At 33.0% G+C, this 57,671-nt stretch carries 37 protein-coding genes (2 of these 37 running past the window's edge); 24 read left to right on the forward strand and 13 right to left on the reverse strand.

Annotation, left to right across the window (positions count from 1 at the left end; translation table 11 throughout):
• Positions 1-172, reverse strand: partial view of an AraC family transcriptional regulator gene (locus ACKGJY_RS00860; RefSeq protein WP_413971954.1) — the start only. It extends 695 nt beyond the left edge of the window; only the first 172 of its 867 coding nucleotides appear in the window; the start codon lies at positions 170-172; the stop codon falls past the left edge of the window.
• A 176-nt stretch (positions 173-348) separates the two neighbouring features.
• Between ACKGJY_RS00860 and ACKGJY_RS00865 the strand changes: the two genes are divergently transcribed.
• From ACKGJY_RS00865 to ACKGJY_RS00885, 5 genes are read left to right on the forward strand one after another with little or no spacing between them, the layout of a single operon-like run.
• A complete protein-coding gene (locus tag ACKGJY_RS00865; protein ID WP_413971955.1) occupies positions 349-1,311 on the forward strand; it encodes a dihydrodipicolinate synthase family protein in 963 nt (320 codons plus the stop codon).
• Between the two features lie 56 nt (positions 1,312-1,367).
• Positions 1,368-2,897, forward strand: a complete 1,530-nt coding sequence (locus tag ACKGJY_RS00870; RefSeq protein ID WP_413971956.1) for an aldehyde dehydrogenase (NADP(+)) — start codon at positions 1,368-1,370, stop codon at positions 2,895-2,897.
• A 17-nt stretch (positions 2,898-2,914) separates the two neighbouring features.
• Complete coding sequence (locus ACKGJY_RS00875) at positions 2,915-3,925, forward strand: 4-hydroxyproline epimerase (RefSeq protein ID WP_413971957.1); 1,011 nt, start codon at positions 2,915-2,917, stop codon at positions 3,923-3,925.
• Positions 3,926-3,945: 20 nt separating this feature from the next.
• The gene (locus ACKGJY_RS00880; RefSeq protein ID WP_413971958.1) at positions 3,946-5,196 is read left to right on the forward strand and encodes an NAD(P)/FAD-dependent oxidoreductase; all 1,251 of its coding nucleotides are present in this window, start codon (positions 3,946-3,948) and stop codon (positions 5,194-5,196) included.
• A gap of 9 nt (positions 5,197-5,205) precedes the next feature.
• Positions 5,206-6,432 (forward strand): M24 family metallopeptidase, encoded by a 1,227-nt coding sequence (locus tag ACKGJY_RS00885; protein WP_413971959.1) that lies wholly within the window; start codon positions 5,206-5,208, stop codon positions 6,430-6,432.
• Between the two features lie 13 nt (positions 6,433-6,445).
• Here the strand turns inward: ACKGJY_RS00885 and ACKGJY_RS00890 are convergent, their stop codons facing one another.
• On the reverse strand, positions 6,446-7,303 hold the full coding sequence (locus ACKGJY_RS00890; RefSeq protein ID WP_413971960.1) for an AraC family transcriptional regulator: 858 nt from the start codon (positions 7,301-7,303) through the stop codon (positions 6,446-6,448).
• Between the two features lie 546 nt (positions 7,304-7,849).
• Between ACKGJY_RS00890 and ACKGJY_RS00895 the strand changes: the two genes are divergently transcribed.
• The 17 genes from ACKGJY_RS00895 to ACKGJY_RS00975 all read left to right on the forward strand — a co-directional run bounded on the left by ACKGJY_RS00895 (position 7,850) and on the right by ACKGJY_RS00975 (position 39,755).
• A complete protein-coding gene (locus tag ACKGJY_RS00895; protein WP_413971961.1) occupies positions 7,850-9,238 on the forward strand; it encodes a hypothetical protein in 1,389 nt (462 codons plus the stop codon).
• A gap of 62 nt (positions 9,239-9,300) precedes the next feature.
• On the forward strand, positions 9,301-12,324 hold the full coding sequence (locus tag ACKGJY_RS00900; RefSeq protein ID WP_413971962.1) for a SusC/RagA family TonB-linked outer membrane protein: 3,024 nt from the start codon (positions 9,301-9,303) through the stop codon (positions 12,322-12,324).
• Between the two features lie 5 nt (positions 12,325-12,329).
• The gene (locus ACKGJY_RS00905) at positions 12,330-13,910 is read left to right on the forward strand and encodes a RagB/SusD family nutrient uptake outer membrane protein (protein WP_413971963.1); all 1,581 of its coding nucleotides are present in this window, start codon (positions 12,330-12,332) and stop codon (positions 13,908-13,910) included.
• A 74-nt stretch (positions 13,911-13,984) separates the two neighbouring features.
• A complete protein-coding gene (locus ACKGJY_RS00910; protein WP_413971964.1) occupies positions 13,985-15,565 on the forward strand; it encodes a glycoside hydrolase in 1,581 nt (526 codons plus the stop codon).
• Positions 15,566-15,636: 71 nt separating this feature from the next.
• Positions 15,637-17,055, forward strand: a complete 1,419-nt coding sequence (locus ACKGJY_RS00915) for a hypothetical protein (RefSeq protein WP_413971965.1) — start codon at positions 15,637-15,639, stop codon at positions 17,053-17,055.
• Between the two features lie 38 nt (positions 17,056-17,093).
• Positions 17,094-18,695: a glycoside hydrolase gene (locus tag ACKGJY_RS00920; RefSeq protein WP_413971966.1), complete on the forward strand. Its 1,602-nt coding sequence runs from the start codon at positions 17,094-17,096 to the stop codon at positions 18,693-18,695.
• Between the two features lie 16 nt (positions 18,696-18,711).
• Complete coding sequence (locus ACKGJY_RS00925) at positions 18,712-20,334, forward strand: sulfatase (RefSeq protein ID WP_413971967.1); 1,623 nt, start codon at positions 18,712-18,714, stop codon at positions 20,332-20,334.
• Between the two features lie 51 nt (positions 20,335-20,385).
• Positions 20,386-21,786, forward strand: coding sequence for a sugar porter family MFS transporter (locus ACKGJY_RS00930; RefSeq protein ID WP_413971968.1), 1,401 nt, complete (start codon positions 20,386-20,388; stop codon positions 21,784-21,786).
• A 10-nt stretch (positions 21,787-21,796) separates the two neighbouring features.
• Positions 21,797-22,543, forward strand: coding sequence for an SGNH/GDSL hydrolase family protein (locus tag ACKGJY_RS00935; protein WP_413971969.1), 747 nt, complete (start codon positions 21,797-21,799; stop codon positions 22,541-22,543).
• A gap of 27 nt (positions 22,544-22,570) precedes the next feature.
• On the forward strand, positions 22,571-25,411 hold the full coding sequence (locus tag ACKGJY_RS00940) for a glycoside hydrolase family 2 protein (protein WP_413971970.1): 2,841 nt from the start codon (positions 22,571-22,573) through the stop codon (positions 25,409-25,411).
• 38 nt (positions 25,412-25,449) lie between these two features.
• Entirely contained in the window at positions 25,450-28,749 is a 3,300-nt protein-coding gene (locus ACKGJY_RS00945) for a DUF5107 domain-containing protein (RefSeq protein WP_413971971.1), read from the forward strand.
• On the forward strand, positions 28,749-30,281 hold the full coding sequence (locus ACKGJY_RS00950; RefSeq protein ID WP_413971972.1) for a sulfatase family protein: 1,533 nt from the start codon (positions 28,749-28,751) through the stop codon (positions 30,279-30,281). Before ACKGJY_RS00945 ends, ACKGJY_RS00950 begins: the two co-directional genes overlap by 1 nt.
• A 38-nt stretch (positions 30,282-30,319) precedes the next feature.
• Complete coding sequence (locus ACKGJY_RS00955; RefSeq protein ID WP_413971973.1) at positions 30,320-33,112, forward strand: sugar-binding domain-containing protein; 2,793 nt, start codon at positions 30,320-30,322, stop codon at positions 33,110-33,112.
• A 66-nt stretch (positions 33,113-33,178) separates the two neighbouring features.
• Entirely contained in the window at positions 33,179-34,060 is an 882-nt protein-coding gene (locus ACKGJY_RS00960; RefSeq protein ID WP_413971974.1) for a family 16 glycosylhydrolase, read from the forward strand.
• Between the two features lie 107 nt (positions 34,061-34,167).
• Positions 34,168-35,007, forward strand: a complete 840-nt coding sequence (locus ACKGJY_RS00965) for a T9SS type A sorting domain-containing protein (RefSeq protein ID WP_413971975.1) — start codon at positions 34,168-34,170, stop codon at positions 35,005-35,007.
• Between the two features lie 99 nt (positions 35,008-35,106).
• A complete protein-coding gene (locus tag ACKGJY_RS00970) occupies positions 35,107-38,328 on the forward strand; it encodes a glycoside hydrolase family 2 TIM barrel-domain containing protein (protein ID WP_413971976.1) in 3,222 nt (1,073 codons plus the stop codon).
• A gap of 11 nt (positions 38,329-38,339) precedes the next feature.
• On the forward strand, positions 38,340-39,755 hold the full coding sequence (locus ACKGJY_RS00975; RefSeq protein ID WP_413971977.1) for a sulfatase-like hydrolase/transferase: 1,416 nt from the start codon (positions 38,340-38,342) through the stop codon (positions 39,753-39,755).
• 65 nt (positions 39,756-39,820) lie between these two features.
• On the opposite strand, the gene ACKGJY_RS00980 is transcribed toward ACKGJY_RS00975, so the two are convergent.
• The 3 genes from ACKGJY_RS00980 to ACKGJY_RS00990 all read right to left on the reverse strand — a co-directional run bounded on the left by ACKGJY_RS00980 (position 39,821) and on the right by ACKGJY_RS00990 (position 44,566).
• Positions 39,821-40,534, reverse strand: a complete 714-nt coding sequence (locus ACKGJY_RS00980; RefSeq protein ID WP_413971978.1) for a hypothetical protein — start codon at positions 40,532-40,534, stop codon at positions 39,821-39,823.
• Between the two features lie 2 nt (positions 40,535-40,536).
• Complete coding sequence (locus tag ACKGJY_RS00985) at positions 40,537-43,629, reverse strand: T9SS type A sorting domain-containing protein (protein ID WP_413971979.1); 3,093 nt, start codon at positions 43,627-43,629, stop codon at positions 40,537-40,539.
• Between the two features lie 748 nt (positions 43,630-44,377).
• Positions 44,378-44,566, reverse strand: coding sequence for a hypothetical protein (locus ACKGJY_RS00990; protein WP_035325018.1), 189 nt, complete (start codon positions 44,564-44,566; stop codon positions 44,378-44,380).
• A gap of 209 nt (positions 44,567-44,775) precedes the next feature.
• Here ACKGJY_RS00990 and ACKGJY_RS00995 point away from each other — a divergent pair, with 209 nt between their 5' ends.
• Both ACKGJY_RS00995 and ACKGJY_RS01000 read left to right on the forward strand, forming a co-directional pair.
• Positions 44,776-45,525, forward strand: coding sequence for a hypothetical protein (locus ACKGJY_RS00995; protein ID WP_227476682.1), 750 nt, complete (start codon positions 44,776-44,778; stop codon positions 45,523-45,525).
• Between the two features lie 396 nt (positions 45,526-45,921).
• The gene (locus tag ACKGJY_RS01000; protein WP_413971980.1) at positions 45,922-47,007 is read left to right on the forward strand and encodes a Fic family protein; all 1,086 of its coding nucleotides are present in this window, start codon (positions 45,922-45,924) and stop codon (positions 47,005-47,007) included.
• Positions 47,008-47,443: 436 nt separating this feature from the next.
• Here the strand turns inward: ACKGJY_RS01000 and ACKGJY_RS01005 are convergent, their stop codons facing one another.
• The 8 genes from ACKGJY_RS01005 to ACKGJY_RS01040 all read right to left on the reverse strand — a co-directional run.
• Complete coding sequence (locus ACKGJY_RS01005; RefSeq protein ID WP_413971981.1) at positions 47,444-47,737, reverse strand: STAS-like domain-containing protein; 294 nt, start codon at positions 47,735-47,737, stop codon at positions 47,444-47,446.
• Positions 47,738-47,768: 31 nt separating this feature from the next.
• Positions 47,769-48,725 (reverse strand): ATP-binding protein, encoded by a 957-nt coding sequence (locus ACKGJY_RS01010; protein ID WP_413971982.1) that lies wholly within the window; start codon positions 48,723-48,725, stop codon positions 47,769-47,771.
• Between the two features lie 15 nt (positions 48,726-48,740).
• Positions 48,741-51,962: a type I restriction endonuclease subunit R gene (locus ACKGJY_RS01015; RefSeq protein ID WP_413971983.1), complete on the reverse strand. Its 3,222-nt coding sequence runs from the start codon at positions 51,960-51,962 to the stop codon at positions 48,741-48,743.
• Positions 51,959-53,746 (reverse strand): DUF262 domain-containing protein, encoded by a 1,788-nt coding sequence (locus ACKGJY_RS01020; protein WP_413971984.1) that lies wholly within the window; start codon positions 53,744-53,746, stop codon positions 51,959-51,961. Before ACKGJY_RS01020 ends, ACKGJY_RS01015 begins: the two co-directional genes overlap by 4 nt.
• A gap of 10 nt (positions 53,747-53,756) precedes the next feature.
• On the reverse strand, positions 53,757-55,019 hold the full coding sequence (locus ACKGJY_RS01025) for a restriction endonuclease subunit S (protein ID WP_413971985.1): 1,263 nt from the start codon (positions 55,017-55,019) through the stop codon (positions 53,757-53,759).
• Positions 55,020-56,564 (reverse strand): N-6 DNA methylase, encoded by a 1,545-nt coding sequence (locus ACKGJY_RS01030; RefSeq protein WP_413971986.1) that lies wholly within the window; start codon positions 56,562-56,564, stop codon positions 55,020-55,022.
• Between the two features lie 11 nt (positions 56,565-56,575).
• Entirely contained in the window at positions 56,576-56,767 is a 192-nt protein-coding gene (locus ACKGJY_RS01035) for a helix-turn-helix domain-containing protein (RefSeq protein WP_413971987.1), read from the reverse strand.
• A 99-nt stretch (positions 56,768-56,866) separates the two neighbouring features.
• On the reverse strand, positions 56,867-57,671 hold the 3' portion of the coding sequence (locus ACKGJY_RS01040; RefSeq protein ID WP_413971988.1) for a hypothetical protein. It continues 707 nt past the right edge of the window; only the last 805 of its 1,512 coding nucleotides appear in the window; its start codon lies off the right edge, out of view; its stop codon occupies positions 56,867-56,869.

A 57,671-nucleotide genomic window follows, 5' to 3' on the forward strand; every position in this document is an offset into this window, starting at 1 on the left:
TGTAAGAATTAATAGTATCTCCAACAATTAAGGTACCTTCTCCGTCAACTATTAAGCTTATTTGTATTTCTTCATGCTGGTGTAATTTGTCAAAAAATACAGGGCTATCGTCAATTTGAAAAACAAAAGCATTTTGTTCTGGTTTAGGTATTTTAAAAGGAAGCGCTTTCATTTATTTCAATTTTATTTCATTCAAATATATGTAAATAATACTCTTTTATTTGTAAAAAATATAAATATAGGATAATATAGTATTAAATATGGATAATTAGATATTAATTTTGAAGATTGGTTTTAGAGTAATTTTACAAGAAACTATTTAAATAATTTTAGACAAAACAAAATATAATGGAAACAAATAGTTTAGATTGGAGATATACCGTTATGCCAGCTGTGTTTACATGGTTGAAAGAATCAAAGTCTGGTTCCATTGAAATTGATCTTGATGCCACGCAAAATTACGCCTCTGGTATTTTAAAAGTTAAAGGAAAAGGGGGAAGCAAAATGGGAGGACTTGTTGGATCCGGTACTCTGGGTGAGAATAGCTATTTGACTTCCGAACAGCGCCTTTCTTTACTTAAAGCCCTTTCTGAAGTTGCTAAAGAATACAATGTTCCATTGATTAGTGGAGCTGCGGCAGAAAATAAAGAAGATATTGTAAAAATCGTTGAAGGATTAGCTACTGTTGGGGTAGATACAGTTATGATAATGCCTCCAAAAACTAAGGCGCTTCCTTCTGATGAAGAAATGTATGCGTATTATGAACTTGCTGAAGCAACTGCAAGAGGGGCAGGAGTAACAATGATGCCTTATAATAATCCTGATGCAGCAGGATATCATGCACTCTCTACTGATCTTTTGTTAAGAATTGCCATGCTCCCTAATGTAACTGCTCTTAAAATATCGACTATAGATGTTTCAATAATTGAAACGATGATGTTAGCCAACAAAAATCTAAATGTGTTGGCAGGTGTAGATACTGTAACTGTTCACGCAGGACTTGCTGGTGCATCTGGAGGGATTACTGGTGTAGGTTGTATCTTCCCAAAAGCTAGTGTTACTATGCAGGAGTATGTATCAAATGGAGAATGGGCTAAGGCAAATAAAATTTCTCAGGCTATGAATTCCATTTCATATCTGGATGCTAAGCCATTGCTTCTCGAATATCTTAAGTTTGCTTTTGGAATTCATCATAATGACATCAATGGAGGACTTCGTACTTTTGGTAAGAAATTAACCAAACAGCAAATGGATGATGTTCGTGCAAGATATACTCTAGCAAAAGAAAGGCTTGAAGCTCTGGGCTTTTGATTAATTTAGTACTAGTTAAAGTCCAAAATTTTATGAATATAAAACATCAGTAAAACATGATAACAGGAAAAAATTATATTGGTAACACTTTAAAAGCCAACGGAAACATCACACACAAAACAATTAACCCAAAGCTTAATATAGAAAACCCAATACCATTTTATGAAGCAACTGACGAAGAAATAGACGAAGCTGTTCAACTCGCATGGGATGCTTTTAAAAATTATAGAAAAGTTTCAGGACAAAAAAGAGCGGAATTTTTAAATACCATTGCAGACGAGATTTTAGCATTAGATCAAGAATTGATAGATACCTACACAACAGAGTCTGGATTACCAGAAGGTAGAGCTAAAGGAGAACGTGGTAGAACTGTTTCTCAATTGCGCGCATTCGCCGATTTAGTAACCAAAGAAGATTGGCGAGAAAACAGTTTTGATGCCGCAAATCCAGATAGAGAACCATTTCCAAAAGACGATTTACGTCGTACCTCAATTCCTTTAGGTCCTGTAGTAGTTTTTGGGGCAAGTAACTTTCCTTTAGCATTTTCAACAGCAGGCGGAGATACAGCAAGTGCACTAGCTTCTGGTTGCCCAGTAATTGTTAAAGTACACGAAATGCACTCTGGTACTGCAGAGTTAGTTGCTTCAGCTATAATAAAAGCAGCAGAAAAAACAGGGATGCCAAATGGAGTGTTTTCAAATATCATGGGGCGTGGTAAAATTGTCGGTGCGGCTTTAGTGCAACACCCAAAAGTAAAAGCAGTTGGGTTTACGGGAAGTATTTCTGGGGGTAGAGCTCTTTTTGATATAGCAGCAAAACGCGAAGAGCCTATTCCTGTGTTTGCAGAAATGGGAAGTATAAACCCAGTGATTATAACACCAAACGCTATAGAAAACAGAGCGGAAGAAATAGCAAGCACATACGCAGGTTCTATAACTTTAGGTACAGGTCAATTTTGTACAAATCCAGGTTTAATTTTAACTATAAATAGTGCTAAAACACAAAAATTTATTATAGATCTAGCTCAAAAAACAGTAGCTATAGATGCGCAATGTATGCTACATCCTAATATTAAAAACGGATTTGTAGAAAATAGCAAAAGTGTATCATCTCAAAACGGCGCTGAAGTTGTAGATGAAATTACAGATACCGTAGAGGCTAATTATGCCGCAACCCAAATTACAACTGTTTCAGGAAAAGACTTTTTAAAAAATCCTAAATTACATAAAGAGGTTTTTGGCCCTTTTTCGTTAGTGGTAACAGCTAAAGATGAAGCTGAATTAATAGATATTATAAACGGATTAGAAGGTCAACTAACAGGGACTATTTTAGCCGAAAAAGAAGATTACGCAAACCTTCACGATATTGTTGATGCACTAGAAAGTAGGGTAGGTAGAATTATTTTTAACGGTGTGCCAACAGGTGTAGAGGTGTGTCCATCTATGCAACATGGCGGGCCTTATCCAGCATCTACCGATTCTAGATTTACAGCAGTAGGTACAAATGCTATAAAACGATGGGTGCGTCCTGTTAGTTACCAATCGTTTCCAAATGAATTATTGCCTGAGGCTTTAAAAACTAAATGATATTTATTTAGAATAAAATGAGTAGAAATACCTTTGTTTGTATTGATGCGCATACTTGCGGAAACCCTGTTAGGGTTATTAAAGAAGGAGGTCCTAATTTAATAGGAAACACCATGAGCGAGAAACGTCAGCACTTTTTAAAAGAGTTCGATTGGATTCGTAAAGGGTTAATGTTCGAGCCACGTGGACATGATATGATGAGTGGTAGTATTTTATATCCGCCTCACAATCCAGAAAATGATTTTGCTATTTTATTTATTGAAACATCGGGTTGTTTACCTATGTGTGGTCATGGTACTATAGGTACGATAACCATAGCCATAGAAGAGGGTTTGGTAATACCAAAAATCTCAGGTAAAATTAAAATGGAAACACCGGCTGGTTTGGTACATATTGAATATCAGCAAACTGAAAATAAAGTAGATTGGGTGCGTTTAACAAATGTAAAAAGTTATCTAGCTGCAGAAGGATTAACTATTGATTGCTCTGAATTGGGAACATTAACATTCGATGTTTCTTACGGGGGCAATTATTATGCTATTATAGATCCACAAAAAAACTTTTCTGGGCTTCAAGATTTTTCAGCAGGAAAAATTATCCAATATTCTCAAGAATTACGAAAAAGCATAAATAATAAATATCCAAACATGTTTATTCATCCGGAAAACGAAACCATCAGAGATGTGTCTCATATGTTATGGACAGGTAAGCCAATTGATGCAACGTCCACTGCACGAAATGCAGTGTTTTATGGCGATAAAGCTATAGATAGAAGCCCGTGTGGTACAGGTACATCAGCAGTTATGGCACAACGATATGCAAAAGGCAAACTTAAGCAGGGAGAAGATTTTATTCATGAGAGTTTTATAGGTAGTAAATTTATTGGTCGGGTAGAAGAGATCACTACTTTAAACGGAATTCCTGCAATTATACCAAGCATACAAGGGTGGGCAAAAATTTACGGATATAATACAATAATTATAGATGATGAAGATGATCCTTATGCTCATGGTTTTCAAGTGATTTAACAACTAATAATTGATGTAAATTGAATAAAAAGTGTATTGTAATTGGTGGTGGTATTATTGGATTGTGTACAGCATATTATCTTCAAAAAGACGGTCACCAAGTAACTATTATAGATAAATCAGATTTTAAAACAGGTGCATCATATGTAAATGCTGGTTATATCACACCTAGTCATTTTATTTCCCTTGCTACTCCTGGAATAATTACCAAGGGTATTAAATGGATGTTTAATTCTTCAAGTCCATTTTACGTAAAACCACGCTTGGATATGGATTTCTTAAAATGGGCGTGGGCTTTCAAAACATCAGCTAAACATTCAAAGGTTGAAAAAAGCATAAAACCTATAAAAGACATCAACATATTTAGTCGTGAGTTATACGAAGATTTAAAGGCTTCAACTGATTTCAATTTTCATTACGAACGTAAAGGGCTTTTAATGTGTTATAAAACAGAAAAGATAGGCGAGGAGGAATGGGAAATTGGAGAGCGAGGTATCAAAGAAGGCTTAAAAGTTGAAAACTTATCAGCTAATGCCGTAAATAAAATAGAACTTAAAGCCAATTTGAATATTAAAGGCGCCGTGTATTATCATTCTGATGCGCATATGACACCTCATCATTTTATGAAAGAAATGACATCTTATTTAAAAAGTAAAGGTGTATCGTTCTTACAGAATGAAGCGGTAATAGACACTGAGGTTTCTAAAGGAAAAATTTTAAATGTTATAACAGAACATCAAAAAATAAGTGCTGATGAAGTGATACTAGCTGCTGGAAGTTGGAGTTCTATTTTGGCAAAAAAATTAGGGTTAAGAATACCTATTCAAGCAGGTAAAGGGTATAGTATAAATGTAAAAAGGGAGACAAATATTTCAATTCCAGCAATTCTATGCGAAGCTAAAGTTGCTGTAACACCAATGGATGGTTTTACTAGGTTTGCGGGTACTATGGAAATAGCAGGTATAAATCATAAAATTAATCCGTTACGCGTTGCTGCTATTGCGAAAGCAGGAGAATCTTATTATAATAATCTCAAAATCACTTCAGAAGAAAAAACAAAAGTAACTTGTGGTTTACGCCCTTGTTCTCCTGATGGACTGCCGTTTATAGGTAAACCTTCAAAATATAGTAATTTAATAGTAGCTTCAGGTCATGCTATGATGGGGTGGAGCTTAGGACCTGCAACAGGAAAGTTGGTTACGGAATTGGTAAATAACAAAAAAACGTCTTTAGATGTGATGCCATATCATCCCGATAGAACATTTAAATAATTAAAAAATATGAGTAGATACGGCATAGGAGGGTCATCAATTGATAAAGAATTAAATGCAATTACGCCTATAGCACATTTGGCTAAACCAATTGAAAAAGAAGAGTTTAAATCTCGAATAGAGAAAGCATGCAAAATGATGAAGACTCAAAACATAGAGGCTATGTATCTTAATGCAGGTACAAATTTATATTATTTTACAGGCACACGTTGGAATTCTAGTGAACGCATGGTAGGAGCAATACTCTATTCTAACACATCACTAGAATACATAGCGCCCGAATTTGAAATAGGAACTATTTTAGATTTTATGCTTATTGAAGGGAAGGTTAACAGTTGGCAAGAACATGAAAGTCCATACGCTTTGTTTTCTAAGTTATTAGCAGGTAGAGGTATAGGTGCAGGTTCTGTATATATGGATGAAACCACTCCTTTTTTTATCACTAATGGAATTTTGAAATGTAACCCTAAATTAGACTTAATTGATGCAAAACCAATTACATCAGGGTGCAGAATGATAAAATCTAAAGCAGAAATTGATATTATCAAAATAGCTATGGATATAACTTTAGAAGTACAAAAAGCAGCAGCAAGAATTTTAAAAGTAGGAATAAGTGCAAAAGCGGTTACTGATTTTATTCATGAAGCACATAAACGTTATGGCATAAACTCAGGATCTTATTTTTGTATTGTATTATTTGGTGAAGACACCGCATTTCCTCATGGCGTTAAACATCCAAAACATCTTAAAGAAAATGATATTGTTTTAATAGATACAGGGTGTAAACTACAGGATTATATTTCTGATATTACAAGAACTTATAGTTTTGGAAATCCAACAGATTATCAGAAGCGTATTTGGAATATTGAAAAAGAAACTCAATTAGCTGCTTTTAAAGCTATCACCCTGGGAAATACCTGTGGGGCTATTGATAAAGCTTCAAGACGTGTTTTAGAATTTCATGATTTGGGTCCCGATTATAAATTACCTGGTTTACCTCATAGAACTGGCCATGGTATTGGTTTAGATATTCATGAATGGCCTTATATAGTTGATAACGATGATACCATTTTAAAATCTGGCTTATGTTTTAGTATAGAACCAATGATATGTGTGCCTAATCAGTTCGGAATCAGGCTCGAAGATCATGTTTATATTAAAGATAATAAACCCTATTGGTTTACAGAGCCTATGTACAGTATAGAAAACCCTTTTGGAATTAGGGAAAGAAGTTGATTGAATTTGTTGATTATTTACGTTGGTTTTGTTTGTAGTTTCTAGGCGATTTGCCCATAAATTTTTTAAATGTTCTAGAAAAATAAAGTGGGTCATCAAATCCAACTTTATAACTTATTTCTTTGATGCTCAAGTCAGTATAGCTCAAAAATTCGCACGCTTTTTGTACTTTTTTAAGTTTAAAAAACACAAGTACTGGATACCCTGTTTTTACTTTAAATTTTGTGTGTAGATAAGATTTAGAATAGTTAAACTTTTTTGCTAATTCATCTAGCGTAAAATTCTTTTCAAGATTATTTAATAAAAACTCTTTAATAGAATCTACAAAATCATCGTTTTGTGGAATATTAGAAATAGAGTCTGAATCATTATAAACGAATGAGCTTATAAAATTTAGACTAAGTAAATTTGCGTATTCTATATGATTTAATAAATAATTATTATTAAACAAATCAAAAATCTTACTAAACTGATCGATTATACTTTTTGAAAAAGGAATATTTCTGTAATTAACGCTATCGGTTTGTGAGTATCTATCGTATATAGCTGAAGCAAAATCTCCATCAAAATGAAACCAATATATACTCCACGGACTTTTTTTATCAGCCATATATTTGTGTTTTGTATTTTTTGGTATAATAAAAAAATGATTTGGAGTTATATGGATAGTTTTGTTTTTTATAGTAATCTCTCCATTACCTTTTGTGCAGTATATAAAAATATATTCTTTAGCGCCTTTTTTTCTTTTTCTGGAGTGTTTGTTGGCAACAGGATAATACCCTAAGTCCGTGATAAAAAAATGCTTAGAAATTGAGTTGGTTTTAATCTGCTCTAAGAGTGATTTTGGGAAAACAATTATTTTTTGTCCCAAAAAACCCTTTTTAGAAGTGTTTATATCCATATAAATTTTAACTATTAAATTCTATGTAAATACTAATCCTCAATTATGTAGTAAAATCAACGGATTTGCAATTAGTAAATATATATAAATTAATTAATATGAAAATTTGTAAAAAAATTTTGTCTATATTATGAATTCGTATCGTACTTCTGTAGTAAAATAAACATACAATTGTTAAAAATCTAATTTATCATTTATCAAATAGGTCTACAAAAGTAATAATGTCCATGTATATCCTTTTTTTGTCTATTTCAAACACGTGTAGGTATCCTATTTTTGTATGATATACTAAAAATTTTAGACCTTATTTTTATGAATTTAATTATAAGTAAACATTAAAATTATTAAAGTGATAATTAAGGTATTCCAATAAGCGTGTTTATTTGTTTATATCACAATTTAACTAATATTAATAATGTCTATGTTTTAAAAAAAAACATTAAACAAAAAACTAAATAATAAGACTATTAACTAAATATCAAAAAAATGAAAAATGTAAAAACAAAATTGCTTTTAATGTTCTGCCTAGTTTTAGGTATGGTAAGTTGCGATGATAACGATTCCATAAGCGTAGATTCTACACCAGAGTTTATATCATCAGTAGATGAAATATCTTCTTTACCTGGGGAAACAATTACTTTTGAAAGTGTGGTTTCTGATCCAGCTGGAATTAAAACTGTCAATATTATGTATGAGTCATGGTTTTTAGACAAGACTATTGTTAAAGATTCCTTGCCAGATATTTATGAACTTGCTTATAGTTTTAAAATTCCTGATGATGCAGAGGTATTTAGTTCTCACACCATTCCTGTAACAGTTACTAATGCAGGAGATGTTGCTGTAACTAGAAATTTTGTAATTATTCTAGATAAAGATATAGATGCACCATCAATAACTATTAATAGTCCTTCAGCTGCAGCAACTATATTTGTTGGTGATGGTGATGAAATTAATTTTGATATTGATTTAAGTGATAGAGAGCTGTCTGAATTTAGAATTGAAAGCGATATTCTCAATGAGACTATTTCTATTTCAGGTGAAACTTATAATTATGCGAATTCTTTAAATGTTGAAAATCCTGGTAATTATGAGTTCACTATAACTGCAGTTGATCTTACTGGTAATGAATCTACTGCATCTGTTTCAGTAAGTATTGTTACAGATTTACAATTTGGAGCTATGTTTTTAACTGATGAAACTAGTGATGCTGCTTTAAATCAAGATATTTTTGGAATACCATTTACAACCTCAGGAAGTGAAGCTTCTGGAGAAAACGGTTTTGTGTTTACAGCACGTTATTATTCGCCTGCAGCAAATTCTGAAGTGAGATTTATTCCTCAACAAGCTTCTTTTGAGCCATTTGCTTTTGGAGCAGACGCTACAGAACCTGGGAAATTAGCCTTGGGTCAAGACGTTACTGTAAACCCAATAATTATTCCAGATGTTGGATATTACGAAATCACAATGGATGTAAGAGATTTAAGTTATACAATTTCTCCATATACGCCTACTGATGACGCTTTTGATCAAGTTTATGTTTTGGGTAGAGGTGTTTTTATAGATGCAACAACATCAACATGTACTAACAATGCAGATGGTAGCACACAATGTTGGAATTTTAGATCTGGAAAACCTTTCACACAAGATGCAACAAACCAATATTTATGGACAGTAGATGTTACAATTCAAGATCAGCCTAATGACGATGGTGGTAATGGATTTATATTAAATGCAAACCCAGATGGTTGGGCACCTTTCTGGAGAGTAGATGTTAATGGAGGCGATCCTTCTAGAACTATACCTGGAGGTGGTAATAACTATATTTTTGATGATAGTGTTCTAGATCAAGATTATACATTCATATTTGATACGCATTTAAATAGATTAATTATCAGTGAACGATAGTATTATTAAATATTCGTACCAAAGAAAAAATAACTAACAAACTAATTAAATATACAATTTAGATGAAACAACTAGTTTTAACTTTAATAAGCGCATTGTGCTTAAGCTTAACTGGAGCCTCCCAAAACCAGGTCTCAGGAATAATTACAGATGATCAAGGACAGCCAATACCTGGTGTTAATATCATTGAAAAAAATACAACTAATGGTTATGTTTCTGATTTTGATGGAAATTATACCATGACGGTTGGAGACAATGCAATACTAGTTTTTAGTTACGTAGGTTATAAAACACAAGAAATAGCTGTAGATAACAAAAGCATTATTAATATCACAATGGTAACTGATAATGCACAACTAGATGAAGTTGTTGTAATTGGTTATGGTGCTGTAAAAAGGGAAAAAATTGCAACATCTATGGTTACTGTGGAAGGCGAAGAAATTGCAAAGCAAGTAGCAAGTAACCCTGCAGAAGCCTTACAAGGTAAAGCTGCGGGTGTTCAAGTTTTATCTTCTGGAGGTTCTCCAGGAGCATCTCCTCGTATTGTAATTCGCGGTATTACTACAGCTAATGCTACAACAAATCCGCTAATTGTTATAGATGGTGTTTTACAACCAAACGGTACTTCGTTAAACGCTGTTAACGCTCAGGATATAGCTAGTTTTGAAATTTTAAAAGATGCATCAGCATCTGCAATTTATGGATCTAGAGCATCTAATGGTGTAGTACTCATTACAACTAAAAGAGGTAAATCAGGAAAATCTACCGTAAGTGTAGATTTAAATTATGGTGTACAAGGTTGGGATAGAATAGAGAGTGCAGGCGCGCAAGAGTATATTAGAATTCAAAATGCAAGAAGAATAAATGATGGTAATGCTCCATTATTTAATCCTGATGATTTTGGAGAAGGTACAGATTGGTGGAATGAAGTAGTTGATAATTTTTCTCCTGTTGTTAATGCCAATGTAAGAGCATCTGGAGGTAATGAAGATATTAAATACTCTGGTAGTTTAGGACTTTTTGATCAAAAAGCTAACTATTCTAAAGGTTTTTATCAAAGAATTACTGGTCGTTTTAATGTGGATTTTAAAATATCTGATAAGGTTTCAATTAAACAAGATTTAAGCCCAAGACTTGAAAGATGGGAAAACACACCTAATTTATTATTTAATTCTTTAAGAATTGATCCACTAACAAACGTTTTTGTACCACAAAGTGAGCGAGTAGGACGTAATGAGTTTAGTATCTTTGAAGAATCTCAAAACTTAGTTCCAAATCCTGTAGCACAGTTAGCCAGACAGTTTAATGAGAATGAGTTCTTCGCTTTTTTCTCTAATACACAATTAAATTACAAAATAAATCAAAATTTTACATTCTCATCTCAATTTGGTCTCAATATAAGTAGACAGACTTCTACAACTTTTAATCCGGAGTATGAGATTAGCCCAACACGATTATTAGAAATAAATAACTTAACTAAAACTGTAACTAATAATTTTGATTATGTAATTAATAACACCATAACATTTGATAAAACTATTAATGATAAACACTATTTAAATATTTTAGGTGGTATATTATTTGATTCTGAAAATTTTGATAATTTACAAGGATTTAGAGATGGTTTACCAAGTAATACCAATGTAAACTTAAGACAACTAAATGCTGCAGAAGGTGAAACTATTCGTGCATTTGGTAATGAGGAAACAAATAATATTCTTTCAGGAGTTTTTAGAACTATTTATAGTTATGATAATAAATACTTTGTTAATGGCTCAGTTAGAGTAGATAACTCTTCAAGGTTTGCAAAAGGTAATAGAACTGGAATATTTTCTAGTGTTGCCTTTGCATGGGATATAGACTCTGAAGACTTTTTCAAAAGTGAAACTATTAATAACTTACGTTTAAAAGTTGCTGCTGGTGAAGTAGGAAATCAAATTATAAACCGTAATGGTCAATTCTTTTCTGTAGGTTCTGGAAACTTTGTATTTGGCGGAGATCGTGTGGTTGCAAACTTTTTAGGTCAATTTGGTAATCCTAATTTAAGATGGGAAACGGTAAGAGATCAAAATTTCGGATTTCAAATGGGATTATTTAATAATACAATTACAATAGATGCTGAATATTATATAAAAACATCGGAGGATTTATTATTTAGTGTAGAAACACCAAACTTTACAGGAATACCTGGTCGAGTTGCTCAAAATGTTGGAAGTATTGAATCTAAAGGTATTGATGTTACTATAGGATATAATAAAAACTGGGACGATTTCAATATAGGTGTAAATTTAACAGTTTCCACTAATGAGAGTAAAGCTATAGAATTAGCTCCTGGTAATGAGATTATTCTGGGGCAAAGACGTCCTCGTTTAGAAGGTAGATCAGTCAAGATTACTGAATTAGGTCAACCTGTTGGATTATTTCAGGGGTTTGAGACAGATGGTATTTTTCAAAATCAAACAGAGTTAAATTCGCATACATCAGAAGACGGCACAATAATTCAACCAGATGCACAAGCTGGTGATCTTAGATTTGTAGATCAAAATGGCGATGGTGTATTAAATGATGATGATGTTGTTACGATAGGTAATCCGTTTCCAGATTTTTATGGTGGATTAAACGTTAATATGGGATATAAGAATTTTGACTTCTCAATGCAATGGTACGGTACTTTTGGAAATGATGTATTTAATGTAAATACAGAATACATTACCGCTGGAACACAAGGGCTTAATACTTTTGCAGGTTTAGAAAACCAAGTATGGACTCCAGAAAATACAGGTGCTAGATATCCAAGATTTACTGAAAACGACCCGAATGGAAATTATCAAAAACCATCAGACTTATTTATTGAGGATGGTTCTTATTTAAGATTGCGTAATATCCAATTAGGCTATAACTTCAAATTAAAAGGTATTAGTAAATGTCGTTTATATTTAGCTGGACAAAACTTAATTACAATTACTGATTATTCAGGTTTCGATCCTGAAGTTACAAGCGGCGGTATTATTAACGGTTTAGGAGTTGATTTCTCTCAAAATCCAGTAGCAAAAACATATTTATTAGGATTAAATTTAACATTATAAAAATTATGAAAAAGATTGTTTTATTTTTAACTATTTGCACAGCTCTATTGAGCGTAAGTTGTGACCAAGATCAAATTTTAGACCAACCCATACAGGGTAGACAGCAGTTAGATGATTTTTTCTCTTCAGCTGATAATTCAGAGTTTTTTGTAAACGGTATATATCAACTCGTAAACGGAACTAATTGGAATCAAGTTAATTTTCAAAGGCAGATTAACGAAATGGCGTCTGATGATAATTGGGCCGGAAATACAAGACAGCCAAGACCTGATATTACAGGTATAGCTCAATACAACGTATTTCCAGGTTCTACATATTTTAATCTATTTTGGGAAAACCATTATATAGGTATTACTAGAGCTAATATATCTTTAGATAGAATACCAAATATAGATTTTGATGAAACTCAAAAAAATCAATTATTAGCTGAAGCTAAATTTTTAAGAGCGTTTTTCTATTTTGATTTGGTTAGAAATTTTGGCGGTGTACCAATTGTAGAATCCTACAACGAAATTTTAGAACCAACTATTAATGATAAAGAAAGAGCAACTGTAGCTGAAGTATATGAGTTTGTTGAAAAAGATTTAATTGATGCAATTGCTGCATTACCACTTAAAAGCGAACAATCTGCTGAGCAAGGAGGTAGAGCTACTAAAGGTGCGGCTCAATCTCTTTTAGCTAAAGTGTATTTATTTGAAGAAAAATGGGCAGAAGCTCAAGCCATGGCAAAAACTGTTATGGATTCTGGAGAATATGCCTTAGAAACGGATTTTGCTGATATATATAGAGTTGGAAATTTAAATGGAATTGAAACTATTTTTGAAGTTCAGTATATAAATAATCAAACGTTTAATGGCGTAGGAGGACAGTTTGCCATAACCAATGGAAGTCGTGGAGATCGCGGATGGGGTTGGGCTTCACCAACAAGTGACTTAGAAAATGCTTTTTTAAGTGAAGGTGACGAAATAAGACTACGTTCTACAATAATTAAACATGGCGAATCAGTTTTTGGAGATCCAGCTGTTACCTCTTTTGATGGAAGACCAACTGAAAATAAATCTGGACGTACAAATAGAAAATATTATATACCAACAGCAGAAAGACCAGAACCTTATCAAAGAGGTCAGTTACCTTTACACTATATACACTTAAGATTAGCAGATGTAATTTTAATACATGCTGAGGCTGCTTATTTTAATGGTGATGAAACATCTGCTAAAAATTCTTTAGAATTAATAAGAGATAGAGTTGAGCTTGATACTAACATGTCTTTATCTGGAGCAGCTTTAAGAGATGCAATTTGGAAAGAAAGACGTTTAGAATTAGCACTAGAGCAACATAGGCTTTACGATATTAGAAGACAAAAAATAAATGGTGTACCAAGAATAGCTCTAATTTTAGGTCCAAATGGGTCTTTTGTAAAATATAATACTGAAGAAAGCACAGATCCGTTTGAAACTACTAATCTGCTTGAACCACAGAATAGTGGTACTCTATTTGACGCCAACATTCATATGCTTTGGCCAGTGCCACCAGAAGAAATTCAACTATCAAGAGGTAAAATTATTCAAAATCCAGGATACTAATTATTAAAATTTTTAATAAACCAAAATTGATGTTTGAGTTTTTCAAAGGCGTTCTATGTTTTGTTTGTATATCAATGTTAGTTATAGCTTGTAGTTCTGATACTGCAACTAATCCTGACGATCCTAAATTTGATATGCCCGAACAGGGTATTACTCTAAATCTTGAAAATACATTTCAAACTATAGATCATTTTGGAGCATCAGGTGGTTTTCAAGACCAATGGGTGGGCAAATGGCCAGAAGCTTCTAAAGCGCCTATAGCAAAGTTGTTATTTAGTAGTGAAACTGATGCTCAAGGAAATCCCTTGGGTATTGGTCTCTCACTATGGCGAACAATAATTGGCGATGGTGCTGCAGATCAAGCTAGCAGTGGTTTTAAATCAACATCATGGTTTAGAGAAACAGAATGTTATCTAGACGAGGCAGGTAATTATGACTTTACAAAACAATCAGGCGAGCAATGGTTTTTATCTAAAGCGCGCGAGTATGGAGTTTCTAAATTTACAGCTTGGGCAACAACGCCACCTTATTTTATGACTAAAAACGGTTATACCTTTAGTACTAGTGATGTTAATGGTTTTAATTGTGAAGCATCTAACTATGAGGCTTACGCAAAATTTTTAACAACGGTTGTAAAGCGCTATGAAGATGAAGGTTACAATTTTGAAACAGTATGTGCTTTTAATGAAACGCAATACGATTGGAATGCAGCAATAGGCGATGCTAGTCAATCTGGTACAAAAGCGTTTAATGCCGAAGTAGCAGCTGTAACAAGAATAATGGATAGTGAGTTTAATACACAAGGTGTAAAAGCAAAAATCATGATTCCAGAAGCAGCTCAACTAAAATATTTATTTGAAGGCACTCAAAATACCACAAATCAAGTAAATGAGTTTTTTAACTCTAGTAGTTCTAATTACATCGGTAATTTATCCTCAGTTTCTAATAATATAGCTGGTCATAGTTACTTTAGTAATGGTACAACCAATGAGTCTTTAAGACAACGAAAATCATTACGTACTTCATTATCGAGTTTTGGATTAAATTATTGGCAAACAGAATATAGTTTGCTTGGTGGTACATACCAACAAGAACGCGATATTACAACTTTAAGTCCAATAGATTATGGACTTTGGCTTAGTAGAATCATACATACAGATTTGGTGTTTGGTAACGCTACAGGATGGAGTTTTTGGACCGCCCTAAATCAATCAACTTTTGGTGATCATCCAGATCGTTTTAATTTGATTTTGTATAAACCAAATTCAAATAGTCCATCACATACCGATGGTAGTTTTGAAGATAATAAATTGCTGTGGGCATTAGGTAATTTTAGTCGTTTTGTAAGACCAGGAATGGTAAGATTTGAAATAAATGATCCTGATTATAGTGATGAGACTTCAGTTGAAAATTTTATGATATCAGGATACACAAATGCGCTAAATAAAGAAATAGTTTTGGTTTGTGTAAACAACACAGATAATAGTAGAGATATTTATTTAGAAAATTATGGGATTGATTTTGAAGTTGTAAATAATAGTTTCGATACATATACAACATCATCTGGTAGCAATTTACGAAAAGCTACAGTGCAGTTTGATGGTATTTCAATACCAAAAAAGTCTATAGTTACACTTAAAGGAACTATAAAATAATTGCAGTGAATGTTTCATAATGTAAACGTCATAAGTTTAAAATATGAGACATTAATTTAAAAAAAGAAAATATGTTAAAAATTAAAAAAATTATTACGTTAGTTTTAGTAGGTATTATTTTTTCGTGTAGTACAAGCGAACCTACAGATCCAAATGATCCTAAATTTGGAGAACCAGATGATAAAGACGATGATCCTGTAGAAGTAAATGCAGATATTACTTTAACAGTAGATGCTACCGATGGCGTAGATATAAACCCTTTACTATTTGGTGTTAATAATGACTGGAGACAAATACCAGATAATACATTTACTAATTTTGCAACCACACTTGGTAATATTGGCACAACGGTGGTGAGATATCCTGGTGGTTGGGAATCAGAATTTTATGCTTGGACTAGTAATACAACTCCGGGATGGAATAATACACCATCGCAACCAGGAGCATCTGTTGCTTCGCTAAAAAGTAATGTGTCTAGTTATAGCATTGTTATACCAACTACAGCGGCGATGAATACTACTGTTGGCTCTTCACAATACAATACAGCAATGAACAATCTGAAAGCTAGGACCAAAGAGGCCATTACGGTTTCAAATATTGGCAATGGTATTGTGGAAATTGGTAACGAATGGTGGTTACAATTTGCCGGTGGTGGTACTAGAGCTCAAAAATTAGACAAATACGTTAATGTAGCTATGGACTTAGCTGAATATATTGAAAGTGAATTTCCAAATAGAACATTCAAATTATTAGTAAATGGCGATTATACAGAACCACAAGAATTTACTACTATGAAGAATAAATTCACTAAGGCTTATGATGCTATTGATGGTGTAGCACTACATACCTACACAGGATACACTACTGATACGCATAACATTGCAGATTTAGAAAAACGTATTATTGATTGTGCAAATAACTTTAACCCTAATAAAAACTTTAAATATTTATCAGAATGGATGCCTTCAAGAGATTACAATGAAAGAGCACTTTATATGGAAGCAGCTAACATTATTCCAGACATTATTCAAATTTATGGAAGAACAGGTTCTGAAGCTGCCGCATTTTGGCCTCCAATAAACACCTCAATACCTGGCTTAGGTTTAACAAACTGGAATTATACTAAAGTATTTCCAACGGGTCAGATTTTAGGAGATATGGCGGAGTCATACAGAGGAAAGGCTTTAAAAACGACTTCGAATAAATTCCATTTAGCTGCAGCATTACAAGACGCAGAAACCATGGTTTTATATATTACTGGGGCTAAGGAAAGTGGTAAAAAAGTTGCTGTAAAAGTTAGCGGATTTAACATAACTTCTATCGAAAAGGTAGAGCGTTTTGTCCCTTTTGATTATAGTGATACCGCAAAAGCTGAGGCTTATATAGAGCAAACAGCAACTGCACAATTGTCTACAGATAATGAAGTTGTATTAGACGTAAATAAAGAAGGCCTTTATCAAATTTATAAGGTAGTTATAAAAGGAAACTAAAATTGGTGATAAACTATTTAAAGCATAGAATAACTAAGATGAAATCACCTTTATTGATAATAGCAGTTATTCTGTGTTTTATGAGTTCTATTACGTTGCACTCTTGTAAACCATCAAATACCTTTAATAATATTACAATTGATACAAATATTACGTATCAAACTATGGAAGGTTTTGGAGCATCAGATGCATGGAGATGTGAGTATGTTGGAAAAAATTGGCCTAATAATAAAAAGGAAAAGATAGCTGAACTATTATTTAGTAAGGAGATTGATTCCCAAGGAAACCCTAAAGGTATTGGATTATCAATATGGCGATTTTATATTGGAGCGGGAACTGCAGAACAAGGCACAGATTCAGACATAAAAAACGAGTGGCGTAGAGGAGAATCTTTTATTGATGCTAATGGAAATTATGATTGGAGCAAACAAGAAGGTCAGCAATGGTTTTTGCAAAAAGCGAAGTCTTATGGTGTTGATAAATTTTTAGCATTTTCAATATCGGCACCTGTACATTGGACTAAAAATGGAAAAGGCTATAACAATGATTTGATAAATGGCACGCTCAATATTCAAGAGGATAAATACGACGATTATGCTGAATTTATGGTTGAAGTATTGAATCATTTTGAAACAAAAAATATTTCATTTGATTATTTAAGTCCAATAAACGAACCACAATGGGAATGGGAGAAAAAAACACAAGAAGGTACGCCAGCTACCAATGCTGATATTACTAAGTTGTCTTATATGCTCAACGACGAATTAAAAAATACCAATTTAAATACGAAAATTGTTTTAGGAGAAGCAGCAGATTTACGTTGGTTGTATTCATCATTCAATAAGCCAAATAGAGGTAGTCAAATTGAGTATTTTTTTGGAGAAAATGGAACAGCTAAAAACCTGAAACATGTTAAAAAGACAATATCAGGTCATAGCTATTTTACAACATGGCCAGTAGATAGTTTGATACAGATACGCCAAAAATTAAATGATAAATTTAAAAAGCATAACATTGATTATTGGCAAAGTGAATTCTGTATTCTTGAAAATACTGATGATATTGGAGGAGGAAGTAAAAGAGATTTAGGTATTGATACGGCACTTTATGTGGCAAGAGTTATGCATGCTGATTTAACTTTAGCGAATGCTAGTTCATGGCAATGGTGGACAGCGTTAACAAATGCAGATTATAAGGATGGTTTGATTTATTTGGATTCTGGTGATACATCTGACCTATTCAATTTAGATAAAATGAAAAGTGATGGTGATTTTCATGACTCGAAACTTTTATGGGCTTTAGGAAATTATTCAAGATTTGTTAGTCCTGGTATGGTTCGAGTTGGTTTAGAATTACAACTAAATAATATATCATTAGAATTACAACTAAATAATATATCAATTGAAGAGCAATACAGAGATGTTATGCTTTCAGCTTATATGGATAAATCATTATCAAAAATGGTAATTGTTGCCATTAATTACAGTAATGAAAATAAAGCAATTAATATTTCAAACTGTAAAGTCGATAACGTATATGTAACATCAACGGATAAGAATTTAGAAAAACAAGAAATATCAGATAATAAAATAATATTAGAGGCACGTTCTATTAATACATTAACAGGAAGCGTCTTATAAACACATAAATGTCTATATGAATTTTTTAAGAATCAGATTAGTTAAATTTGAGTTAGTTTTAGTTTATGGTCTTTGTTTTGCAGCCATATTTTTTAGTGGCTGTAAGGACAAGGACGTTAAAGAGCCAATTAAAACTAAAAAACCTAACATCGTTTTTATTCTTGCTGATGATTTAGGGGCTCATGACTTAAGTTATTCTGGTAGCAACTATTATGAAACGCCAAACATTGATGCTATTGCTACAGAGGGTGTTCAATTTACACAAGGTTACGCAGCGTGCCAAGTATGTAGTCCTTCAAGAGCAAGCCTTATGTTGGGGCAATATACTGCGCGTCATGGTGTAACCGATTGGATTGGTGCTGCAACAGGTGAAAAATGGGGCGATTACTACAATACTAAAGTAATGCCTCCTGAATATGCGCATGCTTTACCGGTAGAAAGCACAACAATTGCAGAGGCTTTTAAACAAAATGGATACAAAACTTTTTTTGCTGGAAAATGGCATCTTGGTGATGAACCTTTTACACCAGAAAGTAACGGTTTTGATATTAATATAGGCGGCTGGGAAGTAGGTGGCCCCAAAGGTGGATATTACGCACCTTGGAGAAATCCAAAGCTAGATTATAAGTATGAAGGTGAAAATTTGACAAAACGCTTAGCTTTAGAAACTGCTGATTTTATCACAGCTAATAAAGACGAACCCTTTTTTGCATTCTTATCCTTTTATGCTGTACACGGACCAATAGAAACTACTGAAGAAAAATGGAGCAAATATAGAAATAAAGCAGAGGCACAAGGCATTCCAGAATCTGGTTTTGAAATGGAGGCAAGACTGCCTATTCGAAATGTGCAAGATAACCCTATTTATGCAGGTTTAGTTGAATCTATGGATGATGCTGTTGGTGTAGTTTTACAACGCTTAAAGGAACTTGATTTAGATGAGAATACCATCATAATGTTCACTTCAGATAATGGTGGTGTAGCTAGTGGTGATGCCTTTTCAACAACAAATGCGCCTTTAAGAGGTGGTAAAGGATATCAATGGGAAGGTGGTATTAGAGAGCCATACCTTATTAAAGCACCAATGTTAGAAAAAGCAGCCAAAACTATTGATTATCCAGTTTCAGGTATTGATTTTTATCCTACGTTATTAGACTTGGCAGGTGTTAAAAAAGATCCAAACCATATAGTGGACGGAGTAAGTTTAGTGCCACTTTTAAAAGGAAATTCTTTAGATACAAGACCTTTATTTTGGCACTACCCACATTATGGAAATCAAGGTGGAGATCCTGTGAGTATTATCAGGAAAGAAGAATATAAGCTCATCCACTACTGGGAAGATGGGCACGATGAATTATATAACTTATCAACTGATGCTGGTGAAAAAAATGATATTTCAAAAGAAAATAAAGACATCGCTCAAAGCTTAAGAAGCGAATTAGATACTTATCTAGCAAGTGTAAATGCTCGTATTCCAGAAACTTATACAAAATATGACGCTGCAAAGGCAAAAGCGAAAATGGAAGAGCGCAAAACAAAAATGCTTGCACGACTAGAAAAACAACGCAAAGATTTTTTAAGCAAAGATTTTAACCCTAATAATAACTGGTACGACAGTAGTTTGAATACAAAAGATTAATTGTTTTACAAACTATAAGAACGACTAACTAACCAAACAAACTAATCTATAATGGGGAATATAAAGTTTAATTTTACGTACCTACTTTTTTTAGCACTTGTCTCAGCAATGGGTGGGTTTCTATTCGGTTATGACTGGGTAGTAATAGGCGGTGCAAAACCATTTTATGAACTATTTTTTGATATAGCATCACAGCCTACTTTACAAGGTTGGGCTATGAGTAGTGCCTTAATAGGTTGTATTTTAGGTGCAGTAATTTCTGGATTTGTTGCTGATAAATTTGGTAGAAAATTGCCACTAATATTTTCAGCGGCTTTGTTTACCATTTCAGCTTTTGGAACTGGTTATGCAGATAATTTCACGCCTTTTATTATGTATCGACTTATAGGCGGACTGGGTATTGGTATGGCATCAACCTTATCTCCAATGTACATTGCCGAAATTGCTCCAGCAAAATATCGCGGGCAGTTTGTCGCCATTAATCAGTTAACTCTTGTAATTGGTATTTTGGCAGCACAAGTTGCAAACTTTTTCATTGCTGAAGCTATTCCAGATAATAGTACGCCTGAAATGATTTTAGGTTCATGGAACGGACAAACAGGGTGGCGTTGGATGTTTTGGGCAGAATTGATTCCTGCAATTCTATTTTTTGTTTTAATGTTTGTTGTACCTAAAAGTCCAAGATTCTTAGTTAAAATTAACGAATCAGAATCAGCCAAAAAAGTATTGGCAAAAATTGGAGGTGATGCATATGCTGATGATGAATTGAATGCTATTAAATTAACTTTGAAAGAAAGTGGTACTTCAAAAATTAAATTTTCAGATTTTAAAAATCCTAAAATCAAACCTATCTTAATTATAGGTATTGTATTGGCGGTATTCCAACAATGGTGTGGTATTAATATCATTTTTAATTACGCTGAAGAAATATTCACAGCTGCAGGGTATAGCGTTGGAGACATGTTATTTAATATTGTAATAACAGGTAGCGTAAACCTAATCTTTACCTTAGTGGCTATGCGAACAGTAGATAGTTGGGGACGTAGAAAGTTAATGCTATTAGGGTCTATAGGATTAGGAGTGGTATATCTTATTTTGGGTGGCGCTTACTATTTTCAATTTACAGGATGGCCCGTATTATTATTGGTAATTACTGCAATTGCTATTTATGCTATGTCTCTGGCGCCAATTACATGGGTAGTATTATCCGAAATTTTTCCTAATAAAATACGAGGTGTAGCCATGTCTATTGCTACATTTTCATTGTGGATAGCATCTTTTATTTTAACATTTACTTTCCCAATTTTGAATGATGCATTAGGTGCATCAGGAACCTTTTGGGTGTATAGTGCCATTTGTATAGCAGGCTTCCTGTTTATACGAAGTAAATTACCTGAAACAAAAGGTAAAAGTTTGGAAGAAATTGAAATGGAATTTACAAAAGATAAATAATATTTTGAAGATGATATTAAACTCTAGAATATACAAAACGTTAGGACTTGCTTTGTTGTTATGCATCAATTTTGCTTGCGCTCAAACTAAAGAAATTTCATCTTCTAAAAAAGAAGTCCACGCTGTGCATTACCTTGATTCAATTAAAACAAAATTGAAATTAAAATGGCCTAAAAACCATACAATAAACTTGGTGTTTCACGGGCATTCCGTACCTACTGGTTATACAACTAGAGGGGTTTTAGATCGCTTAAATGCTTATCCTTACAGAACCTTAAAAAAGGTTAATGATTTTTATCCATATTCCGTAGTCAATACCATTACAACTTCAATTGGTGGAGAGCAAGCGGAACAAGGTGCTAAACGTTTTAAGGAGGAAGTACTAAATCATAAACCAGATGTCCTTTTTATCGATTATGGTTTGAATGATAGAAGTATTGGATTAGAAAGAGCTATAGTAGCTTGGGAGCAAATGATTGAAGAGGCGCTAGCCTATGGAACAAAAGTAATTCTATTAACACCAACACCAGATTTAAAAGAGGATATTACTGCTGAAGACACTCCTTTGGCAAAACATAGTAATCAAATTAGAGCCTTAGCAAAAAAATATAATGTTGGTTTGGTAGATAGTTACGCGCTGTTTAAAGCCTTAGCAGAAATTCAACCATTAAGAGGCTATATGTCGCAAAACAATCATATCAATCAAAAAGGGCATCAATTTGTAGCCGATGCTATTTTCGAATATTTCAAAATATAACACAAACAAAAGGAGAACCGAACTTAGATGAAGTTATTTAACGCCATAAAAATCTTTATAATTTGCTTGTCAATACTTGCTCTAAATGCCTGTATGGATACTACGCAAAAGCACATGGATTTATCTGGTGAATGGAGCTTTGCTATCGATTCGTTAGATGTTGGTGAAAATGAAAATTGGTTTTCAAAAGGTTTGACTGATGTGGTGAAATTGCCAGCTTCCATGGCTGAAAATGGTAAAGGAAATGATGTTACTGTCAATACAGATTGGACGGGAAATATGTGGAACGATAGTCTTTGGTACAAAGACCTGAAAATGAAGAAATACCGCCAAAAAGGGAATGTAAAAGTGCCGTTTTGGTTAACCCCAATTAAGGATTATAAAGGTGTTGCTTGGTATCAAAAAAGCGTTACTATTCCAGAAGATTGGAACAACAAAAAAATCAATTTGCATCTAGAGCGTGTACATTGGGAATCCACAGTTTGGGTAGATGATAAAAAGGTGGGCATGCAAAATACCCTTGCAACATCGCATGATTATGATTTAACTGAATTTTTAACTGCTGGTAATCACGCTATTTCTATTCGAGTAGACAACAGAGTAAAAGATATAAATGTTGGTATAGACGCACACAGTATTTCAGATAATACACAATCTAATTGGAATGGTATTGTGGGAGATATAGAACTTCGAGCGACACCTAAATTGTCTTTGAGTTTAGTGAAATTATATCCAGATGTTTCAAATAAAACGGTTAAAGTTGTTGCTCAGATAGAAAACTATTCTGAAAATAGTAATGCAACTTTAATGCTTCAAGCTACAGAAAAATCAATTGATGCAGAGGTTTTAGGTGAAGTAAAAAAAGAAATCAAGCTTAATTCAAACAATGAAATTGAAATAGTGTATGATATGGGTGATAATCCTAAACTTTGGGATGAATTCAACCCGAATTTATACGAAATGCAACTCACTTTACAATCTGATGAGGGCATTGATATAAAGCGTATCGATTTCGGTATGCGTGAGTTTAAAGCTGATGGTACCGTATTCAAAATAAACGGCCGGCCTATATATTTAAGAGGTACGTTAGAATGTGCCATTTTTCCAAAAACAGGTTATCCACCAACCGACGTCGATTCGTGGAAACGCATTTTCAAAATTATAAAAGCACACGGTTTAAACCACATGCGTTTTCATTCTTGGTGTCCTCCAGAAGCGGCATTTCAAGCTGCTGACGAAATGGGTGTGTATATTCAAGCTGAAGCCTCTGCGTGGTTAGCTAATTTAGGCGATGGGACACCAGTCGACAAGTGGCTATACAAAGAAGGCGAAGCCATCATAAATGCTTATGGTAATCATCCGTCTTTTGTGATGATGACGTATGGTAACGAGCCAAGTGGTAAGTATCACAAGGAGTATTTAACAAAGTATGTTAATCATTTTAAAGATTTTGATAATCGCCGTTTATATACAAGTGGTGCGGGTTATCCGTATTTAGATAATATGGATTATTACAATCATAGAGGTCCCAGAATTCAAGGCTGGAATGAAAACTTAAATAGCGTCATTAATGCGAAAGCGCCACAAACGGAATTCGATTGGAGGAAGTTTATAGACAAAACGCCAATGCCTTATGTAAGTCACGAAATGGGGCAGTGGTGCGTATACCCCAACTTCAAGGAAATGTCAAAATACACAGGTGTTTTAAAGCCTAAAAACTTTGAAATTTTTAAAGAAACCTTAGAAGAAAACGGTATGGAAAAACTAGCCGATAGTTTTCTTTTAGCTTCTGGTAAACTACAAACCTTGTGCTACAAAGCAGATATTGAAGCTGCTTTAAGAACGAAAGGAATGGCAGGATTTCAGTTATTGGATTTACACGATTTCCCCGGACAAGGTACCGCTTTGGTTGGTGTTTTAGATGCGTTTTGGAATGAAAAAGGCTATGTTACTCCAGAAGAGTTTAAAGAATTTAGTAGTGAAACGGTGCCGTTAGCACGTTTAAAACAGCGCACATTTAAAAATACTGATACCTTATCATCAACAATAGAAATTGCTCATTTTGGCGAAAATGAGTTGAAAAATGTTGTGCCAGAATGGACTTTAACTAAACCTGATGGTAGTGTTTTTGTGAAAGGTGAACTGAATAAAACAGATATTTCCATTGGTAATGGCATTCAATTAGGTACAATCAATCAATCATTACATTCGATTACTAAAGCTCAAAAACTGTCTTTAAATGTTATGGTCAATAACTTTAAAAACAGTTGGGATATCTGGGTGTATCCAAATGAAAACTTACCAATAGAAAATAAGAATGCGTATAAGGTAGTTAGTAAGTTGGATGCTAAAACTATTAGCTATTTAAATAACGGTGGCAATGTATTGCTAAACATTACAAAAGGCGATGTCGCTCCAGAATTTGGCGGCGATATTGGTATCGGGTTTTCAAGTATTTTTTGGAATACTTCATGGACTAAAGAGCAAAAACCACATACATTAGGAATTCTGTGCAATCCAGAACATCCAGCACTGGCTGATTTTCCAACGGAATACCATTCTAATTGGCAATGGTGGGATGCTATGAGTCATTCAAACGTTATCATTTTTGATGAGATGCCAGAGTTAAATCCTATTGTAAGAGTAATAGACGATTGGTTTAAAAACAGAAAAACAGCCCTCATTTTTGAAGCCAAAGTGGGGAAAGGGAAATTGCTATTTTCTGGAATTGATTTACACACAAATTTAAACGAGCGATTAGAAGCACAACAGCTTTTATATAGCTTAGAAAATTATATAAATGGTGAAGCTTTTAATCCAAAAACAAGCATCACTATGCAACAATTAGAACAAATATTAGAGTATTAATAAGCATTTACAATAAGTGTAGAGTAAAAATATAAAATATGAAAACTGTAAAAGCCTGGGAAGAAAAAGTAATCATTCCTACTTATGAAGTTGGAACTCCTGAAAAATATCCTGTTTTTCTTGAAAAGCGTGTATATCAAGCAAGCAGTGGAGCGGTATATCCACATCCTGTGATAGAAAAAATTAGTGATACTAAAGTAGATAAAGAATGGAATGCCATTTTTATTGAAAATGATTATATAAAACTAATGATTTTACCTGCCTTGGGTGGAAGAATCCAAAGAGCTTATGATAAAATCCGTAAACGTGATTTTGTGTATTATAACCACGTTATAAAACCTGCACTTGTAGGTTTAACAGGACCTTGGATTTCCGGTGGTATAGAATTTAACTGGCCACAACATCACAGACCAAGTACTTACGATCCAACTGATTTTTTCATTGAAGACAACGAAGATGGTAGTAAAACGGTTTGGGTAAGTGAATTAGAACGTATGTTCCGCACTAAAGGAATGGCAGGTTTTACACTGCATCCAGATAAGGCTTACATAGAAATTAAGGCACATTTATACAATAGAACGCCACATCCACAAACCTTTTTATGGTGGGCAAACCCAGCAGTGGCAGTAAACGACCACTATCAATCGGTATTTCCACCAGATGTAAATGCTGTTTTTGATCATGGTAAACGTGATGTTTCAGAATTCCCAATCGCAAAAGGCGAATATTACAAAGTAGATTATTCTCCTGGAACAGATATTTCTAGATATAAGAACATTCCTGTGCCAACAAGTTATATGGCGATTACTTCAAAATACGATTTTGTAGGTGGTTATGAGAATGATTCTAAAGGCGGATTGCTGCATGTTGCAGATCATAATGTCTCACCTGGAAAAAAACAATGGACTTGGGGTAATGGGGAATTCGGTAAAGCATGGGATAGAAATTTAACGGATAAAGATGGGCCATACATCGAGTTAATGTGTGGTGTTTATACCGATAATCAACCCGATTTTTCGTGGATGCATCCGTATGAAGAAAAAAGCTTTAAGCAGTATTTTATGCCTTACTACAACGTAGGTGTGGTTAAAAATGCTACCAAAGAAGCTTTAGTAAACCTTGAAATGGTTGATGGCAAAGCTTTAGTTAAGGTGTATGTTACGTCAACTTATAATAACTGTGTGATTACATTAAAAGCAGATGGAAAAGTATTACACGAAGAAGTTTTAAATCTTTCTCCTGAAGTTGGTTTTGAAAAATCAATTGAAATAGGCGCTAATACTTTTGATGATTTACAAATTTCAGTAAATGATAGTCAAGGCAACGTATTGGTAGCTTGGGAGCCAGATAAAGATTTAACTGAAGAAATTCCAGAACCAGCAAAGGCTGCAAAAGCACCAGAAGATATTGATACTGTTGAAGGCTTGTATTTAAGAGGCTTGCATTTAGAGCAATACAGACATGCCACATTTAACGCTACAGATTATTATGAAGAAGCGTTAAGAAGGTCTCCAAAAGATGTGCGTTGTAATAATGCCATGGGACTTTGGTATATGCGAAAAGGGCAGTTAGAGACAGCAATTGGTTATTTCGATACAGCCATTGAAACACTTACAAGTCACAATCCAAATCCTTATGATGGTGAACCTTATTTTAATAAAGGACTAGCTTTAAATTTCTTAGGAAAGAAAGATGAAGCCTATGCGAGTTTCTTTAAAGCGTGTTGGAACGCCCAATGGCAAGATGCGGGCTATTTCAATTTAGCCCAAATTGATTGTTTTAGAGGCGATTTAGAAAAAGCTTTGGATCTTGTAGATAGAGCCTTAATTAAAAACTGGCACAATCATAAAGCGCGACACTTAAAAATTATCATTTTAAGAAAACAGGGTAAAATTGAAGCTGCTACTAAACTTATAGAAGAGTCGCTGGCTATTGATAAATTCAACTTTGGCATATTATACGAGCGTTATATCTTATCAAATAAGCAAGAAGACTTACAGGCGTTTAAGCATATTCTAAGAAACTATGCTCATAATTACATTGAGTTTTCTTTAGATTATACTATGGCAGGACAGTTTGATGAGGCTATTGCTTTGTTAAAAGTGCATACCGATACAAATAGCAAAGTATATCCAATGGTATACTATTTTATGGGTTGGTATTTTGACCAAAAAGGAGATGCAAGTAGTGCATTGGATGCTTACAAAAAAGCATCTCAAATGCCAGATACATACTGTTTTCCTAATAAAATTGAAGACGTATTAGCATTGCAAGCAGCTTGTAAAGCAAACCCATCTGATGCTAAAGCATTTTATTATTTAGGTAACTTTTGGTATGCCAACAGGCAATATAAGGAAACACAAGAATGCTGGGAATCTTCAGTAAAACTAGATGATAGTTTTGCAATAACACATCGTAATTTGGCATTATTGTATTATAATAAAACCAATCAAAAAGAGTTGGCTCAAAAGCATTTAGAAAAGGCATTTGAATTAGACAATACAGATGCACGTTTGCTTATGGAGCTAGACCAGTTGTATAAAAAAATCAACGTATCCGTAGGAAAACGTTTAGCGCTACTTGAGGAGTATATAGATTTAACGAATTCTAGAGACGATTTATATTTAGAGCGTATTGCACTATATAATCTGAAAGGTAATTTTGAAAAAGCTAAAGAGCTTATAGAGAATCGTCAATTCCATCCCTGGGAAGGAGGCGAAGGTAAAGTACCGTTTCAATATTTAACTTGTTATACAGAGTTAGCTAAAAAATATATCAACTTAAAGAAATTTGATGATGCTGTAACATTGTTAGAAGCAGCTAAAACATATCCTCATAATTTAGGTGAAGGTAAATTGCATGGTACTGTAGAAAATGATATTGATTATTGGCTAGGTTGCGCACATGAAGGCTTAGGGAATTCCGACAAATCTAAAGCATTTTTTGAGTTAGCTTCGGAAGGATTGAGTGATCCTAGTCCTGCAATATTTTATAACGATCAACAACCAGATAAGATTTTTTATCAAGGATTGGCATTGCAAAAATTAGGTAAGCAAGATGAAGCGAATAAACGGTTTGAAAACCTTTTAAACTACGGCGAAACGCACATGAATGATAACGTAAAACTCGATTATTTTGCAATATCACTTCCAGACTTATTGATATGGGAGGAAGACTTAAATGTAATAAACAAAATTCATTGTAATTATCTTATAGGCTTAGGCCAGCTAGGTATGAGTAACGATTCTAAAGCTATAGAAGCATTTGGTAAAGTAACAGCAACTAATTTATCTCATATACCAGCATATATTCATACGCAATTAGTAGGTGTATCATAATGTTTAAGCACATAAATTTAACATATCGTCCTTTTAGAAACCTAATTTTTGCATTTTTTTTAGTGATTAATAGCTTAGGTTTTTCACAAGATAAAAAACCCAATATCGTCATTATTTATGTTGACGATTTAGGGTTTGGCGATATAGGTGTTAATGGCGCAATAGGTGTAAAAACACCTAATATTGATACGCTTGCAACAAATGGGTTAAACTTTACTGATGCACATTGCAGTTCTTCAACTTGTACACCTTCCCGTTATTCACTTTTAACAGGAAGTTATGCCTTTAGAAATAATGCGGCTATTTTAGAAGGCGATGCGCCTTTAATTATAAATCCAAATGTAGAAACCTTACCTAAAATGCTTCAAAAAGCAGGTTATAAAACGGGTGTAGTTGGGAAATGGCATTTAGGATTAGGAAAAGGTAAAATAAACTGGAACGAAAAAATTCCGTTAGGACCAAAAGAAGTTGGTTTCGATTATAGTTTTTTGATTCCTGCTACAGGAGATAGAGTGCCTTGTGTGTTTCTAGAAAATCAAGAAGTTGTAGGTTTAGATTTAAATGATCCTATTACTGTAAGCTATGGCTCGAGAATAGAAGGTTACCCTTGGGGGTTTCAGCATCCTGAATTATTAAAACAACATACAGACCCGTATCATCAAGGAGCTATTATAAACGGTATAAGTAGAATTGGATACATGAAAGGCGGTAAGAATGCACTTTGGGTAGATGAAAAAATTCCATTCGTACTATCTGATAAGGCAAAAGATTTTATTGAGAATGAAAAAGAAAATCCTTTTTTCTTGTATTTCTCTTTGCATGATATTCATCAACCAAGAATTGCTAATATTAAGTTTGTAGAAAGTAGTAGCATGGGACCACGTGGTGATGTGATTGCACAAATGGATTGGTGCGTGGGGCAAATTACTGAATCATTAAAAAAGGCAAATCTTTTAGATAATACTTTAATAATTTTTACAAGTGATAACGGTCCTATTCTAGATGATGGGTATTTAGATTATGCAATAGAACTTCTAGGAGATCACAAACCAGCAGGTATTTATCGTGGTTCTAAGTATTCTGTCTATGAAGCAGGAACGCGTATGCCAACTATTGTTCACTGGCCAAATAAAGTTAAACCAGGTACTAGTAATGCATTATTATCTCAAGTAGATTTATATACATCTTTAGCATGTTTGGTAGGTCAAGATGTTGAAAATGGAGCTGCTCCTGATAGCAAAGATTTTTTAAAATCATGGTTGGGAAAATCAAAAAAAGGACGCGAATTTTTACTTGAAGAAGCCTATACATATGGTTTACGAATGGGCAAGTGGAAGTACATAAAACCTAAAAACAAACCAGTACCAAATTGGATTGTTCAAAAATTTGTAGATCCTGGGTTTAACGAAGACGTTCAATTATTCAATTTAGAAGTTGATCCTTCAGAAAGTAAAAACATTTATAAATCCCATCCAGATATTGTTAAAAAGATGGAAGGTGAATTAGCTAAAATCATGAATCAAAAAGGTTAATATCAATATATTACTCTTAAATATTATTTAAATTTTTTATGAAACATAATAATTATATAGTACTACTTTTAATACTACTTTCTGTTTTTAGCAGTTGTATGTCACCAAAAGTTAATAAAATTGATTTATCCGGAGAATGGTTCGTTAAGTTAGATTCTACAAATGTAGGTGCTAATGATAATTGGGCAAATACTTTGTTTACTGGTGCAACTATTGCTTTACCAAACACTCTAGATGGTGCAGAAATTGGTACTCCAAGTACTCTAGAGCCAGCAATTAATAATTACGTAATGTCTAACCTAACAAGAAAACACCAGTATATTGGTAAAGCTTGGTATCAAAGGGAAATAGAAATACCAGATACATGGAAAAATAAAAGTATAACTTTAGGATTAGAACGTATTATTTGGGAATCATCGGTTTATATAGATGGAAATCTAATTGGTAATGCAAATAGTTTAGTTGGTCAACATAGCTACAATTTAAATACTATAACTCCAGGTAAACATATATTAACTATTTGTATCGATAACTCAAACAAATTTCCATTAATAAATGTTGCAGGAAGTATGTATCCAGATGTTGTAAACCAAGATATGGCTCATGCTTATACCAATCATACTCAAATAAAATGGAATGGAATTTTAGGAGATATTCAACTTTCAGTCTCTCCTAATAATGCACCAAATAATGTGCAAGTTTATCCAAATGCACAACTAGATAAATTAAAAGTTACGTTTGATCTACCTAATGCTGTTGAAGGTGCGGTTAATTTATCAATTACCTCTGTTAAAGGTGTAGAGGTTTATAATAGCGCTATCAAAACTTCAAACAAAATAAACAACACTTACGTAATTGAAATTGATAAGCCCGAAGATTTACAACTATGGGATGAATTTAACCCAAACCTTTATGATGTTAAAATCACAACTAATTCAGGAGAGGCACATGCGCGTTTTGGTTATAAATTTGTAAGCAGTAATAATGGCGATTTAATGCTTAATGATACGCGTATTTTTTTAAGAGGAAATTTAGAGTGTGTTATTTTTCCATTAACTGGTCATCCTCCAATGGATAAAAATGAATGGGCAATATTAATTAAACAAGCAAAAGATTATGGTTTAAATCACTTGCGTTTTCATTCTTGGTGTCCGCCAAAAGCAGCATTTGAAGCTGCAGACGAAGCAGGGTTTTATGTTCAAGTAGAATTACCTCATTGGAGCTTAAAAGTTGGAGAAGATGTTAAAACTACAGCATTTTTAAAAGCTGAGGCTGATAAAATGATAAGAGATTATGGTAATCATCCCTCATTTATATTTATGGCTTTGGGTAATGAGTTGCAAGGCGATATAAGTGTTTTAAATGATATGGTTGCTGAATTGAAACCTAAGGATAACAGACATTTATATGCTACAACAGCATTTTCGTTTCAACAACCAACGGGAACAAGACCAGAGGCAGAAGATGAATTTTTTATTGCACAATGGACTGATAAGGGATGGATTCGCGGTCAGGGTATCTTCAATGATAAGCCACCACATTTTGATGCAGATTACACCTCGGGAAGTGCACATATAAATATGCCACTAGTATCTCATGAAATAGGGCAATACTCTGTATATCCAGATATGAGTGAAATTGAAAAGTATACAGGTGTTTTAAAGCCTTTAAATTTTATAGCTGTTAAAAATGATTTAGAAAAAAAGGGACTTTTAGATTTGGCTCCAAGTTTTACTTATAACTCGGGTAAACTAGCAGCACTATTATATAAAGAAGAAATAGAGCGCGCCATGAAAACGCCTAGTTTTGATGGTTTTCAATTATTACAATTACAGGATTTCCCTGGACAAGGTACAGCACTAGTTGGGTTGCTTAATGCCTTTTGGGAATCTAAAGGTGTTATTTCTGCTGAAGAATTTAGTCAATTTAATAGCGAGTTAGTACCTTTAATTAGATATAAAAAAGCGGTTTACGAAACTGGAGAAGCTTTTGAAGCCACTATTGAAGTAGCTAACTTTTATAAAGAATTGAACAATCAAACTCTAGATTGGACGATTACCGATGATGCTGGTAATGAAATTAAAAAAGGGAGTTTAAATGACATTAATTTAGCCATTGGTAATAATAAAGATTTAGGAGTGATTAATTATGTTATTGAAGCTAAAAAAGCAAAAAAACTGACCGTTACTGTAAGTTTAAGCAACACAAAATATAAAAACACTTGGAATATCTGGGTGTATCCTAAAGCGGTTTCTACAACATCAAATGATGTATTTATTACATCATCCATAGCTCAAGCAACAAAAGCATTAAATGCTGGAAAAAAAGTATTGTTGAATCCAGACCCAAAAACTTTAAAAGGTATTACTGGGCGTTTTGTACCTGTGTTTTGGAGTCCAGTACATTTTCCTAATCAACCAGCTACAATGGGTGTTATGTTAGATGAAAAACATCCAGTATTTAATAACTTCCCAACCGATTCTCATACCAATTGGCAATGGTGGGATTTATGTATCAATTCAAAATCTGTTATAGTAGATGGTGTAAATGCAAAACCCTTGGTTAGAGTTATAGATAATTTTGTAACCAACCATCATTTAACTAATTTATTTGAAGCCAAAATAGGAGATGGGCAACTGGTGTTTTCTTCAATTGATTTAACAACAAATTTAGATAAGAGGCCTGTAGCAAGACAATTACTACATAGTGTTTTATCTTATATGAATAGTGAAGATTTCAAACCTTCAAATACGATTCAAATTAACAATATAGAGGCCTTACAATTAAAAGGAAATCAAGCTGAGTTTTCAGCTAAAGACATCTATAAGTAATTACATAAGTTAAACTATTATATATGTAATCATATATTCAAAATACTATAAATTAAAATTGCAACCATGAAAAACAACACTTATTTTAAGACTAAAACATTTTTTTTAAGTTATGTATTATTAGCTTTTATCTCTTTTTCTTGTAGTGAAGATAATAGTACATCACCAGATGATGAAAGATTTGATGACGGTGATAATCCCGTAAAGATAGCTAAACCAGTTTTAAATTCAGTAAATACAAATGGTTGGTCTATGATGTTAGAAGATAATTTTGACAAATTTGAGCCAACAAAATGGGCTAAAAATAATTCAACCAGAAGTAGAAATGCAAGACCAGGAATTGGAATAAACCAATGGTTTTGGAGACCAGAAAATGTAAGTTATAGAGATGGTAATTTAATATTAAAAAGTGAAAAAGTGGCTAATGACGTTTTACACTGTGGAGGTATATTTTCTAATAATTTATTTGAATTTAAATATGGTTATATTGAAGCAAGAATAGATATAGCAGAGACTTATTTTGGCTCTCACACAGCACTCTGGTTACAGGGCGATAATATGTTTAATATTGATGGAACAGGAAACGATGGTGCAGAAATAGATGTTTTTGAATCTGCATGGATAGGAGATTTTACAAAAAGCGTAATTCATATAGATGGGTATGGTGATGCGCATAAAGCAAATACTAGAAGGTATGATGCTCCTGGAATTCATTCAGGATACCATGTTTTTGGATTATTGTGGGACGAGAACAAATTAGAGATATATTACGATGGTGAATTTATGACACGTTATCAAGGTATTTGGGTGCCTCAAGTAGAAGAGTTTTTATGGCTATCTACAGGAGCTAGTTTTGGGGGAGCTGCTAATTCTAATTTTTCAGAACGAAAGATTGGAGATTTTACAGAAGCTAAAGTTGATTATATTAGAGTTTGGAAAACAAATTAGTATAAAAAAGTGTTTTTGTCTATGTATAGCGAAAATTAGTCCATTTATGTTTTAAGTAAATGGATTAATTTTATTTCGTACAATAATTAACTACTAAACTACATATTATGAAACAAAAAATTACTTTTTTAATTTTATTATTAATGACTGGCTCAGGTTTAATTTTTGGGCAAACTATGGTTAATGATTTTGAGTCTGGAGCCACTGGGCTACTAAATGTTGGTGGTGGGATTACAACTGGTGTAGTTGCAAACCCTAATCCAACAGGTTTAAATACCACTGCAAATTGCCTTGAAATTCAACGTACTGGTGCGCAATGGTGGATTTTTCAAGGATTAGATGTGAATGATTTAGCAATATCTTCTACTGAAAGTTTTTTTATTAGCATGATGCTTCATCTTCCAGCTCAGGGTGATATAGGAATACGTTTTGATGCACCAGATGATGCTTCAAACGGAACAAATATTGTAAGAGCATTAAATTCTTATACAGACTTTAATCAATGGCAAGAAATTATTTTTGAGGTTAAGGACAACCAAGATGCCACCGCTTTTACATTAGGTACTTTGTTTAGACTAACGTTCCATCCTGACATGGGTTTTGAAAATGAACCTGTAGGTCAAATCCTCAATGCTACAGATGCATTTGGTTATATAGACCAAGTACAAATTTTACAAAATAATCCACTTAGCACTGATAGTTTTGAATTAGATAAAAATATATCTTTATTTCCTAATCCTGCGCAAACTTCATTTAAGGTAACAACTAATAATAATGTTGTAATTAAAAATGTATCAGTTTATACACTGTTAGGTAAGCAAGTAAATAATATTAACGCAATTAACAGTAACGAATATGATATCAGTGGCTTAGCTTCTGGAATGTACGTTGTTAGAATGATTGATACCAATGGTGTTATGGCTACTAAAAAGTTACTTAAAAATTAAATAACTTACATATAACATATACTTTGTTAAAAAAAGAGCAGATATTTTATATCTGTTCTTTTTTTAGTTTAAACCATTTTTTAACCAACATTATACTTAATGAGACTTTACTTTAAACTAGTTGCTATATTAATAGTATTTATTTCATGTGAAGAAGCGGTTATTTCTAAACCTCTTTATGTAGCTGATAAATGGGAAAATCCTGAATGGGAAGACCCTGAGGTGTTCCAACTCAATAGACAACCAGCCAGAGCTACGTTTTATAATTTTAGCAATAGTAAGGCTGCTATCTCGGGTATAGATTGGAAAACATCTTCTAGCTATAAACTGCTAAATGGTACTTGGAATTTTTATTATACAGATAGTATTCAAGGAAGACCTACCGATTTTTATAAAGACGATTTTAGTCTAGAAGGATGGGATACCATTAGTGTGCCTTCTAACTGGGAAATGGAAGGGTTTGGACTTCCTGTTTACACAAATATTGTCTATGTTTTTCCTAAAAACCCACCATTCATTCCTCATAATATAAATAATGTAGGGAGTTATAAACGTAATTTTAATATACCATCTAATTGGGAAGGTAAAGATGTTTACTTGCATTTTGCGGGGGTTAGTGGTGCTATGTATGTTTATATAAATGGAATTAAAGTTGGGTATAATGAGGGCAGTAAAACCCCAGCAGAATTTAATATTACTGAATACATTAAAGCTGGCAAAAATCAAATAGCGGTGCAAGTGTTACGTTGGTCAGACGCTAGTTATATTGAAGATCAAGATTTTTGGAGATTAAGTGGTATAGAACGCGATGTATATTTAAGAGCAGATAACCCAATTGCTATTAATGATTTTACAGTAGTTAGCAATTTGATAAATAAATATAAAGACGGTGCCTTTAATTTAAATATTGAAATAAAAAATACTAAAAAACTAACTGAGAAAATAAAATTAAAAGTTGAACTATTAGATGCAAATACTAATTCGGTAAATAGTAACGCTAAACAAGTAGAAATTCAATCATCAAAATCAAATATCCTATTTGATGATATCATTCCTGATGTTAAACCATGGACTGCTGAAACACCAAATCTTTATACAGCAATCATAACTCTAAGCGATTTAGAAGATAACATTTTACAGGCAACCTCTGTAAAAGTAGGTTTTAGAACTATAAAAGTTGAAAATAATCAATTTCTGGTCAACGGTAAACCTATTTTAATTAAAGGAGTAAACCTTCACGATCATAATGAAACTACAGGACATGTTATTGACGAAGCTTTAACTCTAAAAGATTTAAGGCTGATGAAAGAAAATAACGTTAATGCCATACGCTGTAGTCATTACCCCAAAAACCCGTTTTTCTATTCACTTTGTGATACTTATGGGTTTTATGTTATAGATGAGGCTAATATTGAAACTCATGGTATGGGCACTACTAACCAGGGTTTAGATAAAAAACCAGAACTTAAAAAAGTACATCCTGCATACAGGCCTGATTGGAAAGCTGCGCATTTAGATAGGACTATTAGAATGTTTGAAAGGGATAAAAATCACCCATCAATTGTAACATGGTCTTTGGGTAACGAGGCAGGTAATGGCAATAACTTTTTTGCGACTTACAAATGGTTGAAGGAACACGATTCAACACGCCCTGTACAATATGAAGGTGCTACACATTATGAAAACACTGACATACAGGCGCCAATGTATGACCGTATTCCACAATTAATTAAATATGCCGAAAATAATCCGAAACGACCGTTGATTTTATGTGAATACTCGCATGCTATGGGAAATAGTTTAGGAAATTTTAAAGATTATTGGGATGTAATTCGTAAATATGATGTGCTTCAAGGTGGTTTTATTTGGGATTGGGTAGACCAAGGACTTGTTGCAGAAACCAAGGATGGAGAAAAATATTGGGGCTACGGGGGAGATTTTGGAGCTGCACATCTTCAGCATGATGCTAATTTTTGTTTAAATGGTATTGTTAATCCAGACCGTACACCGCACCCCGGACTGGAAGAACTTAAAAAAGTATATCAAAACATTCAGTTTAGTGACGTTAATTTTAAGACTGGACGAGTAAAAATAACCAACGAATATTTCTTTACTAATCTAAATAATTTTAAAATTGATTGGGAGCTATTTAAAGAAGGAGAAAAAATAGAGTCTGGAAGTTTAGGTGTTATTGATTTACCTGAAAATAAATCTAAAGTTTTAGATGTTAATTTGCCTAAATTAGATTTAAAAAATAAAGAGTACACGCTTAATTTTTTAGCTTCAACTAATGCTAATATGCCTTTGTTATCAAAAGGATTTCCTGTTGCTAAAGCACAATTTATAGCGGGCAAATGCATTCAGAGTTTTTTAGATAATACAAAGGATAGAGTTTATATTTCTACAAATCAAAATGAAATTAGTATTAAGTCAGAAGCAGTACTAGTAATTTTTAACAAGAATTCAGGACACTTATCAAAATTAGATTATGGTAGCGGAAACATCATACTTCAAGGGTTAGCTCCAAATTTTTGGAGAGCGACAACAGATAATGATTATGGATTTAATATGCCAAAACATATGGGTATATGGAGAGAAGCTACAGAAAAGCAAGACTTAGTATCTATAACTTTAAAAGATGAAGAAAAGGTTTTAGACATATCTTCAAAAGCGCAAGTCTCAAATTTTAAAAATAATTCTATTACTCTTGATGTAATTTATAGATTGCCCAAAGATATCGCTAAAGTTAAGATGTCTTACAAAATTGATGCATCAGGACAATTAACAGTTACAAATGCATTAATTGATGTTGAAGATGATTTGCCAAATATACCACGCTTTGGTACTAATTTTATTATAAAAAATGAATATAATAAAGTAAACTGGTACGGGCGAGGGCCATTAGAAAATTACCAAGACAGGAAAACGTCTCAATTTGTAGGTAATTATGAAGCTTCGATTGCAGATTTATATGTTCCGTATATAAGACCTCAAGAAAATGGTTATAAAACTGATGTACGTTGGATAATATTTAAAAATAGTAAAGGAAAAGGCTTGAAAATTTCAGGCCCAGAATTATTAAGTTTTAGTGCGCACCATCAATACAATTCAGATTTTGATGCTGGAGATACCAAACAACAACGGCATACAACAGACATTGTTAAGCGCGAATTGGTGAATATAAATATTGACCATGTACAAATGGGTGTTGGTGGAGATACTAGTTGGTGGACTAAACCTTTAGAGCAATATCAAATAGTTGCTAAAAATCAATCTTATACTTTTAAAATCATGCCTTTAAAACAAAATATTAATCTTTAGAAGATTCTAAAATGACTAGATATTTACCCGTATTTGTATTGTTTGTACTTGCTGCTTTTTCATGCAAATCAAAATCTGAAAGCGAAGGATTTAAAAAAAAATTAACTGGACAACCAAACATAATTATCATTTTAGTTGATGATGCTGGCTATGTAGATTTTGGTTTCATGGGCAGTAAAGATTTGCAAACACCACATATTGATGCATTAGCAAAAAGTGGTGTAAAATTTACTGATGCGCACGTAAGTGCAACGGTTTGTGCACCATCTAGAGCTGGATTAATTACAGGAAAATACCAACAGCGTTTTGGTTTTGAAGCTAACGGTACAGGCGGTATTGGTTTAAGTGATGATGTTGTTACTATTGCAGATGTTTTTAAAAATAATGGTTACAATACTTACGCAATAGGGAAGTGGCATTTAGGTGAAGATGAATCAGATCATCCTAATCAGAGAGGGTTTGATGAATTTTATGGGTTTTTAGCTGGTAGTCGCTCTTATTTTCCTTTAGAAGCCCCATCAAAAGAAAAAATGCTTCAGCACAATGGAGAGCGAGTTATTTTTGATGGTTATATAACGGATGTTTTGGGAGATCAATCTGTAAAATTTATAGAGACATCTAATGACACACCCTTTTTTATGTATGTTTCTTATAACGCGGTGCATACCCCAATGCATGCCAAACGAGAAGATTTAGATAAGTTTGAGAATCATCCTAGACAAAAACTGGCTGCTATGACGTGGAGTTTAGACCAAAATATTGGTAAGCTATTAAAAAAGTTAGAGACCCTTGGGAAACGAGACAATACCTTAATTTATTTTTTAAGTGATAATGGTGGCGCGCACAACAATCAATCTTCTACAGGACCATTAAAAGGTTGGAAAGGCAATAAGTTTGAAGGCGGACACCGTGTACCATTTATAGTATCATGGCCAAAAGAAATTGTTTCGGGTAGCATGTTTGACGGATTAACGTCTTCGTTGGATATATTCTCTACTTCCTTAGCTGCTGCTAACATCACTAAACCAAAAAATCTACAATTAGATGGTGTTAATTTAATGCCTTATTTAAAAGGAATGGAAAACGGTAATCCGCATAAAAAACTTTTCTGGAGAAAATTAGATGAATCAGCAGCTAGAATTGGAGATTATAAAATGATTAATCTTGAAGATTATGGTTCAGTAATGTATAATTTAAATGATGATTTAGGTGAAACTTTAGATATCTCTAAAAGCAATCCAAAACAATTTGATACCATAATGTCTGTTTACAACACATGGCAACATCAATTAATAAATCCGCTATGGCTTGAAGAAAAAGCTTGGATGGATGTAACACACTACATCCATAAGCAACTTATGGAAAATAAAGAAGCAGAGTATAAAGATATTTGGAGTCCTGCTTATTTAAAACATAGCGAGAAATAGAATCAAAAAAAACATCCTTACTGTTTTAGTAAGGATGTTTTTTATATTAAATTATTTTGTTTTGATCATAAACCATTCACTTTAAAATCCCAAATAGGGCTAGATGTTTGAGCGCCTTTATCATCTTTTGAAATAACCTTCCAGTAGTAGATAGTGTCTGCAGTATCAACAGTAATATCTAATGATGTGTTTACGGTATCTTCAGAAACTAAAGAAAGTGCATTTTTATCTTTTCCGAAATAAACATCAAACGTTAATGGATCGTTATCTACATCTGAAGCAGTAAATTCTAAATTAATAGTGCTAACACCATCAAAATTTTGACCTACAAATGGTTTTACATTAGCTGGTGAAAATGGTAAATTGTTAGTGTTTGGTACTTCTTCAGTATAAAATTGAGAAACAGAAGAAAAAGGACTCTCTACATTTTTAGTACTTCTGGCCTTTACTCTCCAGTAATAGGCAATTCCTTTATCTAAAGTAACAATTTTTGATAATGCTGTCTGCACCTCAGACACAACAATGTTTGAAAACTGATTATCCGTAGCTATCTCAAAGGTATAAATAACAGAACTACCGTCTTCATTTGTTGATGCATTCCAAGTAAAATTAAGTGTATTGTCTATGCATAATTGGTTTTGACTAGGAAACACCAACATAGGTACTGTTGGTGTACTGTCAGTGTTTGGATTGCCGCCACCATCTCCATCATCACTTGAACCTGATGAACAGGATGCTACAATACCACTAAAAACTAAAATATATAATATCTTTTTCATCTTTATTTTTTTATGATTTTAATTGTTTTTGGGCTATCTAAATTAACTCTTGCATAATATACCCCAGAAGGATTGTTTGTTAAATCAACTTTAACCTTACTATCAATAACAGGATATTGTATTGAGGATACTAATCCAGTAGTTTGAGAATATAATTCTACCGTTATATTTTCTTTTGATTTAGTAGGTATACGTAACTCAAAATAATCAGTTGTAGGATTAGGGAAGGCTTTTAATTCAATTGATGATCCCACAACCTTAGTTAATTTACCTTCACAAGTAGCTTTAGATTTTACTTCTATAAAATCACCTTCCTTAGCAGGCACACTAAAATTAGTATTATACGTCTCTAAAATTTTAATATTATTTACAGAAACTGTAAAAGGTGGAGTACCAGATTGAATATCAACTTCAACCTTATTCTCTTTTACAGATGATGTTTTACCAGATAATAAATCTGATGCTTCAATATTTAGAGTAACACAATGTGAATATGATGTATTGTCTATCCCAATACAAACATCATAGGATCCTGGTTCTAAATTAGAGATATTTAATGTATTTGTAAAACTATAATCAACACCAGCAACGGTAATATTATAATCATGTTTAAACTTAGTATCTATTTTTAACGCTCCGTTTCGTCCTTGACAAGTTTCGTCAGTCACTAGTATTTGAAAGTTATCTGCAGCTACAAAAATTTGAGAAAAATCTTGATCTAATTTAAAATCTAAAACTCCACTACCATAAGTCGCAAAACGTGCTGCATTTTCAGATTCAATAAATTGTACATCTGTAAAGCCTACAGCGTCAGGTACGTCTAATCCAGACATTTTAAACCATTGGTCTTGTTGTATAGAATATACCCAAGCACCATCAAATTCGCAAGCTGCAAAAATAAATTGACCATTAGGAGATGCATCCATTTCAGAGATTCTATCAACAGTTAGTCCAGAATTATGATTTGTAAATGTTTGTCCTCCATCTTGAGAAATTAAAAACGTATTGCCTTTTCCTGCATAATATACCGTAGCTTCGTCTATTGGGCTGGTAGCTATTACTTGTCTTCGCTTTCTGTGAGAATCATCTTGTTGTGGCCACGTTCCATTATAATTTGAGGGACTAAACGAATTACCACCGTCTGTTGAATACATAAACTGACCAGTTTTTAAACCAACATACCAACGGTCTTTATTTATGTTTGAATACCCAAAACTAGAAGTAGGACCATTAAATACAAAAGGGTGTATTTCTCTTACTACTGCATTACCATTATATATAATTTTATGTAACCCGGTTCCCCAAGGAATATAAACAGCATCTTCTGTTTCGTTTGGAGAGGCTGTCATACTTGTAGCTGCCCAATTACCATAAAAGTCGGTTCTTGTTACAGTTCTAAAATTTCCACCGTCTGTAACAGAGCTTCTACCTATAGTACCAAAATAATACCAATACCAAGCAGATTCACCACCTTTGGCTACTGCAACTCGTAAAACATCTGTATTAGCTTCTCTTGCGGTTGGGATAGGTAAACTTTTATCATAATCATTATCTCCAGAGAAACTTTGAGCACCTCTGTCTTGATTTCCAGTATAAACCAAATTATATTTTTCGCTGGTCTCAGCATCATAACACATGGTAGTTGGATTTCCTCTACTTACACTAGTCCAAGAATTCCAGTCTTCTGGAGTAGTAGAGTAGTAGGTTCCAAAATCGTATCCAGATATAGTAAAAAATCCACCATCTTCTTTATCAAACGTTTTAAAGTGTTGTAAATCCCATACATAGATGTCATTATTACTTAAAACGTGATTATTTCTTGTCCAAGTTACACCATAATCAGTTGATATCCATAGTTCTACAAAACCTTTAAAAACAATGTTTGGTTGTGTAGGGTGTACTTCTGTAATATTTCTACCTGTATTACTTGAAGTGATACTTTGCGTCCAGGTAGCACCTTCATCACCAGAATAAAAAATAGTGGTATTATCATAACTAATGTAAAAATGAGTAGTGCCATTTACAGTTGTACCTTTAACATCGTCCAATTTTTCAACGTTAATTGTAGGTTCGTGTAGTAAAGAAAAATCTGTATCATTCTCTCCCATTTTATATATAAACAGTTTAGAATCGCTATTTCTTTTAGCTAAAGCGTAAACTGCTTTACTGGAATGAGGTTTCAAAATTTCAACATCAAACGCATTACTCTGAAAAGTTAAAGCAGACTGTGTGTAGTTTAAACCATAGTCATTAGAAAAATATATATTATCAAACCAAGCATTTCCTGCAGAAGCATTTCTACTAGCACCATGTGCAACTATAAGTTTACTTGTATCTTTTTTTGTAACTAATGTTGTATAGTTTGCTGCTCCTTCAAAAAAAGCACCATTGGCATCCATCCATGTTCTTCCTTCGTCATCTGAGAATTCCATGCTACCATTAGCCTTTTGATTCAACATTCTAAAAGAGCCATCAGGCAAGTTAACACCGTTAAATTTATCACCTTCAAAACTTTTGGTTTGGTTTCTAAGAGACCATTTTACAGGAGCATCCTCATCAATCTTGTATATATGTCCAGCAAAAGACACTATATAAATATCTTCATTAACAGGGTCGAATAGCGATCCATCTGTTCTAAATCCCCCTTCATTATAACCAGGGTTTGTTGTAGATGTCATATGTAAATACTTTTGATCCCAAGTTCCAGATAACGTACTATTAGCATACGAGTAATTTTCTGGAGGAAGCATTGACATGTTTTTTTTAGCTGACTTAGAATAGGCTAAAAAATCTTTTTTGGTACTGAATTTAAAATTAGATGCCTTTAGTTTTGCTACCCAAGTATCATAGGCTGCTAATTCTTCACCTTTTAAAGTTGAGAATGTAAATGGCTTTGGAAGTGCTTCTCCGTCCATAGCCATTTCGTAGGCTATCTCTTCAGCAGATTCTTCTTCATAACCTTCTCCGTAGTCTTCGTGGTAATACTCACTTTTATAGGTGTCACCACTATTAAATATAGTTTTATTTAAAAGCACCAAAATTAATGTAGCTGCAACACAAGTAACACCTATAATTTTTTTAATCTTTTTTTTCATAGCATGAATTTTATTTAGATTTAATTGGATGAGTAAAATTATACAAAAGCTAAGCCTATAATATTAAAGAAATTACTCTAAACATGGATAATAATACTTGTTTATCAATTCTAATAGCTATTATCGCCATTACAGTCTGTAATTAGAAGTATCAAGTAAGATGAATTTATGATAACACTTGATTTTGAGTTAAATACTGTTATGAATTATTTATTAAACAGATTTAAAATAATGAGAACTTTAGATGTGTAAAACAAATAAATTATAACTTATGTTGCACGTTTTTCTTGTCGGGAAAAGAAGGAGTATATACGCTTATCATCAATACAACTTTTTAATAAAGTTTTTTACTACTGTGGTCAATAGACTTTTACTTTTTATTCACTTAAAAAACTCTACCTTTTAGAAACACAAAACCCGCAACGAAAGATGCGGTTTTTTTAATGTTCAAGTTTTTACGCTTGATTGCGGAGAAAGAGGGATTACATATCCCAATAAGGGAATCCTTGACAAGTATACAAGCCAAATTTCTTTCAGAAATATTTAATTTTTCATTTCCACAAACATGAAGTGAACTACAGTTTGTTCCAATAAAAAAACCAAGTGCTATTGCACTTGGCTTCTTTTTGCGGAGAAAGAGGTAAGTGAACCTCTTTCGTAGTGCCTTTATTTATTACTGTTTCAGTCCTGTACCATTGTTGGGTCACCTAATAGGTCACCTTTATACCTTGTAATAAAGATAAGGAATTTACTTGATTAATCCTTGTACTTTACTGATTTCAAAGCCCATAAAGTCGCAAAATTCATCGATAGTAACTAACTGATGAGCTTCTTTGTTAAGGCGTTCTTTAATCGCTTTGATTATTGTTCTGCCATAACGCTCACTCTTTCCTGTTACCACTTGCACGTCTTTAGGGTAAATACAGATTCTACTCATTCACTTTAAATTTAAAATTAATACTCTAACTATACTTTATCTATACCGTAGCTATAAAGCACTTATATACAATATACGACTAATATCCCATTGAAAAAACTAACTAAAACGGAAGTTTTGGCAACTTATAAACACTACGGAAGCACTCTAATGCATTGATAGTCAATAGCTCGTATATTTGATATTCATCATCAAAAAATGTATTAGTTATGGCAAAATTGAAAGGTATTATTAAGTTAGAAGGAACGTTAGACAATCTAACTTTTTACAAAGCAAAAGAGGGTTATTTAGTAAAAACTAAAGGCGGTGTTTCTAAAGAGCGTATTCAAAATGACCCAGCGTTTGAGCGTACTCGTGAAAATGGTTCAGAATTTGGAAGTTCTGCATCATCTGGTAAATTATTGAGAACATCAGTAAGAAACTTAATGATTAGAGCTAAAGACAATCGAGTTTCAAGCCGTGTTACTCAAAAAATGACACAAATTAAAAACTTTGATACAACCTCTGTAAGAGGACAAAGAAACGTAGCTACAGGATTAGCAACACCAGAAGGTAAAGCCACATTAAAAGGCTTGGATTTCAATAATAGAGCCATTTTAAGTGCTGTTTTATTCGCTCCGTTTACTGTCGATGGTGCTACTGGCGAAATTACTATCCCAAATTTAACGCCTGCAAATGATATTGCATATCCAAGTGGCGCAACACACGTAAGTTTAAGTTCAGCATTTCTAAAAGTTGACTTTGATACAACAGATAACGCAATCGAATACAGTCCAACTGTAAATATTCCGATTGATTCAACTTCTGCAACGCAAACACTAACACCTGCAGGTGTGCCAACAGGTACAGGAAACGATATATTCGTTTTATTAGTTGAGTTCTTCCAAGAGATTAACGGTGTTCAGTATCCGCTTAAAAATGGTGCATATAACGTTTTAAATATCGTAGAAGTAGCATAGTTTCATTCTGACCTTTGAAGCTGAAAGAGTCCTATAATTTTTATTGTAGGGCTTTTTCTTTTGCCATAATTTTTTTGAAGAAAAGAAAAAAGACAGCCAATGTTAAAGGTAGCGTGGATGATGCTGTCAAGGTTTTTGGGTAAAAGTTTTTTACTCTAAAATCTTGAAACCTTTTACTATTGCTTCTTAAAAAAAGTTTTATTCAAAACCCATAGGGCTTGACCTTTACAGTATTGAGCGTTGGCTGATGGAAGCTACCTATATTTGCTTTCTTTTTTATTTTATTCTTATCTATTTAACGAGAGTAATAATTACCCTCATTACTTAAACAAAGGTAAATTTTTAGTATATTTACCCTCGTTAAGACAACACAAGTAATATTTACCCTTGTTTAAAATGGCAAAATTTAATAGAAACACACCTTATAATAGCCTACCGTTATTACCACCTAAAACAACTTTAGAAACCACTAAAGTGTTACGCAAGACTATTGATGCCAGTAGAGCATTAGCACAACTTAATGGTATGCTTACCAATTTGCCAAACCCAACGTTGTTTTTGGACACTATTCATTTGCAGGAAGCTAAAGCAAGTTCTGAAATAGAGAATATAATAACTACTAACGACGATTTGTATAAATCTTTAGTGGCAGACAAAAAATTTGATAACCCAGCAACAAAAGAAGTTATAAGTTATAAGGAAGCCCTTTGGAATGGCTTACAGGAAATTGAAACACGTCCATTTATAAGTACAAACCTATGCGTTGAAATTGTACAAAGCATTAAAAAAAATACCGCAGGTATCAGAACAACGCCTGGAACTGCTTTAAAAAATGCTAATGGCGAAACGATTTACACACCACCAACAGGTGAAGCTGTGATAAGAGAAAAGATGGCTAACCTTGAAACCTTTATAAATGGTGAAGATACTGTAGACCCATTAATTAAAATGGCATTAATGCACTATCAATTTGAAGCGATACATCCTTTTAGTGATGGTAATGGTAGAACAGGACGTATTTTGTTATTACTCTATTTAAAACTTGAAAAATTATTAGATACTCCAGCTATCTATTTAAGTGAATATATCATTAAAAATAAGGCTGATTACTATACTAAATTACGTGAAGTAACCGAAAATAACGATTGGGAAGGCTGGATACTGTATATGCTTGAAATGGTAGAATATACTGCAAACAAAGGATTGCAACGTTTAAAAGATGTTACCGATTTAATGGAACAAATGACCGAAGAAATTAGAGAAACTTTACCTAAAGTATATACTAAAGAATTGGTTGAAATACTATTTAGATTACCTTATACGAAACGACAGTTTTTAATAGATGCCAAATTAGGTACACCAAAAACAGTTGGTAATTATTTAATGGAATTAGAAGAAGCTGGTTTTCTAATTTCTGAAAAAGTTGGTAAAGAAAAACTATATCTCAATCACAGATTAATGACTGTGTTAGAAGCATCCTAATTTACTTGGTTAACGAAATGAAACAAACAAAGACTTGAGGTAAGGAATACTTGGACTTAACGATGGTTTTGTGCAGTTGAATGAGGTAACGCCATTTTGTTTCAAGTTCCAATGTGAGCGTGGGATAAGCGGATATTTTACATAATACCAGTTATAGCTACGAAAATATAAGAATACTGCGTTAGCAAACCCTTGAAAGGATTTTTGCTACTATAACTTGTATTATGTAACATAGCTTGGGTGAGTTTAGGGTTTTATGATACAATAATAACAGAATAGCTTATTGCAGTTTGGTTTGATTTTATGAAAACCAAAGCTGTAATATGCTATTACCTTAAAGACAAAAAAACGCTAAACTTGTAAGGTGAGCGGAACAACACAAAAGACAGAGGATTTTGAGGTACGAAAAAACTGGGTTTTGGGTTGTGGGGAAATTTTAAGCAGAAACTAACTTCATAGCTCTTTCTTTTATTGTAAAAGCTACAGTCTTTTTGATAATATCATTTGTATTGATAAAGGTAGATTTCCTTTTCAATTCTTCTAACTCGACAACTTCAAGAAGTTTTGCAAAACATTCATCTGCAAAAGAGTGCGATATTAGTTTTACACCTTCAAAATTGAACGTAACGAACTGTTCCGATTTTAAAGACTGTTCTATCTCTAAACGCAATTTTTTACCTAAAACTCTCGTTCCTAAGCTGTTTCCGATATGTCCAAACTTAATTTCCACTATGTATTTAGTTCTAAAAACTGTGCCAAAATTACCAAAGTTCATCGAGATTTCCTAATAAATCTTCGTATCGTTCTTCAAAAGCGTTTCTTTGTCCGTCATCTGTAAAGATTTTATCATAGGTTACCGCAACGTCTGTATTTACACGAATATAGGTATATGCACCTTGCCATTTGGACGCACTTAAAACTGATTTACTACTATCTATTTCTAACGAGTTATTGCCAGAATGAATGATTAATTTACCTCCGTTTTCTTTTATTAACGTTGATGTTGCCCATAAACCAAAACCCATACCTGTACTATTTGTAACACCTCTATCAATGCAATGTTCTACTGATTGAGCTTCATTAAAATGTTTGTAAGCACTATTTGGATGAGTAGTTAAAGCTTTATGAATCCCTTGCCCATTATCTGCAATAATTATTCTTATTTGTTTGTTTGTTGGAAAGTATTGACAACTAACATAACCACTTCCATTATTAAGTGTACCGTCAGATTGAGAATGACGGATAGTATTATCTATTACCTCCCATAAACAATAATCTAACACAATTAACATATCCTCATTAATTGCATCTTTTATCAATATTTTCATAATTTCTTTATGAATATCTATTGAATTACAATTATCAAAACGTTTTATTTCAGTAAATCTCCCAGATGTATTTTGTCTTCTAAAGCTTTCCTGATAAGTAAAGCCTATTTGTTCAAAAAAGTTTACTCTACTCGCATATTGCACCTGTGCTGAATCATCTCTAAAATCTTGAAAATTACCTGTAACAGTAACTCCCAGATTCCTTAAATGATTAACTGTACTACCGATTAACACTAAATGGTCGGAATACAGCATAGAATAAGTATTTAAGTTAATCGTAAAATGAACAGTATCGTTTGGAATAGCATCAAATGACTTAGATAGTGCATCGACAATTTGACTATGACCAGATATTTTTCTGAAATCTATTATAATAGGGAAGTGTGCCAAAATAATTCTATAGTATTAATTCCAGAAATCTGCTAAAAGTTCAGCTTGCTTTAAAACTGTATCTGTTGCTAATTTTTGCTGGTCTGGTGGATAACCGAATTTCCTTAGCGCACGTTTTACCATTACTTTTAATTTAGCTTTTACGCTTTCTTTTATTGTCCAATCTATAGTTGCATTATTTTTAACCGTTTCTACTAAATAAACAGCAAGCTCTCTTAAAACTTCATCACCTAATACCTCTTTTGCACTTTGGTTTTGAGAAATAGCATCATAAAATGCTAATTCATATTCGGACAAACCTAAACTATCTCCACGCTTATCAGCATCTTTTATTTGTTTCGCTAACTCTATAAGCTCTTGAATCACCTCAGCCGCAGTAAGTACTTTATTTTGATATTTTTTTATAGAATTTTCAAGCATTTCCATAAGTGATTTGCTTTGTATCAAGTTTGTTTTGCTTCTTGATTTTATTTCTTCATTAAGCAATTTCTTTAAGGTTTCTAATGCTACATTTTGATGTTGCATTCCTTTTATTTCCATTAAAAACTCTTCTGAAAGTATAGATATATCAGGTCTTTTAATACCTGCTGCATCAAATACATCAATTACTTTATCTGATACTAATGCTTCATCTATTACTTGGCGTATAGCTGTCTCTAAATCTTCATCTGTTCGACCTATGCCTGTGGTATCAAACTTAGATAATCTTGCTTTTACTGCTTGGAAAAAAGACACTTCTTCCTTTACATCCATTGCTTCATCGTGCGGTACTGCTATAGCAAACGCCTTAGATAAGGCTGCTACTTCATTAACAAATCTTTTTTTACCATCCTCTAAACTTAGAATATGTTCTTCTGCAATAAGAATTATTTTCAATTTTGTTTTAGTATCAGCCGTAAAATACTCCTCATAAAGCAAACCTCTATCCTTACCAATGTATGGTGCTGAAGGTTCATTTACTAAATTTTGTAATGCTGCAGAATAACCTCTTTCTGGTTTTTCTAAAAACATTTGAGATACTACTTCTATTTTTTCCAACATTAAATTTACAGCTTGCTCTTGTGCAATTGTTGGGTCACCCTTGCCGCCACTATCACTATAAAATGCCAATGCTTTTTTAAGGTCTGATGCTATGCCCAAATAATCTACAACTAAACCACCTGGTTTGTCTTTGTAAACTCTATTTACTCTCGCTATTGCTTGCATTAGGTTGTGACCTTTCATTGGTTTGTCTATATACAATGTATGCATTGAAGGTGCATCAAAACCTGTTAACCACATATCACGAACAATAACTAATTTTAGTTCGTCGTTAGGGTCTTTCATACGTTCTGCCAAAGCTCTCCTTTGTCCTTTAGTTGTATGATGCTTCGCCATTTTAGGACCATCAGAAGATGCAGCAGTCATAATTACCTTTATGACTCCTTTATCTAAATCTTTGTGATGCCAATCAGGTCTTAAACTTATAATCTCATTATATAATTCAGCAGCAATTCTACGAGACATACTTACAATCATTCCTTTACCCTCAAAAACATTTTGCCTTTCAGTAAAATGATTTACAATATCCTGTGCAATATTACTAACTCTATTTTCACTACCAATTAAGGCTTCTAATTGTGTCCACTTTGCTTTAGCTTTTTGGGTTTCTGTAAGTTCTTCGTTTGCTAAATCTTCATCTAATTGCTCTACTAACTTTTTACCTTCTTCACTTAGGTTTACTTTAGCTAATCTACTTTCATAATAAATACGAACTGTAGCACCATCGTCTACTGCCTGCGCTATATCATAAATGTCAACATAACTACCAAAAACTGCAGGTGTATTAACATCTGTACCTTCTATTGGTGTTCCTGTAAAACCTAAATAGGTTGCGTTCGGTAATGCATCACGCATATATTTAGCAAAACCATAAACAATACGTTTACCAATTACATTACCATTATTGTCTTTATCATCAACAGTTTTTGCCTTAAAACCATATTGTGTTCTATGCGCTTCATCAGCAATAACTATTACATTCTTTCTATCTGTTAGTGTTTCATATACATTACCTTCTTCTGGCTGAAACTTTTGTATGGTTGTAAATATGACACCACCGGATGCTACTTTTAATAATTCTTTAATATGTTGTCTATCTGTAGCTTGTACAGGTGTCTGTCTTAATAGTTCTGTTGCAGAAGCAAATGTGCCAAACAATTGGTCGTCTAAATCATTTCTATCAGTAATTACTAATACCGTTGGGTTATTAAGTTCTTGAACAATTTTACCTGTATAAAAAACCATTGATAAGGATTTTCCAGAACCTTGAGTATGCCAAACTACACCACCTTTTCTATCACCATCTGCTGCTGCTGCTATTTTACTGCTCTCCACAGCTTTGTTTACTGCATAATATTGATGATAAGCTGCAACTTTCTTTACTGTGTCGATAGTTGTAATACCTGTTTTTAAATCTACTTTTTTTGATTTTTCAAATACTGTAAAATATCTAATTAAATCAATTAATGTTTTTTTGTTTAGTTGACCTTGTGCTAAAACATCGATTTCTGAATCTAAATGAGAAGCCAATATTTCACCGTCTTTTGTTTTCCAACTCATAAAACGTGAAAAACCTGCAGATAATGAACCTGATTTAGCTTCCAAACCATCTGAAATAACACACAAACTATTATAAGTAAATAGACTTGGTATTGTTGCTTTGTAAGTTTGTAATTGTTTGAAAGCTGATTTTACTGTTGCATTTTCATCTACTGCATTTTTTAATTCGATAACCACTAAAGGCAAACCATTAATAAACAGAACAACATCTGGCCTTTTGGTATGATTATCTTCTATTACTGTAAATTGATTTGCAACAACAAATTCGTTCTTTTCTGCATTGTCAAAATCTACTAACCAAACTAAATCACCACGAGAAACACCATCTTTTCTATAAGATACTTTTACACCTTCTGTAAGCATTTTATGGAATGCTTCATTATTTACTAAAAGGTCTGGTGAACTAATTCGTAATACTTGTTTAAAAGCATCTTCTCTTGCTTCCTCTGGAATAGATGGATTGAGTTGTAAAATTGCCTCTTTTAAGCGATTATGCAATACTACGTCTGCATAACTATCTCTTTCAGGAAATTCCCCATCGTGTGCTATTTCTGGACCATATACATAATAATACCCTAAATTTTCTAACTCTTCTATTAGTAATTGCTCTATATCGTCTTCAAATAATTTTGTCATACCAACTTAGGTTTTAATGCTTCTTTTTCATTAGATAAATCAATATCTAACAATTCTTCTGTTTCAGTAAAAAACCATTTCCAACGGTTATGAATAGCATCTATATTCCATTTTTTGTTGTAGGTTTCCTTTTCGTAATCTTGAACGATAGATTGTGTTATTAAAAATGCTGTAATTTTATCATTCTTAGATTCGTATTTACCTTTTCCTTTATAAACACCCATTTTGATATTAAAAGGATTGTTACTTGCTTCTATGTTTTTTGAACCACCTAAAAGCGTTAAATTACCAGCTGAGTTAAGCCATTGATAAGCATCCTCGGTTGTGAAATGATTCCATTCTTCAAATTTCTCAAACTTTACTGGTAATATATGTTCTAAATGAACGTCTTTACTTAAAGGAATAAAAGATAGTTTACTATCGTCTGTTACATTATATTCCATCATTAATAATAGTGGTTTTATCCAAGGTTCTGTAGCTATGCGTTCTGATGTTAAATTTCTAACAACAAGGTCTAATATCTTGTCAGTATCTAATTTTTTATCAAGCTCTTCTTTAATAAAAGTTATACTCTTTTTTTCTTTAATCCATTTGATAATGTTGAAAGACGTTTGTTTTATTTGCGAAAGTGTTTTACCTCCAATCCAATACAGATAGTAAAATCTTCTTAATTGTGACATAACTTCTATTTTGTGAGAATAGTTAGAATGAATAGCTGTCATTGCAATACATTTCCAATACATACTCCATCTTATGTATCTAAAAGAATATAGTATTTTATCTTCCTGTTCTAATATTTCACTTAGATAGGTATTTACAAATGCCTTAATATCTTCTATAACCTCATTAGGGTCTTTATCTTCGAAAATGTCTTGTAATTCATCGTAAAGCGATTTTTTAGGATTTGCAGCAAGTAAATAATATTCATAAATGATAAAAAGGTCATTCATATTAATATCACATTTTTTAACTGTTTGTTCCATTTCACGCCAATCTGCAATAAAGCGTTCTTCTTTAAGTTTTGAATTATCTGGGTCTTCTTTGTACTTTTTATATAGCTTTTCTAACAGGAAACTTTTAATTAAATCGGCAGCAGACAAATCCATACCTCTATCATTGAGGACTTGAAACAATTTTATTGCGAACTGTCTATCTGTGCAATCAATACGAATAATTTGTACTTGATTGAATAAGAAATTAATAAACTCTCCAGCTTCTTCTTCTCCTATCTCTTGAAGTTTTTCTTTAAATATGGATGCTGTATTTACAAACTTAAACTTAGGTTCTTCGTCCGTTCTTATTTGGTATTTATAAGGTTTGGTAAGCTCTTTAGTATCTCCTTTGAGTATTAATTTTTCAAAATCGCTCTGATGTTGTGCGTGTGTATTAAGCTTTAAACGCTCGTTTTGACCAAACTCTGAAATAGAGTGTTGAATCATCATAGGCTTAACAGCATTATCTTTTTCATTATTTGCATTAAGATTCGGAAACAAATCTCTGACAACACATAACATAATTGTAAGCGTTGTTAAACGCTGTTGGCCATCTACCACATCTACATAAGAAGAATTTTCATTATCTCTTGGTTTGGCAGTAATAATAGAACCTAAAAAATAATTTTTCTCTTTGTTTTCATAAGCTTCATAAATATCATCCCACAACTGAAATACTTGGTCACCTTCCCATTTATAAGGTCTTTGATATTGTGGTATTTTATACTTAGAATCTGCATTAGTAAACAGTTCTTTTATTGATAAACTTAAGGGCTTAAACGGTTGTTCCATTCTAAATGTTTTATTGTTTCACTCTTACTTCCCCACTCATTAGTTTAGGTAATAGTGTATCTCTTAATTTTTCAACTTGTTTTATCTGCTTGTTGTTTGCTATGATTTTATCTATTATAGGCGTGAATATTTTATTCATTCGTGTTAATTCTGCAGGTGGTGGAATTATCACCGTTGCATCGTCTAAATCCCCTCTTTTAATATGCCCCATTGTAGTAGCGTGTGCCCTTGCTATTGCTATAAACATATCTAAATGATATTTGCTCCATAAATAAAAAAACCATTTAGGAAAACGCTCAGAGGTTACTTTAAACAAATGCTGATTTAAAATACAATCTTCTCCATCCCAAATTTTAACAACTAAGGAAGCCGACCAAGAAAAAATAACATCACCATTTTGTACAAAATACTTTTCATCTACTTCTGTACTAACGTAATCACTATTATCTGTAAACCCTGCTTTTAATTCTTTAATCTTTAATACAGGCAACTTATCTATTTCGTTTTTAGGCGGGTATTTTTGACACGCTAAACCATTTAAAAAGGTTGCTATTGAACTCAACGGTTCTTCATCCCATTCTTCATTAACTACTTCAATAAAATGTTGCCTAAACAACGTTTTTGCTAATTCTTCTAAAGTTTTATTTTGTCTATTTAACAACTCTATCTTATCGGTCAAACTATGTAATACCTTTGCAATGCTGACCTGCTCATTTTTAGGTGGCACAGGTACAAGAATCTGCCTAATTGTACCCATTGGCATTGTAGGTTGTGAACTACCGTGGTAATAACCCTCAAGTGAATCTTGAAATCTATTCGACCTGAAATAAGAATATAAAAAATCTGATGAATAATTTTCATTCGCTCTTATTCTGCAAATATTTGGTGCTAAATGAAATTTATCACTTTCAGGTATTAAAGCAAATTGCCCAATATTTGCACCAACATATGTGAATAACAAATCCCCTTTATACAATTTTGAACGCTCTAAACTGTCCGAAGTAGATTTATTAATTCTCTTAACATCTGAAAGGTCAAGAACACCTTCCCTCACGTTTAGTGCCCTTAAAGCAATTATTTCTCCTGTTTGGTTGTATTTAATATGCTTAGTATATTCAAAACCAGAAAGTTTTGTAACATCACCTATTTCACCGATAGACTTTATTTGCCAATGGGATGGAATTTTACCCAACTCTGTTTTTTTTCTATCAGAGTTGTTAATATCATTCGTTGTTACTACTTTTTCAGAAGTATTATTATCTACCCCTTCCATCTATTTTACAATTTGAATATTAGAAAGATTATTCTGTATCGCTTTATTTAAAGTTTCTTCTTCTTTTAACTGTGCTTCAAAAGTTGCCTTTAAACTTGTAAAACGTTCAGCAAAATCAAAATCATCTTCTTCATCTGGTAAACCTACATAACGACCAGGTGTTAATACACAATCGAGTTCTTTTACACGGTCTATGCTTTCTGCTTTACAAAAGCCTGCAACGTCTTCATAATTACCATCTGTATTACGCCAATTATGATAGGTGTCTGCAATAAGGCTAATATCATCTTGAGATAGTTCTCTTGTTCTACGGTTTATTAAATGTCCTAAATTGCGAGCATCTATAAATAATATTTCATTTTTTCGATTTCTAAATTTACCATTGGTACGATTACGACTCATAAACCATAAACACGCAGGTATCTGCGTATTTAAAAAGAGTTTTGCAGGTAGGTTTACGATACAATCTATTAAGCCAGCTTCTACTAAGTTTTTGCGTATGACATCTTCTCCAGAAGTTTTAGTTGTTAATGCACCCTTGGACAATACAAAACCTGCTTGCCCGTTTGGTTTTAAATGATATAAGAAATGTTGAATCCATCCATAGTTTGCATTACCTTCTGGTGGAACTCCGTATTGCCATCTTCCATCTTTACGCAATAGATTACCACTCCAATCATCATCATTAAAAGGTGGATTTGCTATTATGTAATCTACTTTTATGTCTTTATGTTCGTTTTTTAAAAATGAACCTTCGTTATTCCATTTTACTTGTGAACTATCTATACCACGAATGGCTAAATTCATTTTTGCTAAACGCCACGTGGTTTGATTACTTTCTTGTCCGTAAATAGAAATATCACTTACATTACCTTGATGTTCTACAACAAATTTTTCACTCTGTACAAACATACCTCCACTACCACAACAAGGGTCCATAACTCGACCTTTATATGGTTCTAACATATTTACTAATAACTCTACCACACTTCTTGGTGTATAGAACTGACCACCTTTTTTACCTTCTGCTAATGCAAATTCTCCTAAGAAATACTCGAATACGTGACCTAATACATCTGCACTTCTATCTTTTACATCACCAAATGCAATATTACCAATCATATCTACTAATGTTCCTAAATTGGTAGTATCAAGGTTTTCTTTTGCATATACTTTTGGTAGTACGCCTTTTAGTCTTGGATTTTCTTTTTCGATAGCATCCATTGCTGCATCAATATACTTTCCTATTTCTGCATTTTTAGCATTGTCTTGCAGGAAACTCCAACGAGCTTTAGTAGGCACAAAGAATACATTTTCTCCCTTATACTCATCTTTATCTTCTGGGTCTGCACCCTCAAATTCTCCTTTTCCTTCTTCCAATTTTGCATATAGGTTTTCAAAAGCTTCTGAGATATAGCGCAAGAAAATCAAACCCAATACTACGTGTTTATATTCTGCTGCATCTATATTTTTTCGTAACTTATTTGCTGTTGCCCACAGTACTTTTTCTAAAGGTTCTTCTTTTTTGGTTTTAGTTTTTGCCATTGATTGATTAACTATAAAGTTGTTTTTAATAATTCTTTTACATCTATTTTAAGTATTGAAGCAATCTCGTAAAGGGTTTCTAAACTTGGTTGGGTACGATTTTGCACATAACCATTAACAGTATTGAAACTCTTACCTAATCGCTCAGCAAGCCATACCTGTTTGACTCCACGTTCTTCAAGGACTTCTTTAATACGGTTCATAGGGAATTATTTTGAATGTTAAATATAGCATATACTTTGTATTAATACATCGTATTACGTTATATTTTTATAATAAATATGAATGTAGGTGATTATGTGTTAAGCGACAACCTTTGCTTTCTCCTCTAAACTTGCAAGATGCTTTACCATATTGCTTTTACACCAATCCTCACGAGCTAATTTAGGTTCGTGTCCAATCGCTTTAGATAATTCCTCTTTCATTATAGCTTCGACTACATCCACATATTCTTCTGTTGTTGAAATACTATCGTGGATTGTAAATATTGGTGCATCTGGATACTCTTCAGATATACGCTTTGCTATAACATTTATCATTAAGTAACTCTCAATACTCTGTAATAATCTTGGAAGTAAAGTTTTGTCTTTGCTTTTAAGCTGTCTAAACACCTCATACACGTATGGGAACATCTCCTTAAACATTTTCTTTGGTTTTGCATCTTCTTGACCTAAGAATCTATTATCTGTAAATAGCACTTGAAATACTGCTGTTTTAACCTCTTTACGGTTAGCAAATGTTTCACCCAATTCCACACCAAAACGGTGTTCTAAAAACTCATAAAGCGTACCACTCACCACAAGATTTATATACTGACTAAACTCACTACTCATAAGTGCTTTATCAATATCTCCTAACATAATGTAAGAATCAGTATCGTGGATTTTAATATATGATATATTCAATCTATCATCAATCCTACCATCAACCTTATAAATATTCTCATTTATATTATTAAAAGAAGAAAATAGCGACTTTTTGGGCTTATCGAAGGTGATTGATAACTCTTTCGGTGCATTTGGCTCATTTTTTTGCTCAATCCAAAACGAGCGACTCAACAATATGGTACTTAAATATGGTTGACTATTTTTAATATCAATCGAAATT

It is taken from the genome of Hyunsoonleella sp. 2307UL5-6, assembly GCF_047345485.1.
GTDB lineage: Bacteria > Bacteroidota > Bacteroidia > Flavobacteriales > Flavobacteriaceae > Jejuia.

Excerpts from the sequence above, each read along its gene's own strand:
- ACKGJY_RS00865 (WP_413971955.1), top strand. The coding sequence starts at position 349 with ATGGAAACAAATAGTTTAGATTGGAGATATACCGTTATGCCAGCTGTG.
- ACKGJY_RS00870 (WP_413971956.1), top strand. The coding sequence starts at position 1,368 with ATGATAACAGGAAAAAATTATATTGGTAACACTTTAAAAGCCAACGGA.
- ACKGJY_RS00875 (WP_413971957.1), top strand. The coding sequence starts at position 2,915 with ATGAGTAGAAATACCTTTGTTTGTATTGATGCGCATACTTGCGGAAAC.
- ACKGJY_RS00885 (WP_413971959.1), top strand. The coding sequence starts at position 5,206 with ATGAGTAGATACGGCATAGGAGGGTCATCAATTGATAAAGAATTAAAT.
- ACKGJY_RS00895 (WP_413971961.1), top strand. The coding sequence starts at position 7,850 with ATGTTCTGCCTAGTTTTAGGTATGGTAAGTTGCGATGATAACGATTCC.
- ACKGJY_RS00900 (WP_413971962.1), top strand. The coding sequence starts at position 9,301 with ATGAAACAACTAGTTTTAACTTTAATAAGCGCATTGTGCTTAAGCTTA.
- ACKGJY_RS00905 (WP_413971963.1), top strand. The coding sequence starts at position 12,330 with ATGAAAAAGATTGTTTTATTTTTAACTATTTGCACAGCTCTATTGAGC.
- ACKGJY_RS00910 (WP_413971964.1), top strand. The coding sequence starts at position 13,985 with ATGTTAGTTATAGCTTGTAGTTCTGATACTGCAACTAATCCTGACGAT.
- ACKGJY_RS00915 (WP_413971965.1), top strand. The coding sequence starts at position 15,637 with ATGTTAAAAATTAAAAAAATTATTACGTTAGTTTTAGTAGGTATTATT.
- ACKGJY_RS00920 (WP_413971966.1), top strand. The coding sequence starts at position 17,094 with ATGAAATCACCTTTATTGATAATAGCAGTTATTCTGTGTTTTATGAGT.
- ACKGJY_RS00925 (WP_413971967.1), top strand. The coding sequence starts at position 18,712 with ATGAATTTTTTAAGAATCAGATTAGTTAAATTTGAGTTAGTTTTAGTT.
- ACKGJY_RS00930 (WP_413971968.1), top strand. The coding sequence starts at position 20,386 with ATGGGGAATATAAAGTTTAATTTTACGTACCTACTTTTTTTAGCACTT.
- ACKGJY_RS00935 (WP_413971969.1), top strand. The coding sequence starts at position 21,797 with ATGATATTAAACTCTAGAATATACAAAACGTTAGGACTTGCTTTGTTG.
- ACKGJY_RS00940 (WP_413971970.1), top strand. The coding sequence starts at position 22,571 with ATGAAGTTATTTAACGCCATAAAAATCTTTATAATTTGCTTGTCAATA.
- ACKGJY_RS00945 (WP_413971971.1), top strand. The coding sequence starts at position 25,450 with ATGAAAACTGTAAAAGCCTGGGAAGAAAAAGTAATCATTCCTACTTAT.
- ACKGJY_RS00950 (WP_413971972.1), top strand. The coding sequence starts at position 28,749 with ATGTTTAAGCACATAAATTTAACATATCGTCCTTTTAGAAACCTAATT.
- ACKGJY_RS00955 (WP_413971973.1), top strand. The coding sequence starts at position 30,320 with ATGAAACATAATAATTATATAGTACTACTTTTAATACTACTTTCTGTT.
- ACKGJY_RS00960 (WP_413971974.1), top strand. The coding sequence starts at position 33,179 with ATGAAAAACAACACTTATTTTAAGACTAAAACATTTTTTTTAAGTTAT.
- ACKGJY_RS00965 (WP_413971975.1), top strand. The coding sequence starts at position 34,168 with ATGAAACAAAAAATTACTTTTTTAATTTTATTATTAATGACTGGCTCA.
- ACKGJY_RS00970 (WP_413971976.1), top strand. The coding sequence starts at position 35,107 with ATGAGACTTTACTTTAAACTAGTTGCTATATTAATAGTATTTATTTCA.
- ACKGJY_RS00975 (WP_413971977.1), top strand. The coding sequence starts at position 38,340 with ATGACTAGATATTTACCCGTATTTGTATTGTTTGTACTTGCTGCTTTT.
- ACKGJY_RS00980 (WP_413971978.1), bottom strand. The coding sequence starts at position 40,534 with ATGAAAAAGATATTATATATTTTAGTTTTTAGTGGTATTGTAGCATCC.
- ACKGJY_RS00985 (WP_413971979.1), bottom strand. The coding sequence starts at position 43,629 with ATGAAAAAAAAGATTAAAAAAATTATAGGTGTTACTTGTGTTGCAGCT.
- ACKGJY_RS00990 (WP_035325018.1), bottom strand. The coding sequence starts at position 44,566 with ATGAGTAGAATCTGTATTTACCCTAAAGACGTGCAAGTGGTAACAGGA.
- ACKGJY_RS00995 (WP_227476682.1), top strand. The coding sequence starts at position 44,776 with ATGGCAAAATTGAAAGGTATTATTAAGTTAGAAGGAACGTTAGACAAT.
- ACKGJY_RS01000 (WP_413971980.1), top strand. The coding sequence starts at position 45,922 with ATGGCAAAATTTAATAGAAACACACCTTATAATAGCCTACCGTTATTA.
- ACKGJY_RS01015 (WP_413971983.1), bottom strand. The coding sequence starts at position 51,962 with ATGACAAAATTATTTGAAGACGATATAGAGCAATTACTAATAGAAGAG.
- ACKGJY_RS01020 (WP_413971984.1), bottom strand. The coding sequence starts at position 53,746 with ATGGAACAACCGTTTAAGCCCTTAAGTTTATCAATAAAAGAACTGTTT.
- ACKGJY_RS01025 (WP_413971985.1), bottom strand. The coding sequence starts at position 55,019 with ATGGAAGGGGTAGATAATAATACTTCTGAAAAAGTAGTAACAACGAAT.
- ACKGJY_RS01030 (WP_413971986.1), bottom strand. The coding sequence starts at position 56,564 with ATGGCAAAAACTAAAACCAAAAAAGAAGAACCTTTAGAAAAAGTACTG.
- ACKGJY_RS01035 (WP_413971987.1), bottom strand. The coding sequence starts at position 56,767 with ATGAACCGTATTAAAGAAGTCCTTGAAGAACGTGGAGTCAAACAGGTA.